Raw genomic sequence first — 55,447 nt, 5'->3', positions numbered from 1 at the left:
CCACCGCAAAGCTCATCTGAAAGTCGGCCATGGTAAGGTGCTCGCCCGCGAACCAGGTGTGCTGGCCCAGGTGGTTTTCCATGAAGTCCATGGCGGTGTTCACGTTCGGGTCCACCATCTTGTCGAGCACCTTGCCGCACAGCGCCTTGGCAATGGGCTTGACGAAGAAGGGCATGGGCTGGCGCGGGATGGTCATGAACACCAGTTTCATCACCAGCCAGTTCATGAGCGAGCCTTCGGCGTAGTGCATCCAGAAGCGGCACTGGCGGTACTCGGGCGTGCCGCGCGCGGGCTGCAGATGGGCGAGGTCGCCCGTGGCCTGCGCGCCATAGGTCTCCACCAGGTACTCGACGATGGCGCCGGACTCGGCGATCACTTCGTCGCCATCGGTGATCACGGGCGACTTGCCCAGCGGGTGGATCTTCTTGAGTTCAGGCGGGGCCAGCTTGGTGGCCTTGTCGCGCTGGTAGATCTTGAGCTCGTAGGGCACGCCCAGTTCTTCGAGTAGCCAGAGGACGCGCTGCGAGCGCGAGGTTTCAAGGTGGTGGACGGTGATCATGCGCGCATCTTAGGCGCTGTTGCCGATGCTTTGTGTGCCCTTTGTGCGCCCTTTGTGTCGCCTGTGCGATGCTGGCGCCATTCTGGCCCTGTGCCGGGCGGTTCATCCCCGTGTGTGCAGGGAGGGGTGCTCGCGCAGGTAGCGCGCAATCGCCTGCAGCACGCCGGTGAGGTCGCGCTGCACCGTGTCGAAGTGCGCGCCACGCTCGCGGCTGGCCTCGTTCATGTAGACCGGCCGGCGTATCTCCACCTGCATGCTGTGCCGCTGGTGCGCGGGCTGGCCGATGCGGGCGATGAGCTGCACGCCCTTGTAGGGGTCGTTGCGTGCCACGGTGTAGCCCCGGGACTTCAGTTCCTTTTCCACCAGGTCCACGAACACCGGCTCGCAGGTGGTGCCATCGCGGTCGCCCAGCACGAAGTCGGCCAGCGGGTGTGGGCTGTGTATCTGCAGCCGCTCGTAGGCGTTGTTGGGCATGGAGTGCAGGTTCAGGTGCCAGACGGCGCCGAATTGCGCATGTGCCTGCCCGATGGCAGCCGCCAGGGCTGCATGGTAGGGCTGGTAGCAGCGCGCTATGCGTGCCTGCACCTCGGCCACGGTGAGCTTGCGGTCGTAGATGGGCGTGGTGGCGTTCACGTTGCGCCAGATGAGGCCATAGCCCAGGCGCGTCTTCTCGCCCGGGGCCAGCGGCGTGGGCCAGGGCGCGTCGAGCAGGGCCGGGTCCAGGTCGTCGAGCGTGCGGTTGGCATCGACGTAGCTGCGCGGGAAATGCGCCTCCAGCAAGCTGGCGCCCACCTCGGGTGCGGCCTGCCACAGCGCCTCCACGTGCGTGTCCTCGGCCGCGCGCAGCAGGGCGCGGGGTACGGCATGGCCAAAATCCGCAGGGTAGGCGGTGCCGCTGTGCGGCGAGTCGCAGACCAGGGGGATGGCCGGCGCCACCGGCACATGCAGGGTGAAGGCGGGGGCGTCGCGGTGCAGGTCCATGCGCATCATTCCGCAGTCAGCTTGGCGACCTTGGCCACGCGCGCATAGCGGTCCAGCGCCTGGCGGATCTGCACGCCGAACTGCGCGGGCGTACCGGGGATCAGCGTTGCACCGGCCTCGTCCATCTTCTTGATGAAGTCGGGGTGTTTCATGGCCGCATGGATCGCCTGGTTGAGCCGGTTGACCACGGGCGCGGGCGTGCCGGCCGGTGCCACCACGCCGAACCAGCCGCCGGCACCCATTTCCTTGAAGCCCAGGTCGCCATAGGTCGGCACATCGGGCAGCAGGTGCGAGCGGGTCTCGGAGAGCACTGCCAGCGCCCGCAAGCGGCCCGCCTTGATGTGCGGCAGCGCCGAGGGCAGGTTGTCGGTGATGCCATCGACCTGGCCTGCCACGGCGTCGTTGAGCGCCATGCCCGCGCCCTTGTAGGGAATGTGCAGCAGCTGGATCTTGGCCAGGCTGGAGAAATGCTCCACGTTGGCATGCCCGAGCGAGCCCGTGCCCGGGGATGCGAAGTTGTACTTGCCCGGGTTGGCCTTTGCCAGCGCGATAAACTCCTGCATCGTCCTGGCGGGGAAATTGGCGTTCACCGCGAACACGCTGGGGACGGTGGCCACGTTGGAGACCGGGGCGAAATCCTTCACCGGGTCGTACTTCATGCGGCTGCCATAGGCGGCCGCGTTGGAGCCGTGCGTGCTCATCGTGGCCATGCCCAATGTGTAGCCGTCGGCGCGCGCCTTGGCCACCTGCTCCATGCCCAGCGAGCCCCCGGCGCCAGCCTTGTTCTCCACCACGATGGGCTGGCCGAGCTCGCGCCCCGCGAATTCGGCAATCAGCCGCGCGGCCAGGTCGGTGGAGCCGCTGGGCGCGAAGGGCACGATCAGCTTGATCGGCCGGTCCGGGAAAGCGGCTTGCGCATGGACCGCACCAGCCAGCGGTGCCAGGGCCAGGGCCAGCAGGGTGGCCCGGCGGCTGAGGGAGGAAGTGAGGCGGATGCTTGCCATGGTGGGGGTTCTCTCGGTGGCCAAAGGGTGCTGGCAGTCTCTGGCGAACAGCGCTCACCCGCAAACGACACTCCAGCATTCCTGTATTACCATTGGTCATACACCACCCCAGCCTTGCTGCACCATGCGCCTGCATTCGCCATCGATGTCCGAGTTGCACACCTTTGTCACCGTGGTGCGCACAGGCAGTTTTTCGCGCGCGGCGGACGAGCTGTGCGTGACCCAGGGCGCCATCAGCCGGGCGGTGGCGCGTCTCGAAGGCCATTACGGCAAGGTGCTGCTCAAGCGCAGTTCGCATCAGATGCTGCTGACCGCATCAGGCGAACAGTTGTTGGCTGCCGTGCGCGAGCCGCTGGCAGCGATCGAGGCGGCCAGCGAGGCCCTGCGCGAGGGGCCCGCGCGCACCACGGAACTGGTGCTGTCCGTGGTGCCCACGCTGGCCAGCGTGTGGCTGGTGCCGCGCCTGCCGGACTTTCAAGCCCGGCACCCGGATGTGCGCGTGCGCTTCGTTCCCTACCGCAAGGATGAGGACTTCTCGGGCCCCACGCCGCACGCCGCCATCCTTACGGGCCTGGGTGCGGCGCAGTGGCCTGGGTGGGAGTGCGACTACGTCATCGGCCGAGAAGTGGTGCCGGTGTGCCACCCCGCGCGTGCGGCAAGGCAGCAGTGGCAGCATCCGGCCGACCTGGCCGCCGAGCCGCTGCTGGCCCATTCCACCTCGCCCGGCAACTGGGCGCAGTGGCTGCGGGCTGCGGGCGCTGCCGGGGCCGAGCCCGAGCTGTCGACGGTGTTCGACCAGGTGTCCATCCTGGTCCAGGCAGCCATGGCCGACATGGGGGTTGCGCTGGTGCAGCGCTGCCTGGTGCGCGCCGAGCTCGATGCGGGCCGCCTGGTCACGCCGTTCGACCTGCCGATCACCCTGCAGCGCGGCTACTTCCTTTGCCGCCTGCCGGGGCGCCGGGCAGCGGCCAGCCTGCCGGTCTTTCGCCAGTGGTTGCTGGACAGGGCCCGCGAGGACATTGCCCTGATGCCCGCGTGACCGGGTCCATGCCCGTGTTTGCATGGCGCACCAAGCAAAAAGCCCTCTCGCGAGGGCTTTTTTGCAGGGGCCGGCCGCAGCCTGCCCGTGGCGATCTGGCGATCAGCCGCCCTTCTTGGAGCGCTTGCCAGGGTTCTTCTTGCTGCGCGTGGCGACGCCGCGCTCCAGGCTCACGCGCTGGCCGCGACCTGGTGTGGCCAGGTTGTAGCCGGGCACTGGCGTAGGGCGGGGGGTGCGCTTGCGGTCTGCTTCGGTGACGATCTTGTTGCCCATGGGAATTCTCTGGAAAAGATGGTGGAAAAACGTGTATTAGGCCATAGGTCGGGCTGGATGCAGAAAATGAAGCCTTTTCAGCACCGGTGACAGAGTGGTGTTGGATGCCTCAATTGCCGGTGAACCGGGTCGCGAATGCCGCCCCGTGGTCGGTGGAGAGCGCCTCGCGGCAGTGGTGCGGCAGCACGAAACCGCGGCCTGCATCCTCCACGGCCTTGGTGCGTATCACGGGGGGTTGTGCCCGCACGCCGCCGAAGATGGTGGCAAACGCCACGTCGGCCGCATCGCGCCCGGTGCCAAAGCGGATCAGCCCCATGGGGATGGCTGTGCCCGAGGGGTCGAACAGGTACCAGCGGTCGCCCAGGTAAGCCTCCACGTAGGCATGGAAGTCAGGCGGGCCCAGGTTCGGGTCGGCGCCGTAGTCGGTGCCGGTGGTGAAGCGTGCGGGGATATTGATCGCGCGGCACAGCGAAATCATCAGGTGGGCAAAGTCGCGGCAAACCCCCACCTGCTCGACCAGGGTGTCCACGGCCGAGGTGTTGGAATTGGAGGTGTTGGACGTGAACGCCACGTGCTTTTGCACCCAGTCGCGGATCGCCTGCACCCGGCTGTGGCCCTGCCACAGGGCGCCGAACTCATTGAGCGCCAGGCGCAGCAGCCGGTCGGACTGGCAGTAGCGGCTGGGGTAGATATAGCCCATCACCTCCTGCGGCAGCCGCCGCACGGGCACTTCGGCCAGTTGCATGGGGTCGGTGCGGTGGTGTGTGATGTCCACCGTGGCCGAGTACGCCACGCTCAGCGGCCCGGGCTCGCCATGCAGGCGCAGGTAGCGGTTGCCGGTGGCCGGGTCGGTGTGGATTTGCTGCGGAATGTTCTGGTTGATGACCAGGCGCTCGTTGCTGACGGCCTGGCTGGGCGTGTGCGCGGCGTGGATGTTGAACACGAAGTCGGCACCGTACTGGTCGATCTCGTAGTGGAGTTCGATCTCCAGCTCCATGCGCACCCGGGTGTTGGCCATGAACGGCGCAGCCGTGGCCTGCATGGGCGTGCTCTGCGACTGCAGCAACTGGCTGGTGGCAGGTGCAGCGCTGGCAGGCGACTCGTTGGCCGCAGCAAGGGGCAAGGGCGCCGTCATCGGGTTGAAGGGCGGGGCCATGGAAGAAGACGATTGCGCGAGCATGAAGTGAGCCTCTCTGGTGGGTGCAGCTCTGTCAGGCGCTGTGCGCCTGGCCTTGGGCTTTGCGTGGCCAGTGCAAGGCAACCCCTGCACACCGCTGCCATTGCAGGATAGGCGTTTACCCGGGTGCTGTATGTAGGCAGACAGCCTGTTGCCGTTGTCAGCGGCGCTGACAGCTGCGTCTTTACACAGCGAGCCCCGGAAGACCGTGCGGGCTCAGTCGAGCCCGAAGGCCTCGCGCAGGGCGCTGCAGAACATGCTGCTGCCGCTGATCGACAAGGTGAGGGTGGTGCGCGCCGGGCCGGGCGTGCCCGCCTGCACCGCAATGGTGCTGCTGGCGTCGTCGAATGCCAGATCCAGGGGCGTGGCCACCTCCTGCACGGCAGAGAGGTCGTAGTCCCATTCACCGCCCTCGTCGGTCGGGCCGTTCATGCCAGGGAACTGCGCATGTGCCCAGGCCAGCACCTGTGCCACTTCGGCATGCAGGGCCGCCACCTGCGCCGGGGCTACCGCAGCCATCGCATCGAACGTGCCGGTGCCCTCGAAGTCTTCGCTGTAGTCAAAATCCAGGTAGCGCAGGGGCATGGCGTGAGGTGGGGGCAGGGTGGGCCGTGCATTGTCGCGCAGCAGGGGGCTGCATTTCCTAGAATGGCGGGCCTCGCTTCTCCAAGGTTTTCCGTTCCATGCCTGCTGCCAGCACCGATGCCATCCTGCACATCAACGGCCTGTGCTTTGCCTATCCCGAATGCCCGTTGTTCCAGGGCCTGGACGCCCGATTGCCGGCCGGCACCACGCTCGTGCTCGGCGCCGACAGCAGCGGAAAAACCAGCCTGCTGCGACTGTTGGCGGGCGAGCTTGTCCCTGGCGCCGGCCAACTGGTGCTCAAGGGCGTGCCTTTGCACGCCTCACCTGCCGCCTACCGCGCCCAGGTGTTCCAGGGCGACCCGCGCTCGGACGCGCTGAGCGAACAGGTGGCGCAGGACTGGCTGGCGGCGCTGCCCGCCCGCTACCCGCAGTTCGACGCGGCGGCGCTGGCCCTGCATATCGACGGCTTCGAACTCCAGGAGCATCTGCACAAGCGCTTCCTGATGCTGTCCACCGGCACGCGGCGCAAGGTGTGGACGGCCGGGGCCCTGGCCTCGGGCGCGGCATTGACGCTGATCGACGAGCCCGTGGCGGGGCTCGACAAGCCCTCGGTGCAGTACCTGCAGCAGGCGCTGGCCGCCGTGGCGACCCAGGCGGACCGTGCCGTGGTGGTGGCCCACTACGATGCCCTGGTGGGTGTGCCTTGGCAGGCCACCATCGCGCTGCCTGACCGGTAACCCTGGCCGAACAGGATCGTTTCCCAAGCCCTAAACTGGGGTCTGTGCCGCCATTGCGGCCGTTTTCACCGGAAATTCCCATGGACGCCCTTCTTTTCGCCCCCGTCGCCGTGGCCATCGCCCTGACGCCCGGCCCCAACAATTTCTGCGGCCTCAACAACGGCATCCGTGCCGGTGTGGGCGCGGCCCTGGTGGGCACCATCGGGCGCGCGGCGGCGTTTGCGATTTTTCTCACCGTATCGGCCGTGGGCCTGGGGGCCATGCTGCTGGCGTCGGAAGCCGCCTTCACCGCCGTGAAGTGGGTGGGGGCCTGCTACCTGTTCTGGCTGGGCTGGCGCGCCTGGCGCAGCCGCGAGTTCAATGGCCTGGAGGTCGTGGACGGGGCCGAGGTGGCTGCGAGCGCGGCGCCGGTGCGCCTGTGGTCGCTGATCACGCAAGAGTTCCTGCTGGGCATCACCAACCCCAAGGCCATCATCCTGTTCGCGGCCATCTTTCCGCAGTTCATCGACCCGGCGCAGCCGGCGGCGCGCCAGTTCCTCATATTGGGCAGCGTGTACCTGGCGGCCGAGTTCGTCGCCACGGCGGTCTATGCGGCCGGCGGGCGGCAGATCCGCCGCTTCATCCGCACTTCGCGCGGGGTGGTGCGCCTGAACAAGGCCACGGGTGGCTTCTTCATGGGGGCGGGCGGCCTGTTGCTGGCCACCAACCGCTGAAATGAAACACCCCCTGAGTCGCTTCGCGCCTTCCCCCTCTCTCGTCTCGCTGCGCGAGTCGGGAGGGGGACGCCCCCGGTGCGGCGGGGCGGCCCTTGCACGGGGGCACTGGCTTGGGCAGCGCCAGTTTCATGCGATGCGGGTGGCGCGCAGCGCCATGGGCAACTGAATTGCGTTTCGGCCTTGATAACGCCGTAAAGCGAGGGTAAAGGCAGGGTAAATCCCTTTGCCTGCGCGCCGGAGTGTCTCGGCGCATGGCTACCATAGCCACGATTCCACCTGTTGCGTCCACCATGCCGTCCCTCCGTTCCCTGCCTGTGTCTCCGCGGTCCCTCTTGCGCCAACAGGGGCGCGCCCTGTGGTGGGTCGTGCTGCTGGTGCTCGTCGCCGCTGCCGTGGGTGGCGGGCTGTGGTGGAAGCAGCGCCAGGCGGCGCCGGCCCAGGCCGATGCGCCTGTGGGGCGCGGCGGCCCGGGCGGTCCCGGGGGCCGGGGGGCGGCACGTTTCAGCGCGGGCGGGCAAACCCAGCCCGTCTCGGTGGGCGTGGTGCGGCGCCAGGACGTGCGGGTGCAGGTCAACGCCATCGGCACCATGAGCGCACGCGCCACGGCTGTCGTGCGCGCCAAGGTCAGCGGCGAGCTGACCAGCCTGCGCTTCAAGGAGGGCGAAGAGGTCAAGGCCGGCCAGTTGCTCGCCGAGATCGACCCCCGCAGTTACCAGGCCTCGCTGGGGCAGGTGCAGGGCAATCTCGCACGCGACCAGGCCCTGCTCAAGAACGCGCAGCTCGACCTCAAGCGCTACCAGGACCTGCTGGCCAAGGACTCCATCGCCAGCCAGCAGGTGGACACCCAGGCTGCGCAGGTGCGACAGCTCGAAGGCACCGTGGCGGCTGACCAGGCCCAGGTGGACGCCGCCAAGCTGCAGCTGAGCTACACCCGCATCACCGCGCCCATCGCCGGGCGCCTGGGCTTGCGCCAGGCCGACCGGGGCAACGTGGTCGGCCCCTCGGACGCCAACGGCATCGTCACCATCAACCTGGTGCGCCCCATCGACGCGGTGTTCTCCGTGCCCGAGGCGCACCTGGCGCAGATCAACCAGCGCCTGTCCCAAGGCGCCGAGCTGCCCGTGGAGCTGTGGGACCGCGAACAGAAGCGCCGCCTGGCGCGTGGCCGCCTGGGCGCACTGGACAACGCCATCGACGCGACCACCGGCACCATCAAGGTCAAGGCCAGCTTTGCCAACGACGACGGCACGCTGTTCCCCAACCAGTTCGTGAACGTGCGCCTGCAGGTCAACCTGCTGGAAAACGCGCTGACCGTGCCCGGCACGGCCATCCAGAACAACTACGTCTACCTGGTGCAGCCCGATGGCACGGTGACGCAGCGGCGCATCCGCGTGGGCGTGGCCGATGGCGACCGCGTGGCGGTCGAAGGGGAACTCAAGGACGGCGACCAGGTGGTGGTCGACGGCATCGACCGCCTGCGCGAAGGCGCCAAGGTGGCCGTGATCGATTCGGGCGCCGCCGCACGCGCCGACGAGGCCGCGCAGGATGGCGGCGCCCGCCGCGCGGCCATGATGCGCAACCTGACCCAGGAAGAGCGCGACAAGCTCGCCAAGATGACGCAGGAGGAGCGCCGCGCCTTCTTGCGCAGCAAGCGCAACCAGCCCGGTGCCGCCGGGCCTGCAGGCGCGGCCAGCGGCACGGTGGGTAGCGAGGCCGCAGCGCCAGCTGCCGGTGCATCTGCTGCTGCCGGGCCTTCGACTGCGGCTGGTGGCCGCGGCGCCGAGGGTTCGCGCGGGGCCACCGAGGGTGCACCACGCGAAATGCCCCGGGTCGGCACTGGCGCCGGGGCCGAAGGCGGTCCCCGCGGCGAAGGCAGCCCGCGTGCGGAAGGCGGTGCCCCCGATGGCGAGCGCCGCCCTGGCATGTCGCCCGAGGTGCGGGCCCTGCTTGAAAAGATGAGCCCCGAGGAGCGCCAGAAGCTGCAGGCCATGGCGCCCGACGAGCGGCGTGCCTTCATCCGCAGCAAGATGCAGGCGGCCGGCATTGCGGCCCCTGGCGCAGCGGCGTCGCGCTGACGCGGCCCCGATCACCCTGAAGCGGGCACCGTCCCCATGAACCTTTCGCGCATCTTCATCCTGCGCCCCATCGCCACCTCGCTGCTGATGGTGGCGCTGCTGATCGCAGGCCTGCTGGCCTACCGGCTGCTGCCCATCTCGGCCCTGCCCGAGGTGGACTACCCCACCATCCAGGTCACCACGCTGTACCCGGGCGCGAGCCCCGACGTGATGACCTCCAACGTCACCGCGCCGCTGGAGCGCCAGTTCGGCCAGATGCCGGGCCTCGCGCAGATGTCCTCCACCAGCTCGGGCGGGGCCTCGGTCATCAACCTACGCTTTGCGCTGGACATGGCCATGGACGTGGCCGAGCAGCAGGTGCAGGCGGCCATCAACGCCGGCAGCAACCTGCTGCCGAACGACCTGCCCATGCCGCCCATCTACAGCAAGGTGAACCCGGCGGACGCCCCCATTCTCACGCTGGCCATCACCTCGCCCTCGCTGCCGGTGATCCGCGTCAATGACCTGGTGGAGAACCGCCTGGCGCCCAAGCTCTCGCAGGTCAAGGGCGTGGGCCTCGTGGCCATCGCGGGCGGGCGCCGTCCGGCTGTGCGCATCCAGGTCAATCCGGTGGCGCTGGCGGCGGTGGGCATGACGCTCGAAGACGTGCGCAGCATGATCGCCTCGTCCAACGTCAAGCAGGCCAAGGGCGGCTTCGACGGCCCGGCACGCGCTTCGACCATCGACGCCAATGACCAGTTGCAGTCCGCCCAGGAGTACCAGAACCTGGTGATCGCATTGCGCAATGGCGTACCCGTGCGCCTGAGCGACGTGGCCGCCACGGTGGACGATGCCGAGAACACCCGGCTGGCAGCCTGGGCCGGCACGCCCGACACGGGCGCGCGCGCTGGTGTGATCCTCAACATCCGGCGCCAGCCCGGCGCCAATGTGATCGAGACGGTGGACCGCATCAAGGCCTTGCTGCCCCAGTTGCAGAGCACGCTGCCGGCCTCGCTGGACGTGCAGATCCTGACCGACCGCACGGTCACCATCCGCTCCTCGGTCAAGGACATGCAGGTCGAGCTGGCCCTGGCCATCGGCCTGGTGGTGGCGGTGATCTTCGTGTTTTTGCGCAGCGCCTCGGCCACGCTCATACCCAGCGTGGCGGTGCCGCTGTCGCTGGTGGGCACCTTCGGTGTCATGTACATGGCGGGGTTCTCGATCAACAACCTCACCTTGATGGCGCTGACCATCTCCACCGGCTTCGTGGTGGACGACGCCATCGTGATGATCGAGAACATCGCGCGCTACGTGGAGGAGGGCGAGCCCCCGCTGCAGGCCGCGCTCAAGGGCGCCAAGCAGATCGGCTTCACCATCATCTCGCTGACCATCTCGCTGATTGCGGTGCTGATCCCGCTGCTCTTCATGGGCGACGTGGTGGGCCGGCTGTTCCACGAGTTCGCCATCACCATGGCCGTGGCCATTTTGATCTCGGCCGTGGTCTCGCTCACGCTCACGCCCATGCTGTGCGCGCGCCTGTTGCGCCACACGCCCGAGGAAAGCCATGGCCGCCTGTACCAGGCCACGGGCCGCTTCTTCGACCGCACCATCGCGCACTATGGCCGCGCGCTGAACTGGGTGCTGGGCCACCAGGGGCTCACCTGGATCGTGTTCATCGCCACGCTGGCGCTCACGGTGCTGCTGTACATGGTGGTGCCCAAGGGCTTCTTCCCGGTGCAGGACACGGGCACGCTGCAGGCCACGACCGAGGCCGACCAATCCATCTCGTTCGCCGCCATGGCCGAGCGCCAGCAGCAGCTGGCCGAGCGCATCCTGCGCGACCCGGCCGTCAAGAGCGTCTCGTCCTTCATCGGGGTCGACGGCGCCAACACCACGCTCAACACCGGCCGCCTGCTGATCGACCTGAAGCCCCATGGCGAGCGCGACAAGGCGTCCACGGTGGTGCGCCGCCTGGCTGACGACACGGCCGACCTGCCCGGCATCCGCCTGTATGCCCAGCCGGTGCAGGACCTGACCATCGAGGACCGCGTGGCGCGCACGCAGTACCAACTCCTGGTCTCCTCGCCCGATTCGGCGCAGTTGCAGGCCAGCACCGCCGACCTGGTGCGCCGCATGCGCGGCCTGCCGCAGCTGGCCGACGTGGCCAGCGACCTGCAGAGCCAGGGCCTGCAGGCCTTCGTGCAGATCGACCGGGCCCAGGCCAGCCGCCTGGGGGTCACGGTGTCGGGCATCGACACGGCGCTGTACAACGCCTTCGGCCAACGCCTCATCTCCACCATCTTCACGCAGTCCAACCAGTACCGCGTGGTGCTCGAGGTGGCGCCGCAGTTCAAGGTGGGCCCCGAGGCGCTGGCCAATATCTACGTCACCTCCACGGCGGGCAAGCCGGTGGCGCTGTCCACCGTGGCGCGCATCGAGGAGCGGCCCATGGCCCTGGGCGTGAACCACGTGGGCCAGTTGCCCGCAGCCACCATCTCGTTCAACACCGCGCCCGGCGTGGCGCTGGGCGATGCGGTCAAGGCCATCCAGGCCGAGCAGGCCGCCGCCAAGGAAGCGGGGCTGCTGCCGCTGTCGGTGGAGACCAGCTTCCAGGGCGCTGCGCTGGCCTTTCAGGCTTCGCTGTCGAACACGCTGTTGCTCATCCTGGCGGCGGTGGTCACCATGTACATCGTGCTCGGCGTGCTTTACGAAAGCACCATCCACCCGATCACCATCCTCTCCACCCTGCCGTCGGCCGGCGTGGGCGCGCTGCTGGCCCTGCTGGTGACGGGGCTCGATGTGGACATCATCGCCATCATCGGCATTGTGCTGTTGATCGGCATCGTCAAGAAGAACGCGATCATGATGATCGACTTCGCGCTGGAGGCCCAGCGCGAGCAGGGCATGGGCGCGCGCGAGGCCATCTACCAGGCCTGCCTGCTGCGCTTTCGCCCGATCCTGATGACCACGCTGGCGGCCCTGCTGGGTGCCCTGCCGCTTATGCTGGGCACGGGTGTGGGCAGCGAGCTGCGGCATCCGCTGGGCGTGACCATGGTGGGCGGCCTCATCGTGAGCCAACTGCTCACGCTGTTCACCACGCCGGTGATCTACCTGACCTTCGAGAACGCGGCCGAGCGCTGGCGCGCACGGCGCGCGGCCAAGGCGGCCGCAGCGCAGGGGGAGAGCCATGCGCAGGTCTGAAACTGCTGCGGTGGGTGGGGGCATGCCGTGAGCCTGTCCACCCCTTTCATCCACCGCCCCATCGCCACCATGCTGCTCACCATCGGCCTGGCGCTGGCGGGGGCGGTGTCGTACTTCCTGCTGCCCGTGGCACCGCTGCCGCAGGTCGATTACCCCACCATCTCGGTCTCGGCCAGCCTGCCCGGGGCCAGCCCCGACACCATTGCCGCCACGGTGGCCACGCCGCTGGAGCGGGCCCTGGGGGCCATCGCGGGCGTCAATGAAATCACCTCGCGCTCCACGCTGGGCAGCACCTCCATCACGCTGCAGTTCGACCTGAGCCGCACGGTGGACAGCGCCGCGCGCGACGTGCAGGCGGCCATCAATGCATCGCGCACGCTGCTGCCCACGGGCATGCCCAGCAACCCCACCTACCGCAAGGTGAACCCGGCCGATTCGCCCATCATGATCCTCGCGCTCACGTCCAGCTCGCTCACGCGCGGGCAGATGTACGACGCGGCCTCCACCGTCATGGCGCAAAAGCTCTCGCAGGTCGAGGGCGTGGGCCAGGCCTCCATCAGCGGCGGCGCATTGCCCGCCGTGCGCGTGCAGCTCGACCCGCTGCGCCTGGCGGCCAACGGCGTCTCGCTGGAGCAGGTGCGTGCGGCCATTACCAGCACCAATGCCAATCGCCCGCTCGGCTCGGTCGAGCGCGAGGACCACTATTGGCAGGTGACCGCCAACGACCAGGCCCGCGTGGCAGCCGACTACGCCCCCCTGGTGCTGCGCTGGAAGAACGGCAACGCCATCCGCCTGGCCGACGTGGCCCAGGTCACCGACTCGGTGCAGGACGTGCGCAACTTCGGCGTTGCCAATGGCAAGCCGGCCATCCTGCTGCAGGTGTACAAGCAGCCCGGCGCCAACATTCTCGAAGCCGTGGAGCGCGTGCGCGCGCTGCTGCCGGCGCTCAAGGCGTCCATTCCGGCGGCCATCGACATCGAGATCGTCTCCGACCGCACGCCCACGCTGCGCGCCTCGGTCAAGGAGGTGGAGCGCGCCCTGCTGATCGCCGTGGCGCTGGTGATCATGGTGGTGTTTCTGTTCCTGCGCAATGCGCGCGCCACGCTCATCCCCAGCGTGGCGGTGCCGGTGTCGCTGGCGGGCACCTTCGGCATCATGTACCTGGCGGGCTACACGCTCGACAACCTGTCGCTGATGGCGCTCACCGTGGCCACCGGCTTCGTGGTGGACGATGCCATCGTGGTGCTCGAGAACATCATGCGCCACATGGAGCGCGGCAAGACGGCACTGCAGGCTTCGCTCGACGGGGCGCGCGAAATCGGCTTCACTGTGGTGTCCATGAGCATCTCGCTGATCGCGGTGTTCGTGCCCATTTTGTTCATGGGCGGCATCGTGGGCCGGTTCTTTCGCGAGTTCGCCATCGTCATGTCGGCGGCCATCCTGGTGTCGCTGGTGGTCTCGCTGACCACCACGCCCATGATGTGCGCGGTGCTGCTCAAGCAGCACCGTGCGCCCAGGGCGCCCAGCCAGTCCCGCTGGGCGCGCTTTTCGCGCTGGGTCGACCGGCTGCAGGAGCGCGGCCTGCGCGCCTACCGCCGCAGCCTGGCCTGGTGCCTGCGCCACCAGCCCGTGGTGCTGCTGGTGCTGCTGGGCGTGGTGGCCAGCAATGTCTACCTGTACACCGCCATCGACAAGGGCTTCATGCCCGAGCAGGACACGGGCCGCATCTCGGGCTTCATCCGGGCCGACCAGTCCACCTCGTTCCAGGCCATGGAGCAGCGGCTGCAGCGCTTCCTCGCCATCGTGCAGGCCGACCCGGCGGTGGAGCATGTCACCGGCTTCACGGGCGGCTGGCAGCGCAATGCGGCGCAGATGTTCATGTCGCTCAAGCGCGGGCCGGGGCAGGAGAGCTCGGACGCAGTGATCGCGCGGCTGCGCGAGCAGCTCAAGAACGAGCCCGGCGCGCGCCTGTTCATGACCCCCCAGCGCGACATCCGCATCGGCGGGCGGCAGAGCAGCGCCTCGTTCGACTACACGCTGCAGGCCGACGACATCGCCGAGCTGCGCACCTGGGAGCCGCGCATCCGCCAGGCCCTGTCGCAACTGCCCGAGCTGGAGGACGTGAACAGCGACGTGCAGGACTACGGCCTGCAGACCACGCTGGTGATCGACCGCGACGCCGCCACGCGCATGGGCCTGTCGGTGGCCACCATCGACGCCACGCTCAACGACGCCTTCGGCCAGCGCCAGGTGGGCGTGATCTACAACCCGCTCAACCAGTACCGCGTGGTGATGGAGGCCGCGCCCCAGTACCTGCAGGACCCCGAGACGCTGCGCAGCTTCTTCTTCGTGAACAACCTGGGCCAGCAGATTCCGCTCACGGCCTTTGCGCGCATCACGCAGACCAATACGCCGCTGTCGGTCAGCCACGACCGGGGCACGCCGGCCAGCACGGTGAGCTTCAGCCTGGCGCCGGGCATTTCGCTGTCGCAGGCCACCGACGCGGTGCACAACGCGGTGTCCGAGTTGGGCGTGCCCGTGGGCATACGCGGCATCTTCGGCGGCACGGCCGGGGCCTTCCAGGACGCGCTGGCCGGGCAGCCGCTGCTGATCCTGGCGGCCATCATCACCATCTACCTGGTGCTGGGCATCCTGTACGAGAACCTGGTGCACCCGCTCACCATCCTCTCCACCCTGCCATCGGCCGGCGTGGGTGCGCTGCTGGCGCTGATGCTGTTCAAGACCGAGTTCTCGCTGATCGCGCTGATCGGGGTGATCCTGCTCATCGGCATCGTCAAGAAGAACGCGATCATGATGATCGACTTCGCGCTGGTGCGCCAGCGCGGCGGCCACGTGAGCGCCGCCCAGGCCATCTACCGCGCCTGCAACCTGCGCCTGCGCCCCATCCTCATGACCACCATGGCAGCCATTTTTGGCGCGCTACCCCTGGCCCTGGGCCGGGCCGATGGCGCCGAGCTGCGCCAGCCCCTGGGCATCGCCATCGTGGGCGGGCTGCTGTTCAGCCAGGTGCTCACGCTCTACACCACGCCCGTGGTCTACGTGGCGCTGGACCGCCTGCGCGCACGCGTGCTGCGCACGGCGCGCCACTGGCGCAGACAGCGCCCAGCGCCGGTCCCCGCCGTGGCGCTTCAAGGAAACGATTGATGCTTTCGACCCCTTCTTCCCCGTTCCCTGCACGGCTGGCGCTCTCGCTGGCCGTGCTGGCCCTGCTCGGTGCCTGCGCCAGCCAGCAGGCCTACGAGCGCCCGGCCATGGACATCCCGCCGGCCTACAAGGAAGGCAGCGCCGCCGCCCAGGGCCTGTGGCAACCGGCTCAGCCCGGCGGCGACCAGGCCGTGCCGACCGTATGGTGGTCTCTGTATGGCGATGCCACGCTCGACACCCTGCAGCAGCAGGCCGCCGCCGGCAACCAGAACATTGCGCAGAGCGTGGCCCGCCTGCGTGCCGCACAGGCCGCGGTGGCCAGCAGCAGCGCCAGCCTGTTGCCCAGCCTGGGCGCCAGTGCCAGCAGTTCGCGCTCGCGCAGCGGCAGCACGCTGCAGGCCGACGGCAGCAGCAATGCGCGCGTGGGCACCAGCCATTCACTGGGCCTGAACGCCAGCTGGGAGCTGGACCTGTGGGGCCGCATTGCGGGCACGGTGGACGCGGCCCGCGCCAGCGCCCAGGCCAGCGCCGACGACCTTGCCGCCATGCGCCTGTCGGTGCAGGCCACGGTGGCCCAGACCTATTTCTCGCTGCGCGCCGCCGAGGCCCAGGCCCGGCTGCTGCGCGAAACGCTCGATGCCTATGACCGCAGCTGGGAGCTCACGCGCAACCGCCAGGCGGCGGGCGTGGCATCGCTGGCCGACGTGGCCCAGGCCGAGGCGCAGTACAAGAACACCCAGGTGCAGTTGCTCGAATCCGAGACCAGCCGCAGCCAGCTCGAACATGCGCTCGCCGCGCTGGTGGGCCAGGCGCCCGCCGCCTTCAGCCTGCCGGCCACGGCCGAGCTGCCAGCCCCGCCGCCCGTGCCCGCGCAACTGCCGTCGCAACTGCTGGAGCGCCGCCCCGACATCGCCGCCGCCGAGCGCCGCGTGGCCGCCGCCAACGCGCAGATCGGCGTGGCGCGCGCGGCCTTCTTCCCGGCGCTCACGCTCTCGGGCTCGGCCGGCTACCGGGGTTCGGAGCTGTCCAACCTGCTGAGTGCGCCCAACCTGTTCTGGTCGCTGGGCCCGGCGCTGGCCGTCTCGCTGTTCGATGGCGGGGCACGCACTGCCGCCGTGGAATCGGCCCGCGCCAGCAACGACCAGGCCGCTGCGAGTTACCGCCAGACGGTGCTGACGGCGCTGCAGGAGGTGGAGGACAACCTCACGGCTGCCACCGCCCTGGCGCAGGAGCAGCAGCTGCAGACCGAGGCCCTGGCCGCCGCCCAGCGCGCCCTCGATGTGGTGAACAACCAGTACCGCGCGGGCACCGTGGGCTTCCTCAACGTGATCACGGCCCAGGCCAGTGTGCTCTCGTCGCAGCGCAGCCTGATCGACGTGAAGAACCGCCGCCTGGCAGCTGTGAACATGCTGCTCAAGAACGTGGCGGGCAACTGGGAGCCGCTGGCGCGTTGAGGGGGCCGCCTGCGGTCAGGTCAACCCGCATGGTCCGTGGACGCGAACACCCTCCAGCCCTGGTCGCTGTGCAGCAGGTTGTAGGACTCGCGCCAGCCACTGACCACGCTGCCATCGGAGCGCAAGAGTTCCCAGGAGACGGTCGCCAGCACGCTGAGTGCACCCATGGACACCACCTCCAGATCGCGGTACCGGCACGACCGGCAGCCTTCTCCATGGTACGTGGTGAGTACGGACTGGAAGTAGCCGGCAATCTCCTGCCCGCTGTGGAAGGACCGCAGCGCCCCCTGGGCATCCAGTGAGATGCAGGGCTCGGCATAGCGCTGGGCCACGAGGAAACCGTCGAACGTGGCGAAGGCCACCACGAAGTCATCGAAAAATTGCCGGATCTGGTGATGCAGGTCAGTGGTGGCGGGCATGCGACGTCTTCCTGTTGTGCGATGGGTGTCCGGCGGCAAACGGGCCGGACGGGTGGGCCGGGCTCATTCTGCAGCCCCGCCACGCGACTGCGCGCCTTCGGCCAGCAGCCATTCGCGAAACGCCGCAAACGCCGGCAGGTCCAGCCGGTCGGGCCGGTAGCACAGGTAGTGGCCCTGGTCCACGCGAATGGCGCTGCCGCAGGGGGCGAGCAGCGAGCCCTCGGCAAACTCCTTTTGCACCAGCAGGGCCGGCACCAGCCCGATGCCCAGGCCGTTGAGTGCGGCCTGGATCAGCGCCGAATACTGGGCGAAGCGCGGGCCCGCGAGGGTCTGCACCTCGGGCACGCCATGCTGCGCGGCCCACTGGCGCCAGGCCGTGGGCGCGCCCTCGTGGTGCAGCAGGGTGTGGCCCAGGATGTCGGCCGGCTGGGCGATGCGGTGGCGCCCCTCGACCAGGCTGCGCGCCACGATGAGCACGAACTCGCGTCCCGCGATGTATTCGGACACCACGCCCGGCCAGCCGTCGGGGCCGTAGCGGATGGCGGCGTCCACACCGGCCGGTATGCCGTCGCTGGGCTCCAGGTGGCGGCTGAAGCTGAGCATCACGTGGCGGCTCTTCTGGCTGAAGTCCGGCAGGCGCGGGATCAGCCACTTGGTGAGGAAGGTGGGCACGCTGGCCAGCGTGAGCAGGCCTGCACCTGCATCGCCCGAGCGGGCCTCGAAGGTGGCCGCCTCAATGGCGCGCAGGCCGCCCGAGATCTTCTGCCAGTACACGCGGCCTTGCGGTGTGAGCTCCACCCCGCGGCCGTTCTTCTGCAGCAGTTGGCGGCCCAGAAAGGCCTCCAGCCCTGCCACCTGCTTGCTCACGGCGCTGGCCGTGATGCACAGTGCGCCCGAGGCCAGGGTGATGCTCTGGTGCCGGGCCACGGCGTCGAAGGCCAGCAGTTCCTGGATGGTCGGGCAGTCGCGTTTCATATCCGGGTTTGGTGAAAGCTGTGTGAAAAACGTTTTCCAATCGCTCAGCTGTCCTCATCCAGGTTTCACCCATCATGGGGCGGTCTCTCTCTAGAATTTGGCCAGTGCTGCGGCATGCCTTGTGGCGGACAGTAGCGCATCCGGAAAGTATGCCGGTGATTCTGACATTGGAGACAACAACGTGGTCCGCGGCATTTCCCTCATCTACGGCCTGTACCTGCTGCTGCCCATCGCGCTGCTCATGCTCGGCAGCGTGGGCGGCAACTGGACCAACACGCTGCTGCCCACGGGCACCACGGGCCAGTGGTACCTCGACCTTTGGCAGGACACCTCGTTCCGCAAGGCCTTCGTGAGCAGCCTGGTGGTGGCCATGGCCGCCTGCGCCATCAACACCGTGCTGGCGCTGCCCCTGGCCTATGCCCTGTACCACGGCGCGCGCCGCAGCGGCGGTATGGCGGCGCGCATCGTGAGCGCCATGCCGGTGGCCGTGCCGGCCATCACCCTGGCCTTTGGCTACATGGTGGTGTTCAACACCGATCTTGCGCCCTGGCTCGGCTCCATGCCGCTGCTCATCGCGGCGCACGCCATTCTCACGCTGCCCTACCTCACCAACACGCTGCTGACCGATCTGCGCCACCTGGACCTTGGCCGGCTCGAACAGGCAGCGGCCACGCTGGGGGCCTCGGGCTGGCAGCAGTTCACCGGCATCGTGCTGCCCAGCCTGCGCCAGAGCCTGCTCAGCGGCCTGGTGATGGTGGCCGCCATCTCGGTCGGCGAGTTCGGCGTGTCCAACCTGCTCACCAGCTTTCAGAACCGCACCTACCCCGTCGTGCTGCTGCAGGCGTTCTATGGCGCCACGGGCTTTGCCTGTGCCGCCACGGTGATCCTGCTGGTGCTGGCGGGTGCATCGGCCCTGCTGTCCTCCTCCCTCGTCAAAGCCCGCCCATGAGCCTCGTCCTCGACAACGTCAGCTACCACTATCCCGGCAGCACGCACGGCCTGCACGAGGTCTCCCTGGATGTGCGCACCGGCGAACTGGTGGCGGTGATCGGGCCCAGCGGCTCGGGCAAATCCACGCTGCTCCAGCTGGTGTCGGGGCTCACCACCGGCCACACGGGCCACATCGCCTTCGATGGCAAGGACATGTCGCGCACACCGGTGCACGAGCGCCGCATGGGCATGGTGTTCCAGAGCTATGCCCTGTTCCCGCACCTGTCGGTGCTCGACAACGTGGCCTACGGCCTCAAGCTGCGCAAGGTGGGCGTGGCCGAGCGCCACCGGCGCGCGCAGGAACTGCTCGACATCGTGGGCCTGGGCAGCTACGCGCAGCGCAGCGTTGCCCAGCTCTCGGGCGGGCAGCAGCAGCGGGTGGCATTGGCGCGGGCGCTGGCCATCGACCCGCTGGCCCTGCTGCTGGACGAGCCGCTGTCGGCGCTCGATGCCAGCGTGCGCGGCCACCTGCGCGACGAGATCCGCGCCATCCAGCAGCGCTTTGGCGCCACCACGCTGCTGGTCACGCACGACCAGGAAGAGGCGCTGGTCATGGCCGACCGCGTGGCCATGCTGAAAGACGGCCGCCTGCTGCAGATTGCCACCCCGCGCCAGATCTACGAGCAGCCCGCCAGCCGCGCGGTGGCCGAGTTCGTTGGCCTCTCGACCATCCTGCCTGCCAAAGTGGCATCGCCCGGGCGGCTCGACCTGGGGTTTGCCGAACTGGCGGCCGACACGGGCACCCGCGCTGCAGGCGCCCAGGTGCATGTGCTGGTGCGCCCCGAGCATATCCAGCCCGACCCGCCGCAGGGCAGCGTGAACCGCCTGGCCGGGCGCACGGGTGCCCAGCGCTACCTGGGCGCGCTCACGCGCTACGACTTCGAGGTGCCCGGCGCGGCCAAGCCTTTCCTGGCCGAGTCGCCGGTACCGGCGGTTCAAGCCATCGCCATCGCGCCTGAGCACATCCGCCTTCTTGACGACTGAGTTTCTTCCCTCACCCAACCCATCCCACCGAGGAGCCACCATGCAACGCAGACAACTGATCCAGGCCGCCGGCGCATTGCCTGTACTGTCATTCGCAACGCTTGCCGCACGCACCGCCTTTGCCTTTGACGGGCCCGAGCTCTATGCGGGCGAGAAGGCCTTGTACGCCGAGGCGCAAAAGGAAGGACTGTGCGTCTCGTTCGACACGGGGCCCGAGTGGGCCAACTGGAAGTCGCTGTTCCGCGACTTCAAGAAGCGCTACCCCGAGATCGAGCTGACCTACAACGACATCGGCTCCGCCGCCACCGTGGTGGCGCTGGAAAAGACCCGCCGCCGCCCGCAGGCCGACACCGCTTACTACTTCGCGGCATCGGCTGTGGACGCGGCCAAGAAGGACGTGGTCGCCCCCTTCAAGCCCGTCAACTTCGACAAGCTGCCCCCCGTGTTCCGCGAGGCCGAGGGCCGCTGGTTCACCATCCACACGCTCAACATCGCCTTCCTGGTGAACAAGAAGCTGGTGAAGAACGTGCCCACCGGCTGGGCCGACCTGCTCAAGCCCGAGTTCAAGAACACCGTGGTCTACCTGGACCCGCGCTCCACCGGCATCGGCCAGGTGCTGACCTTCGCCGCGGCCTATGCCAACGGCGGCGGCGTGGACAACGTGCAGCCCGGCACCGACTACCTGGGCAAGCTGCATGCCGCCGGCAATGTGCTGCGCGTGGAGGGCACCACGCCCTATGCCAAGTTCCTCAAGGGCGAGATCCCGGTCTGGATCAGCTACGAGAACGACGGCCTCAAGGCCAAGCATGTGGACGGCATGGGCGATGCGGTCGAGGTGGTGATCCCCAAGGAGGCCAGCGTGGCCGCGCCCTATGCCATCAGCCTGGTGAAGAACGGCCCCAACCCGAATGCCGGCAAGCTCTGGCTCAACTTCATCATGAGCGAGGCCGGGCAGACGCTGTTCGCGCAGGGCTTCGTGCGCCCTGCCGTGCCGGGCACGCCGCTGTCCGCCGACGTGGCCGCGAAGATGCCGGCCGCGCCGCAGATCCGCCCGCTCGACGTGGTCAAGGCCTCCGAGCGCAAGGCCGAGGTGGACCGCCTGTGGGCCCAGGCCGCGCTGGGCAACAAGTAGGCTCGCTGGCATGCGACGCTTCGGTGCCTGGCCCGCATGGGCCTTCATGGCGCTCTTTTTCGCGGTGCCGCTGGCGGCCTTGCTGCCCGAGGCGTTTGGTGATGGCGGCAGCGCCTTCGCGCGCCTGTTCGGCAACCCGCTGTTCCTCGGTGCGCTGCGCAACACGCTGGCGCTGGGGCTGGCGGCGGGCGCGGTGTCGGCGCTGGTGGGCGCCTGCATCGCCATCGAGCTGGCACGCCAGAGCCCGCCGCGGCGCCAGTGGATGATGACCCTGCTGGGCCTGCCGCTGGCCTTCTCGGGGCTGGTGATTGCCTACGGCTTCATCCTGGCCTTCGGGCGCGCGGGCTTCGTCACGCAGTTGCTGGCGGGGCTGGGCGGCGATCCGGCCGTCATCGGCAGCTGGATCTACAGCGTCTCGGGCCTGGGCGTGGCCTATGCCTACTACCTGATCCCGCGCGTGGCGCTGTCGCTGTACCCGGTGTTCGCCAACCTCGACCTGCGCCCGGCACAGGCCGCGCGCACGCTGGGTGCATCACGCGCGCGGGCTTTCTGGGACACGGTGGTGCCCGAGGTGCTGCCCTCGGTGCTGTCCAATGCCTGCATGGTGGCCGCAATCGCCATGGGCACCTATGGCACGGCGCTGGCGCTGGTGGGCACGCAGCTCAACATCCTGCCGCTGATGCTGCTGGCACAGGTCAGCGATGGTGGGTCGGATTTCGCGGTGGCAGCGGCCTTGTCGCTGGTGCTGATGGTCGTGTGTGTGGTGGTGATGGGAGTGGGTGATGTCTTTACGCGAAGGCGCGAACGCAATGCAGGCCATTGAAACCTGGCCGGCGCCGGTGGTGCAGGCGCTGCAGCACCTGGCCCTGAAGCAGAAGGGGCCGGGGCGCCACCGCCAGCCGGTGGCCGTGATCGGGCCCGGCGATGCCGGCGAGGCCGAGTGCGCAGCCGCCTACGCCGTGGCGCATGCGCTGGCAGGCGCGGGCATGGCAGTGATCTGCGGCGGGCGCGGTGGTGTCATGGCCGCCGCATCGCGCGGGGCGACCGAAGCCGGGGGAATTGCCGTGGGCATCCTGCCCGAAGACGATGACTCCCAGGCCAACGAGTGGCTGAGCGTGGCGGTGCCCACCGGCATGGGGGAGATGCGCAATGCCATCATCGCGCGCGCCGGAGTCTGCCTGGTGGCCATCGGCAGCAACATGGGCACCCTGTCCGAGATGGCCATGGGCCTCAAGTGGGGTAAGCCGGTTTTCGTGCTGTACGGTGGCGTGGAGTTGCCGGGGGCCGTGCCGGCCAGCGGGGTGGACGACCTGCTGGACAAGGTGCTTGAAAGCCTGTTGGGATAAAGTCGCGCGGCGTTCAACTTACGGGGGCGGCGCGCTCAGTCGTCGGCTTCCAGCACCACACCCAGCGCATCCTGCAGCGCCCATAGCGTGTCGTCGCTCAGCGCAGCCACGAAGACCCGCATGCCATCGCTCCACTCCACCAGGCAGGCCGCATGCCCTGGCTGGACGTAGGCGCGCATTTCGTTGACGGTGCCCACATGGTGCCACCGGCCCTGCAGCGCGTGCTCGGTGCCGGGCCCGGCCAGCCCCGAGGCGGCATGCGGCAGCGCCTCGCCGAACGTGCACTGCCAGACCAGCATGGTGGCGATGAATTCCGAGCAACTCTCGCACACGCGGTACCACTCGGTGGCATCGCCCGTGGTGGTGATCCACACCGGTGGATCGTCGCCCGCCGCAGGGTCGCAGTCCACGCCGTAGCGCACCACGTCCTGGTTCTCTTCGAGGAAGACGAGCTTGCCGTCCTGCACGCTCCAGTCGGCCGGCGGCAGGAACTGGTCGTACACCGTGGTGAAGTCGCGCGCGTTGCCGGCCAGCAGGTAGAACTCGCGCAGGGCGCGCGGTGCGGTGAGGCCCAGGGCCTGCTGCGCCTTGGTGACGGCATGCGGGTCCACCGCATCCGTGGGCCTGAGCGCGCGGCCCAGCATCTGGAACAGGCCGGGGTAGGGTAGGTGCGGCATGGGGTCGGCGGTACTCATGTCGAAGGCGCCATATTGCCAGACCCGCGCGCCAGGCCGCGCGCCACGCGCTCGGTGGCGGCCTGCAGCAGATCGCGCAGGCTCTCTGGCTCCAGCACCTCAAACTCCACATCCAGCGCCAGCAGCCAGTGCACCAGCGTGCTTTGCTGGTGGGCGCCGCAGGCCAGCACGCAGCGCGCGTCGTCCAGCGCCTCCAGCACGCCGGCGGAAGGCGGTATGCGCCGTGCCATGGTGGCGTGCGGCTGGTGCAGGATGATGCGCGCCTGCTGCGGGTACTGCGTCAGCGCTACAGAGCGCGAGACGTAGGCGCGCAAATCTCCCCCGTCCGGGCCGGCGCGGGGGGCGAAGTGACCCCCGGCCACCGCATCGCCGGCCATGCGGTCGATGCGGAAGGTGCGCCAGTCGCTGCGCGCCGGGTCCCAGGCCACCAGGTACCAGCGCTGGCCGCTGTGCACCAGGCCCTGCGGCTCCACGCTGCGCTGGCTGGCCTGGCCCTTGGCGTCCAGGTAGGCGAAGTCCACGCGCAGCTGGTCGCGGCAGGCCGTGGCCAGCACAGAGAGCGCTGCAGCGTGCACGGTCGGGCCCACATGCTCGGTGGGCAGGATGGCCGAGCGCAGCGCATCGATGCGCTTGCGCAGGCGCGCGGGCATGACCTGTTCGAGCTTGACCATGGCGCGCAGCGAGCTTTCCTCCACCCCGCCCACGGTGCCGGCCGTGGCCAGGCGCAGAGCAATCGCCACGGCCAGGGCCTCCTCGTCGTCCAGCAGCAGCGGCGGCAGCGCCTGGCCGGCACGGAAGGCATAGCCACCTGCCACGCCGCTGCTGGCGTGGATGGGGTAGCCCAGTTCGCGCAGCCGGTCGATGTCGCGGCGCAGCGTGCGCGGGTGGATTTCCAGGCGCTCGGCCAGTTCGGCACCGGCCCAGTGGCTGCGGGTCTGCAGCAGGGAGAGCACGCGCAGCAGGCGGGAAGACGAGGACAGCATGGAAATGAATGTACGTCGAATCGAGGGCGGAATCTGTCCGCAATGCATCCTACATTGCATCCACGTTCCCGGCGCAGTGCCGAAACGGATTGACCCCGTCAACCAACCACTTCAAGGAGTCTCCCATGTCCATCGTCCTCCACTGGCACCCCATGTCCAGCGCCACCCCCATCGCCAGCGCACTGGTCGAACTGGGCATTCCCCATGAGCGCGTCACGCTGGACCTGAAGGCCGGCGACCAGCGCCGCCCCGAGTTCCTGGCCCTCAACCCCAATGGCAAGGTGCCCACCATGGTGGTGGACGGCAACCCCATGTTCGAGACCCTGGCCATCCATTTCTGGCTGGCCGGGCAGTACGGTGTGGAGCGCGGCCTGTGGCCGAAGGAGGGCACACCCGAGCGCATGCAGGCCCTGTCCTGGGCCACCTGGGCCTATGTGACCTACGGCACCCTGCTGGTGCGCCTGCATGTGGCCACGCAGGGCGATGAGGCATTGCGCAGCGAGGTGCATGCGGCTGCAGCGCGCAGCGGCCTGGACCAGTTGCTCGCCCTGCTCGATGCCCGCCTGGCCGCACAGCCCTGGATGCTGGGCGCCGACTATTCGCTGGTGGACCTGATCGTGGGCTCCGTCCTCGGCTACAGCGTCTACGTCGGTGCACCGGTGGCAGCGCACACGCACGTGCAGGCATGGCTCACCCGCGTGCAGGCGCGTCCCTCCATGCAGCTCAAGGCCGACTGATCAACTGCCCTAAAGAAGCAGGAAGGCTGCCGCCGCAACGGCGGTTGGCAGCAGCGCCCCCACCAGCAGCCCGCCCGCGCCGATGCTCCCGTCCTCGAACCCGCCCTTGAGCAGGGCCACGCCGGCCGGATTGGGGGCATTGGCAATCACGGTGAGGCCACCGCCTGCCACGGCACCCGCCACCAGCATGTATTTGGCCGGGTCGGACATGCCTTCGATCAGCGATCCCAGGTAGGTCAGGGCCGCGTTGTCGGTGATGGCCGTGAGCCCCAGTGCGCCCGCAAACAGGGCCAGGGGCTGCAGGCCCGAGACGATGGGCTGCAGCCACCACTGCTGCATGCCGCCCAGCACCACCAGCCCGGCGAGAAAGAAGCCCACGAGCAGGGCTTCCTTGATGATGAGCGGGCTCTGGTGCTTGTCGTAGGCCTGGGTGTAGCCCAGGAACATCAGGAACAGCGCCAGGAACACGACGGGGTGGTGGGCGAACAGCACCACCCCGGCCAGCAGGGCCAGGTGCACGGCCACCACGGCCATGGGGACCGCTGGCACGCGGCTCGCGGTGGCGTCCGGGGCCGGCAGCAGGTGCCGGCGTAGCAGGGCGGCGCAGACAGTGGCGTTGACCAGCACGGCGATGGCGGCCTTCCAGCCGAAGGTGGCCAGCATGAAGGCGCTGTCCCACTGCCAGGTGGCAGCCACCATCAGCACCGGTGGTGCGGCGTACGAGGTGAGCGTGCCGCCGATGGACACGTTGACGAAGAGCACGCCCAGCGCGAAGTACTTCACGCGCTCGGGCACGGCCGGGCGAAAGATCTGCGGCGCCAGCATCAGGGCGGCAATGGTCATGGCCGCCGGCTCGGTGATCAGCGAACCCAGCAGCGGCACGGCCGCCAGCCCCAGCCAGGCGGTGGCCAGCGGCGTGGGCAGGGGCATGCGCCGTGCCATGGCGTCGATCGCTGCGATCACGGTGCGCAGCACGGGGCTCGAAGCCGCGATCACCATGACCACGAAGACGAACAGGGGCTCGGTGTAGTTGCGCGACTCGGCATAGGCGAGTGCTTCGGTACCGCCCGAGATCAGGGCCATGGCGACCACGAGCACAATGGCCCAGAAGCCGAAGACCACCTCCACCTCGCCCAGCAGGTGGAGCAGGCCGGCATGGCGGGGGTAGCGGTGGGACAGCCGCTCGAACAGGCGCGCGGCAAAGGTGTGGATCAGGGCAATGCCGAAGAGGGCCGCCGCAATCCAGTGGATGGCGTGGGGTTGCATGGGTTTCCAGTCGCAGTGAAGCCGCGTGGCGGCCCGACCGACGCATGAACCTGTCACGCCCTTGTGGCGTGTACACCCGGCCCTGATTTTACCAGACCTCGCATGAGCGCTGTCTGGTGCGGACTTTACATGGCCTTGAACAGGTGCGCGTACAGCCGGCTCACGGCCAGCCTCTCGGGCCGGCCCGAGAGGGCCAGGTGCAGCTTGCCGGCCTCGTCGCGCGTCACCGTGGTGATGGCGCTGGCGCGCACCAGGGTGCTGCGGTGGATTTGCCAGAACACCTGGGTGTCCAGTTGCTCCGTAAGCTCCTTGAGCGGCGTGCGGATCAGGAACTCGCGCTCGGCCGTGAGCACGCGCACGTACTTGTCGGCGGCCTCGAAGTACAGCACCTCGGCCACCGGCACCATGTGGATCTGGCTGCCGCTGCTGGCCTGGATCAGCGTGAGGGGTGTTGTGGGGTTCCCTGCCGCAGGGGCAGGTGCGGCGGAGGCTATCCCGGGCGCGGCCAGCAGGTGGCGCAATTGGGCCATGGTGGTTTCGAGCGCGGTGGTGGCGGGCGCCTTGGCGGCAAGGGCCTGCTGCAGCTTCTGCACCGTCTTTTGCAGGCGCGCCGCCTGCACGGGCTTGAGCAGATAGTCCATCGCCTGGGCCTCGAAGGCCTGCACGGCGTACTGGTCGTAGGCCGTCACGAACACCAGGGCCGGAAAGGGCATGTCCGCCGGCCAGGCATCGGCCAGCTCCACGGCCGCGTCCAGCCCGCTCTGGCCCGGCATGCGGATGTCGAAGAACAGCACCTCGGGCTGCAGCACCAGCGCCTGGCGCACGGCCGAGAGGCCATCGCCCACGGTGGCGGCGATCTGCAGCGCGGGCCAGGCGCGGGCCAGCTCCTGCTGCAGGGCCATGGCCAGCAGGGGTTCATCTTCGGCGATCAGGGCGCGCACGGGTGGGGTGTTCATGCCGGGCTCGTAGTCAAGGGAAAGGTGATGGTGGCGCTGGTACCCCGGGGCGCATGGGCGGCCAGTTCGAACTTCCCGGCCTCGCCATGCAGCGTGGCCAGGCGCTCGCGCACCTGGGTCAGTCCGAAACTGGTGCCTGGTGCCGTAGGCGCGATGGGGGGCGCAGAGTTCAGCCCGGCACCGGTATCGCTCACCTGCAGCACCAGCAGCATCCTGCCCTTGGGGCCGGCTTGTGTGCGCGCCTGCACCGTGATATGGCCGCCTTCCACTTCGGGCTCCAGCCCGTGGCGGATGGCGTTTTCCACCAGCGGCTGCAGCAGCAGCGGGGGCACGGGCACCTCGCGCAGGGCCTCGGGCAGGTCCAGCGTGTAGGCCAGGCGCGGGCCCATGCGCACGGCCATGAGCTCCAGGTAGTCGGCCAGGCGCTGGAACTCGTCGGCCAGCGGGTGCTGGGTGCTGCGCGATGCGCTCAGCGTGGCGCGCAGATAGGCAATCATGCGGTCCAGCATGTCCTGTGCGCGCACCGGGTCGGTGCCGATCAGCATGCGCAGGTTGGCCAGGGTGTTGAACAGCATGTGGGGTTCGAGCTGTGTCTCCAGCAGCTTGAGCTGGGCCTCGGTGGCCTGGCTGTGCACCTCGGTCATGCGCGCCTGCATCCAGGCGCTCTTGCCGTTCACGTAGAAGTAGTAGCAGATGACGGTCCCCGCCACCACGGTGATGCCGATGGAGATGCGCAACTGCGCGCGCCCCGCACTGTCCCAGGAGGAGACGCCGCACCACCAGTCCGCCAGCAGGGTGCCGCCCAGGTAGCCAAGCACGATACCCACCAGGGGCAGTGCAAAGCCGGCAATGCCCTTGGGCCAGCCGTACTCCTCGCTGGAGGCGAACAGGTGGCGGCCGAAGTCGACCAGCGCCCAGGTCAGCGTACCGATGGCCAGCGAGTAGGTGGCCGGTATGTAGTAGGGCTTGTCGGGCCGGAAGGCATACTGGATACCGGAGACCGCCAGGCAGAAGGCCAGGGTCTGCAGCAGGCGCTGCAGCTTGTCGAGCCAGTCGATCTTCATGGCGGAATCGTTCACGCCATCTCAGCGGCCGTCGCGCTGGCGCAGCAGGCGCTCGCGCTCTTTCTGCACCATGCGCTCGCGCAGGCCGCTGCCGGTGCCCAGAATGAACACCGAGACACCGTGCAGCGCCAGGCCCAGCCCCCAGCCCAGCAGCGGGTACACCGACCAGGGGCGGTTGCCGAAGCCGTAGCGCGACATGGAGAACACGATCAGGTTGACCACCACGTACAGGACGGCATGCATGTACCAGCCGAGCTTGGCGCCTGCGCGTTTGCGCGCGAGTTTCTCGATGGCTTCGGGGGTCAGGGGTGCGGTCATGGATGGGGTGATTCTAGGCTGCAGCGTGGCACGCTACGGGGCCTTGGCTTGCACGGGCGCTGGCACCTGCAGGTGCTGCTCGAAGTAGCGCACGATCTTCGTGTCCACCGCGCGCATCTGGCCACGGTCGAAGCCGGGCGGGTCGCCCAGCAGGCGCACGGCGAGGTCGGACATTTGGGCAAGCGCAGGCTGGGGCGAGAGCAGGGCGCCGTGGCCGGCGTCGGGCAGGGCGGCCAGCACGGTGCAGTGCCCGGCGCAGGCCTCGGTCACCCGGTCGCTGTGAAAGCGCGGCACCAGCCACAGGTCCTTGCCCGCAGTGATCAGCGCCAGCGGTACCCGGGGCCTGGCCAGCGATGCCATGTCGAAGTCTGCCGCGAGCGGCACGCCGGCCACGATGGCGGCGATGCGCGGCTCGTCGTGTGTGTACCAGGTAGCGTCTTCATAGCGCTGGCGGATCACGCCCAGCGCCACGGTCTTCTTCACCCCGTCGAGGAAATTGCCCTTGAGCTCGGTGAGCAGGCCCACGCAGGTGGCAAAGTCGTCGGCGATGTTCGCCTCGCAGTGCTGCCTGTACCGGGCCGGGGACCAGCGCCCGCCTGCCAGGCTCAGCGCCGTGTGGCCGCCGGCGGACATGCCGTACATGCCCACCTTGTCGAGCGAGAGCAGGGGCGCCAGTGCTAGGTCCTTCGCTATGGCGTCGATGGCGCGCGAAACCTCGGCGGGGCGCTTCTTCCAGCTGTCGGGCCCGGGCTTGGACGGGTCCTTGGCGTTGTCACCCGCATGTTCGGGCATGGCCACCACAAAGCCTGCGGCCACCAGCGAGCGCGCGAGGTCTGAATAGACCCAGGGGTTGCCCCCCGAGCCGTGCGAGACCACGACCAGCCGGCCATTGCCTGCGACTGGCGCGCCCTGCCAGGCGAGCTGCAGGTGGAACGGGCCGCGCTGCAGGGGCTGGTCGGCGGCACTGCTGGGGTAGTACACGGTGACCGGGCCATCGCCCTGCAGTCCGGTGATCTCCTTGAGGCCGACCCCTGCCTGGGCCAGGCTGGCGGTCAGGGTGAGCAGGCCTGCCCATGCCAGGCGGGTGTATTGGTGCATGGTGTGTCTCCTGGGCCCGATTTTCAGGGACGGTTGTTGTTCTGGACGATGCGATCGCGCTCGGATTGCACCATGCGTTCGTGCCAGTTCGAACCACCGGCCAGGACGAACACCGCCATGCCGTGCACCAGCAGGCCGATGCCCCAGCCGGCGAGGGGGAACACCGCCCAGTGCCGTCCGCTGGACAGCGACAGCGATACCAGCAGCAGGTTGACCAGCACATACACGGTGGCATGGATGAACCAGCCGAACTTGGCGCCGGCGCGTCTGCGGGCCAGGTTTTCGATGGGGTCGTTGGACAAGGGGTAGCGACGGGACATGGGGGATCTCCTTGGAAGGGGGCTGAGGTGAGAATCAGGCAGCAGCGTGGTCGGATGCGGTGGTCACCGCCCGGGGCGCCCTGGCCAAGCACCACAGGCGGGCCGAACGGGCGATGAACAGGCCGTTGAACACGCCGTAGAGTGCGGCGATCTCCAGGTCGAAGGTGGCGTCGTGCGCCAGAGCGGGCTGCATGGCCATTTCGATGCCGACCAGGTACTTGGTCAAAAAGATGCCCAGGATCAGCAGCAGGGGCAGCGGGCTGCCGGGGATGTGAAAGCTGCGCGAGGCGGCCAGGTAGCGGGTGCCGGTCGGAGGGGTGGGCCACAGCGCCAGGGTGAGGGTGGCCACGACGGCGGCAGCAGCCATCCAGGCGGCCAGGGCGCCCAGCACCTGGCCGGAGCTGCCGAAGGCCGACACCAGTCCGTAGACCGAGAACAGGGTCATGGCCACGGGCATCACGGCCACGCGGGTCAGGCTGGCGGTGCGGGCCACGAGCTGGCTGCCGCCCAGGGCGAGGAGCCCGGCGAGCAGGCCCCAGACCCAGGTGGGGGTCTTCTGCAGCACGGTGCCAAGCGCTTCGGGATGGTGGATGAGAAGGTCGATGATCATGGTGAGATGCTCCTGTGATGGGGAAAAATTTCGTATCGATGGGAGGGAGGGGCGTTCAGGCGAGGCCGACCTGGCTCCAGAGCCACTGGCCGAGCAGGCGGTTGGGCAGCAGGGTGAAAGCACCGGCCACGAGGCCCGAGCCGATGTAGGTGCCCTGCATGATCCGGCGGTGCGCCGTCACGTTGCCGCGCACGAGGAAGTGGAACGACAGGGCGATCAGGCCCAGGGTGATGGGGATCAGCAGGTGGATCAGGCCGAAGCCGCCCAGGCGCGGGCCCTTGTCGCCGCTGATGAACACGGCCGACAGGGCGACCGCCGCCATCAGCGTGACCCAGGCATAGCCGGCTGCGCGGTGCAGGCGCGGGCGCTGGGTACGGGTGCGACGGGCCCACACGGCCAGGGCGGCCAGCGCGGCGGCCATGTGGATGGCGATGACGGGGGTGATCTGCATGGTGGGCTCCTGGGGTCAGGTTTGAGCGATGGGCGTACTGTGCCGATCCCCTTGCGCGGCGACCACCGGCCTGCGATGAAATGCACGGGTGAGGGAGCGAAATGCCGCGGACCGGAGCAAAGTGCAGGTGTTTTGGCGCCGGCCGGGGACGGTCGGCAGGGATAATCGGCAGCTTTGCCGGCCCTGTGGGCCAAAAGGACGCACGCGTGGACCTCGTTTTGCTGGCCAAGGCCGCCCTGATGGGCGTGGTCGAAGGCCTGACCGAATTTCTCCCCATCTCCTCCACCGGCCACCTGATCCTGGCAGGCTCCCTGCTTGGCTTCGACGATGCCAAGGCCAAGGTCTTCGACATCGCCATCCAGACCGGCGCCATCTTCGCGGTCATCCTGGTCTACTGGCAGAAGATCCGTTCCACCCTGGTGGCGCTGCCGCGCGAGCGCAGCGCGCAGCGCCTGGTGCTCAACGTGCTCATCGGCTTTTTACCGGCGGTGGTGCTGGGCCTGCTGCTGGGCAAGGCCATCAAGGCGCACCTGTTCATCCCGGTGGTGGTGGCCAGCACCTTCATCCTGGGGGGCTTCGTCATCCTCTGGGCCGAAAAGCGCCCGCCGGGGGCCACCCGCATCCACGAGGTGGACGACATGGGCCCGCTCGATGCCCTCAAGGTGGGCCTGGTGCAGTGCCTGGCCATGGTGCCGGGCACCAGCCGCAGCGGCGCCACCATCATCGGTGGCATGCTGCTCGGGCTGTCGCGCAAGGCGGCCACCGATTTCTCGTTCTTCCTGGCCATGCCCACGCTGATCGGCGCCGGTGTGTACAGCCTGTACAAGGAGCGTGCGCTGCTGTCTGCAGCCGACATCCCGATGTTCGCCGTCGGGTTGGTGTTCTCGTTCTTCAGCGCCTGGCTGTGCGTGCGCTGGCTGCTGCGCTACATCAGTAGCCACAGCTTCGTGCCGTTTGCCTACTACCGCATCGTCTTCGGCATGGTGGTGTTGATCACGGCCTGGGGGGGGTGGGTGCGCTGGGCCGAGTAGCGGACTTGAGGGTATGTCGCAGCCATGGGCGGGCTGCGAAAGTGATAAGCTGTAACTTATGGTTGCGCTACCTGCCAGCGCGACCCTTGTTTTCGGCCTGCCAGTAGACGATCCTTGCCCCCGGGACTTTCTCCACATGACGCCAGACGAGCCAGAGATTCTGCCCCCACTCACCAGGCATACGGACTGGTCCCAGGAGGAGTTGCTCGATCTGATCACGCGCAGCGCGGGCGCCACCCTCGCCGCCGTGGACCGCAGCCTGCAGATGATCTATGTGAACGAGGAATATGCGCGCTGGTTCGGCAGCACGCCCGAGCGCCTCGTGGGCAAGACCCTGGTCGACCTGTATGGCGAACATGACTGCGCCCGCTTCATGCCTTTTGTAGAGCGCGTGCTCGGCGGCGAACGCGTGCAGTACCAGCGCCTGCTGCGCACCCCCTACGGGTTCGACGAATGGCGCACCATCTGCCTGACGCCCTGGCCAGCCCGCAACGGCGTCATCGATGGCTTCATCACCACGGCGCTCGACGTGCATGAACTGCAGGTCACCATGAATGCCCTGCGTGCGGCCAACCAGCGGCTGTCGTCGCACATGGAGAACAGCCCCCTGGCGGTGCTGGAGATGGACCAGGACCTGCGCCTGCTGCACTGCTCGCAGCGGGCGGTGCAACTGATGGGCTGGCTGCCGGTCGCGCACCTGGAGGGGCAGTCGCTCACGCAACTGCTGGGCCACACGTCCGACGAAGGCCTGCACCTGGCCCTGCAGCGGCTGCAACAGGGCCAGGAGGCACAGAACCGCGCCGAAACCTCCTTCGTCCGCCACGATGGTTCCGAAGTGCACTGTGAGTGGTTCAACTCCGCGCTGACCGATGCCGAAGGCCGCGTGACCTCCATCATGGCCCTGGTACAGGATGTCTCGGCCAAGATCCAGATTGCACGCCAGCAGCACTACCAGGCCAACCACGATTCACTGACCGGGTTGTACAACCGCGCAGCGTTCCACAGCCGTCTCGAACAGTCGCTGGCCCAGGTGCGCCAGAACGCGGGTTCGGTGGCACTGCTGTTCATCGATCTCGATGGTTTCAAGCGCGTCAACGACACGGAAGGCCACCATGCAGGGGACGAGGTGTTGCGCACCGTCGCCCAGCGGCTTTCCTCCACGGTGCGGGCGGGCGACACCATCGCCCGCCTGGGGGGCGACGAGTTCCTGGTCATGCTGGACCGCGAGGTCACGCGCGACGTGACCGACGCCATCGGCCAGCGCATCATCCACGCGCTGCATGAACCCATGTGGGTAGAAGAGCGCGCGCTGTACGTCGGCGCCAGCATCGGCGTAGCGATGCATCCCCCGCTCGAAGGCGAGACCGATGCCCTCATGAACCGCGCCGACCAGGCCATGTATGCGGCCAAGCGCGCCGGCAAGGGGCGGCTGCACTACGCTGAGCGCGCATTGCAGCAAACGTGATGAGCCCGCCCTTGCAGGGGGCAGATGCCCGCTGTAAGGGCATCCCGGGCGTTATTCAGCGGGCAGGCGAATGCTCTGCTGGTATTTGAAGAAGTTGGTCGGGTCGTACTGCTTCTTGGCCTGCTGCAAGGTGGGGTAGGCCGGGCCGAAATAGGCGTCTTCGAAATCCTGCAGGCTGGCATCGGGGTAGTTCTGGTACACATGCCCGTTCAGGAAGGGCTGCACCAGCTTCATGAAGCCGGCCAGCCAGGCCTCCGTCTGCGCACGCTCCGCGGGGTTGCGCCAGAACACGTCCACCACCAGGTCAGCATCCACGCGGCGGTGGATGAAGGCGCTGGCCTCGATGGGGTAGCGGTTGATGGCGCCGCCATAGGGCTCCAGGTAGGCCAGCGACCACTGGTTGGGCGAGGTCAGGAAGTAGTCGATGATGGACTGCCAGTCCGCCGGCGTGAGCGGGCGGCTGATGTAGCCCGAAGCCTTGCTTTCGGCAATGCCATCGGGCAGGTTGTCGGGCAGCGAATAGGGGTGGTCTTCGAGCCAGACGTTCATGTCCGGGTAGGTGCCGGTCTTGTCCACCAGCAGCTGCGCGCTGGGGATGGCCATGAGCGGGGCAATCGCCTGCAGACCGGCCTCGCGCGTGCCGCAGAACATGCCCTGCACCATGGCCACCGGTTTGCCGCCGTAGTAGCCCAGGTTCATCATGTAGCCGAGCGCATCGGGTGCGCCGCTTTGCATGTAGCGCTGCTGCATCATGGTCAGCACGCTGGCGGCCTGGGACATGTCCCAGCCGATGGACCAGGCCCACACCGTGTCCAGCGGAACCATGCTGTAGGTGACCTGCAGCAGCACGCCGAAGTTGCCGCCCGTGCCTCCGCGCATGGACCAGTACAGCAGCGGGTTTTCACTTTCGCTGGCCGTCACGATGCTGCCGTCGGCCAGCGCCACGCGCAGCGACTCCACCAGGTCGCTCTGGATGCCGTAGCGCCGCGAGGTGTAGCCGTAGCCCCCACCCTGCACGAAGCCGCCCACGCACACGCTGCCGCAGGCGCCGGTGGGCACGTGCCAGCCGGTGTGGTTCATGGCCCCGTTGAAGTGGTCGAAGTCGGTGCCTGGCCGCACGTACACGCGCTGGTTCGGCGGGTCCAGCACCACGCCCTGGATATCGCTCAGGTCGATCACCATGCCATTGTTGACCGAGTAACCGGCCGTGCTGTGCCCGCCGCAGCGCACGGCCACCGGCACCTTGTACCTGCGCGCCACGGCCAGGCATTCGAGCACGTCGTTCTCGACCGCGCAGTAGACGATGATCTGGGGAAACGACTGGAAGGCGGGGTTGGACTCCTGGCGGTCCTTGTCGTAGCTGGGGCTCGATGGCAGCACCACTCGGCCCACGAGCATGTGCTCCAGATGGGCCAGCGATTCCAGTGCGATCGCGGTTTCGGAGGTCTCGCCGGTGACCCCCGCCGCATCGGCTGCCGAGGCGGCAAGGGCATGGAATTGCGCGACACGCGCAGCTTTGGCAATGCGGGCGGGACTTTTGCGATGGGCCATGGCACAGGATCCGTTGGGAAGTTGCGAGGACTCCTGTGTAACGGAACCCACACCGTTTGACCAGCAATGGATTCCCCAGGTAGCACCTGTCCCCGTGCGGCCGCCTATGCGGATGAAAGGGCCAGGTCGCCGGTGTTGCGCCGCAGGCAGAACTTGCCGCTCTGCTTGCCGCTGTACATGGCCGCGTCCGCGAGCTTGAGCAGGCCTGCGGCGTCGCTGCTGTCGTCGGGGGCGATGGCATAGCCGACGGTCAGGCCCACGTGGACCTGGATGCTCCCGAGCGAGAAGGGCAGGCGAAAGGCGTCGAGCAGCTTGAGCCCCAGTTCGTGTGCCTGCTGGGTGCTGGACATGTGGCCGGCCATCACCACGAATTCGTCGCCGCCCAGGCGCGCCACCACGTCGCTTTGCCGCACATGGCCCTGCAGTCGGCGGGTGACGGCCACCAGCAGTTCGTCGCCGATATCGTGGCCATGCTGGTCGTTCACGGGCTTGAAGCCATCGAGGTCCATCATGTAGACGGCCAGCAAGTCGCTCTTGCTGCAGCGGGGCAGGGCGGCGGCCAGGGCCATGTTCAGCCCCCGGCGGTTGGGCAGGCCGGTGAGCGGGTCGGTGTGGGCCAGCGAGTGCATGGCATCGCGCTCGCGGTTGGCATGCAGGGCCTCCAACTGCAGGGCGTGCGTGCGCAGGCCCAGCACGCGCATGAACAGCAGCATGTCGATGGTGGCGCCGAACTGGAAGGAGTGCAGCGTCCAGAAATTGACCGGCACCCAGCCGTTGATGACGCCGATCATGACGGCCGTGGTCACGAAATAGATCAGCCAGGCCGCCAGCAGGCTGGTGCCCACCCCGTCGCCTGCGATGGCCTTGCGCACCGCGCCCGGGATGCCCATGAGCGCGGGCACCAGGCCCAGGATGCTCACGATGGCGGCGATGGCGCGCGTGCTCAGCACGTCCAGGCTGTAGGCCAGGCCCAGCAGCACGCACAGCGCGGCGCCGCAGCGCATGGCGCGCAGGAAGCGGCTATTGGGCCGGTCCCCGGCCAGTGCCTGGCTGATGAACAGGAAGGAGCCACAGGTCGCCAGCAGGGCCGACAGCCCGGCCGCATGCTCGGTGAACCACAGGCTGTTGCTCCACAGGTACTGCCGGCCGATGCCGAACAGGTGCAGCGAGAACATCAGGCTGCCGGTGATCAGCAGCGCGTAGAAGATGAACAGCGGCTCGCGCAGGCTGGTCCACTGGGCCAGGCTGTAGATCAGCAGGCACAGCGCCAGGCCCGTGAGCACGCCCTGCAGCATCTGCTCGTCCACCGCCGTGGCGAGCATGGCCGACGATTTGTTGAGCGTGATCGGCAGGATCATGGCCGCCCGTGTTTCCACGCGCATCAGCAGTTCGTACTGATGGCCGGGCAGAAATTCGAGCGCCACCGCATGCGAGCGGCTTTGCAGGGGGCGCTCCGAATACGGCTGCAGGCTGCCCAGCACGACGTGCTTCGTCACATGGCCGGCGCTGAGCACGTAGACGTCGATGCGGTTGAGGTCCGGGTGGTTGACGTCCAGTGTCCAGCGCCCGTCGGAGGTGAGGTGCACCAGCAGCGGGGCGCGCAGCCAGATGGCGTCCGAGCGCACGCCCAGCGTGGCGCCCTTGGATGGGGGCACCACGAAATCACCCGCACGCGCCAGCACTTCTTCCAGTCCCAGCCTGAGCGTGGGGTCGGAGAGCATGGTGACTGCGGACCACAGTTCCACGGATGCCTTGCTGTCGTGCAGCACCAGGGGCTCTGCCGAATGGGCCTTGCCGGCGCCCGCCAGCAGGCCCAGCAGCAGCCAGGCCGCCATCAGCCAGAACCTGCGCAATGCAGGCAGTTGGCAGGCGGTGGGGTGGCGTACGACGGCTTGCATGGTCAGGATGCGAGTGCCATGGGGCCATCACCGCGCAGCAGGCAGTGCTTGCCGGTCTGCTTGCCCTTGTACATGGCGGCGTCGGCCTTGTTGATGAGCTCGCGCACGTCCTTGCCGTCGAAGGGGGCCAGCACGTAGCCGATGGTCAGGCCCACGCCCACGCGCAGGTTGCGCAGCGTGAACGGCTCCCTGAAGGCCTGCAGCAGGCCTTCGCCGATCTCCCGCGCCTGCTCGGGCCGGGTGAGCTCGGTGGCCAGGATGATGAATTCATCGCCACCGGGGCGCGCCACCATGTCAGTCTGGCGCCGCATGTTGTTCTGCAGCCGCTGGCCTACCGCCACCAGCAGGTCGTCGCCCACATCATGGCCATGCGTGTCGTTGACGGGCTTGAAGCCGTCCAGGTCCAGCAGGAACACCGCCACCATGCGCTGGGGTGTGCACTGCTCCAGCGCCGATTTCAGCGCGATCTGCATGCCACGGCGGTTGGGCAGGCCCGTGAGCGGATCGGTGTGGGCCAGCGAGCGCATGGCATCGCGCTCGCGCAGCGCCTCGAGCGTGGCCTTGCGCAATGCCTCCGAGCGCAGCCCCAGCACGCGCAGGAAGAGCAGCATGTCCACCGTGGCACCGAACTGGAAGGCATGCAGGGTCCAGAAGTTTGCGGGCACCAGGCCTTGGCTCAGCGCACCGATAGTGCCGGCACCGACGGCATACACGGTCCAGGCCACTAGCAGCGTACCGCCCACAGGGTCGCCGCGGCGCGTCTGGCGCAGTGCAGCAGGAATGCTCAGCACCGTGGGCAGCAGGCCGAACAGGGTCATATAGACGTTCGCCGCCCGCACACTCAGCAGGTCGAGGAGGAAGGCCAGGCACACAAGGGTTGTGATCACGGCGCAGCCCTGCATGGTGCGCGCATACCGGCCTTGCGGTGCGTCGCTCGCCAGCGCATGGCCCAGGAAGAGGAAAGAGCCCGCCAGCGCCAGCAACCCCGCGATGATGGCCGAGTGCCCCTCCATCCAGGCATTGCCAGGCCACAGGAACTGCACGCCGATGCCGAAGAACTGCAGGGAGAACGTCGCGCTGCCGAAAACCACCAGCGCGTAGTAGGCGAACAGGCGGTCACGCTGCCCTACCCACTGCAGCAGGCTGTACAGCAGCAGCCAGAAGGCGAGCCCGTTGAGCAGGCCTTGCAGCATCTGCTCGCGCAGTGCCAATTTCAGCCTGTGGGGCATTTCGCTGACCGTGATGGGAAGAGTCATGGGCCCCAGGGTGCGCACGCGGATCAGGACGTCGTAGCGCTGCCCCGGCTGCAAGTCGAGTGCCATGGCCGGAGTCCGGCTGGCGCCGGCTTCCTTGCCAGGCGCGCGTTGGTAGCCCTGCAAGGAGTGCTGTAGCACTTCGCCGTCCCGGGCCAGGTAAAAGTCCACCTCCAGCAGGGAGCTGTAATCGATGTTGACGATCCACTGGTTAGAGAAGGTGGCGGGCGTGACCATGGGGAAATGCAGCCACATGGCCTCCTGTCGCAGGCCCAGCGCGCCGCCGCGGCGGGCCGGCTCATCGAACCGGTCGATCCTCCCCAGCATGTCGTGGACCGTGAGCTCACGCGAGGCATCGGCTTGCACTGTGATCACCTTCCAGGCGTCCAGGCTCTGGGTGCCGGGGCCGAGTACGAGCGGGGTGGCCGCGTGCACGGGCAGTGTCGGGAGCATGAGCAGACACAGCGCGGCCACGCAGGCCATCGCAGCGCGGCGGGCCATCGAACGCATGAACCAGTGCAGCACACTCATTGATGGTTCGCAGTGGTGGTCAGTTGCCCAGGGTCTGCCTTCCACCATTGGGGTGGCGCTGGCAGCCGGTGCCAGGCATCGGCAATGCAAAGGGACGAGGCGCTGGACATGGTGGTCAGGGGGCAGGGCGCAAGCTCGGTGGCGGCAGGCCTGTAGGGCCGTTTGGTAGGCGGTGGTTGCCCAGTATGCCTTCGGAAGGCGGGATGCGTGCACAACGCGTGCCGAGCAGGGGGGCGGGGCTTGGCTGGCGCATGGGGTCAGGCCGGCAGCGCTACGCTGGCTTCGTTGCGGACGAGGCAGTGCTTGCCGCTTTGCTTGCCCTTGTACATGGCGGCGTCGGCCAGGCGGATCAGCTCCCGGGGCTCGGCGGCGTCGATGGGGGCCAGGGCATAGCCGATGGTCAGGCCCACGTGCATCTGCAGGTGGCTCATCACGAAAGGTTCCCGGAAGGAGTGCAGCAGTGCGTTGCCCAGGTCCTCGGCCTGCTCGGGGCGGACCAAGTCAGCCGCCATGATGATGAATTCGTCGCCGCCCAGGCGCGCGACAACGTCCGTCTTGCGCCTCACATGGTCCTGCAGCCGGTGGCCCACGGCCACCAGCAGATCGTCGCCGACATCATGGCCGTGCATGTCGTTGATGGGCTTGAAGCCATCGAGGTCCAGCAGATACACCGCCACCAGCCGGTTGGGGGCGCACAGGGAGATGGCCGAGTTCAAGGCCAGTTGCAGGCCGCGCCGATTGGGCAGACCGGTGAGCGCGTCGGTGTAAGCCAGGGCGCGCATGGCATCGCGCTCGCGCAACGCATCGTCGGTGGCTTGGCGCAGGGCCTCCGAGCGCAGTGCCAGCACACGCAGAAAGAGCAGCATGTCCACTGTGGCCCCGATCTGGAAGGAGTGCAGGGTCCAGAACGACAGTCGGGCCCAGCCTTGAACTAGGCCCACCATCACAGCCGCCGCAACGAAGTAGGCGATCCAGGCGGCCAGCAGCGTGGCGCTCACGGTGTCTCCCTGGCGCACCCTCTTCAGGGCCAGCGGCAGGCTGATGAGCGAGGGTAGCGGGCCGAAGATGCTCAGGAAGGCCGTGGCCTGCCGGGTGTCGATCAGGTCGGCGAGGAAAGCGATGCCCACCAGGCCGCACAGTGCGCCGCCCCCCTGCATGATCCGCAGGAAACGGCTTTGCGGATTGTCCCCCGCCAGGGCGTAGCCCATGAACAGGAAAGAGGCCCCCAGGGCTAAAAGCCCCGCAGCGCTGGCGGCGTGGACCTCCATCCATTGGTTGTCGCTCCACAGGAACTGGCTGCCGATGCCGAAGAACTGGAGCGAAAAGCCTGCGCTGCCGATGACCAGCAGGGCGTAGAAAAGGAACAGCTTCTCGCGCTGGCTGGCCCACTGGGTCAGGCTGTAGACCATCAGGCACAGGGCCAGGCCGGCCAGCAGGCCCTGCAACATCTGCTCGCGCAGGGCCAGCGGCAGCAGCACCGGCGCCTTGCTGATGGACATGGGCAGGATCATGGCGCCACCGGTGCGGACCCGCACCAGCAGCCCATACGGCTGGCCCGGCTGCAGGTCCAGCATCATCGAGTGCGTGCGCCCGCGCAGCGGCCGTTCGGAGAAGGGGCGCAGGTTGCCCAGCAAGGCCTTCTGCACCACCGCACCGCCCTGCGTCAGGTAGAAGTCCACCTCGTTCAGCACGGGGTAGTCGATGTTCACGATCCAGGGATGGCCCGGTGCCTGCGCCACCGCCAGGGGAACATGCAGCCACACCGCATCCTGGCGCACGCCCAGCGTGCCGGCGGCCCCCCGGGGCGCTTCGAACTCCGGCAGGCGCGCCAGCACCTCCTGCGCCGTGAGCTGCCGGGTGGGGTCTGAGAGCAGGGCCATGTGCGGCCACAGGTCGCTGCTGGGGATGCCCTCCTGCAACACCAGTGCAGGGGCCGCAGCCTGGGCGCTCAACGCAAGCGGGGCCAGCAGCAGCAAGGCCAGCCATGCCAGCACCAGGCGGCACCACCGCGCGCCAGCGGCCCGCCACCCGTGTGGACGCGGTTGCCGGGAGGCTGGCATGGTGGGGCCGCAGCGGTTCACTATGCCGCGTCCTCGGCGGTGTTGGAGAGGTTCACGCTCCAGCTGCCGCGCTTGGTGAAACGGTCCTCGATGCGGTTGATCCACTTGGGCGCATTGGGGTCGTCGCTCCAGTTGTGCACCACACCGTCCACCTGGTTGAGCAGCTCGCTGGGCAATTGCAACGGCCGGGTCTGGCTCATCAGCACGCGGCTCATGAAGTGGTAGCCCAGTATGCGCGTGAGCGTGCGCACGATGGAAAAGCGCGGCAACACCAGGCGCAGCACCCAGTCGATGACCCGGGCCACCAGCAGCACGCCCCAGAACAGCAATGCCGACGACCAGGGAACGCTCTGCGTGAGCCCCAGGTCGCCCGCCGTGGCGCGCCCGCACAGAAAGCGGGTCATCAGCTGCGGAAAGGGCTTGGCGATGTCCCAGGGGATGGAGTTGGCCATGGTGGCCATGAGCGCCTGGCCCAGGCCTGGGCGGGGATCGGGCGTCACCGGCTCGGCGCGGCCGCGGGCCTGCATGCGGGCCATCAGCTCCTTGCCCTGGTCCATGGTCTCGACCATCAGCCCGCGCTCGATGCCCAGGATGTGGCCGACCACGTTCCAGGCGTGCAGGTAGGCCTCCTCGTCGCGTGGCGGCAGGCCGATGCCCAGTCGGCGCATGCTGCGCAGGAACACATAGCCGAAGGTGAGCAGCGTGTAGGCCAGCTCTTCCTGGTTGCAGGGCAGGCCGTCGTGGGCCAGGTCCCAGCCGCGCGCGAACAGCGCCTGGTACATCGTGGGCTTGGTCGGCAGGCCCGGCAGTTGGCCAAGCGTGCCTGCGCCGACGATGTTCACCTGCGCCAGCAGGTCCTTCACGGCCGTCTGTGGTGCGCCGCGCATGATCAGGTTGCGGATGGTGGCGTGGATAAGCCGCACCTTGAGGATCTGCGCCACGCCTGCGCCGTCGTCGCTGGTCAGGCCGCCATGCATCATCACCGGGAAGATCATGGCGGCGGTGGAGCGGATGCGGTACTCGGTGTGCTGTTCCAGCTGGCCGGCGGTGTGCAGCACGCTGGAGAGATCGGGAATCACATAGCACTCGGGCAGGCTGGCGCAGAACAGCAGGATGCACGACAGCGCGCCGTGGTCGAAGAACAGCTTCTCTGCGCGCTTGATCTTCTCCTTGTCCGCCCAGTCGGGCAGCGCCTGGCCGGCGGCGAGGTAACCCTGCAGGGCGGCGGCTATCGCCTCGTTCGTGCCTGCGGGGGCCTGCCAGCCGTCAATGCTGGCGTTGGTGGTCCAGGTGACAAACAATTCGTTGACGGCGCTGATACGTACCCACTGGGTTGCATTTTTGTCGGGGATGCCCGGTGGCCAGGGGCCCAGGATGTCGTCGATGGTGCCATCGGCCAGCGGGTCCGCATGCCGCTGCATGGAGGCCAGGGCCGCATCCGAGATGGCGGGCGTGCTGTGGTCGTTCATCGTGCGGCTTTCAACTGGTTGCGCCAGCGCTGCAGGCCGCCCAGGGCGCACAGCAGCGGTATGCCCATGGCAAACGGAGCGATGGATTTGATCTCTACCGGGTGGCCCAGGAAGACCTGGAACACGATGCCGGCGCTGTAGATGCCCAGCGGCACGGTGGCGTGGCGCGGCAGGAAGTTGACCGAGCCCGCCTTGAGCGGCATCTTGCGCGTGGAAAAGCGGAAGGCGCACAGAATGCAGAAGCTCACGAAGACCCAGCCGAAGAAGCCCTGCACGGTCTCGCCGAACCAGGCGCCGTCGGTCTTGGTCATGATCCAGGCCTTGAGCACGTACACCAGGTAGGGGTCGGCACCCAGATCGAAGGCCGTGACGATCATGGCCGCCAGGAATGACAGGAACAGCGCATTGCCCACCCCGGGCGCGCCGTCCACCGGTGCCTGCCAGACGATGAGGTTGCTGATCACATAGCCCGCATAGGTCAGCGCGAACCACATCATCGGGATGACCACAGGCACGCCTACGAAGCGCAGGCCCAGCACGTCGGTGTAGGTGTAGCTGCCGAAGAACCAGCCATGGGTGCTGCCCATCTGCTCGGCAAACCAGCCCAGGGAGACGGAAATCACCAGAAAGTGCAGCGCGGCCGCAGCGCCCAGCAAACGGGCGGCACTGGCCCAGGTGGCGGCGAACATCAGCACCGAGGCGATGGCGATGGCCAGGGTGACGCCTTTACCGGGCCCTATTGAGGTGTAGATCAGGTAGCCGGATACCAGCGCGAAGATCAGCACTGGCAGACGGACGGTCAGTGAATTGGAAGCAGGCATGAAACGTGTACACGCTGTTACAAAACCCCAGTGTAGGGGATTGTTGCGACAGATCCCCCGCTTTTTTGTCCTGAGAATCCGCCAACAGCGCGCTTTTCCCCCTCTATTTTTCGGTTCACCATTGTGGCGTCAATTGCGCGCACCCGTGAATAGACCGGAAGGATTAGGAACGCACCCCATTCAGGGGACGCTCCATGTGCAAAAAGTCCCGGCTCCCGGCTGTGCAGGAGGCCGGTACAGCGGCTTAGCCGTGTGCGACCACGGCGGCCAGATTCAGCAGCGAGGCCTCGATGGCGGCGGCTGTGGCCAGGGGTTGTTCCATGGGAAAGAGGTGGCTGCCGTCGAGCATCATGGTGCGGCCTTCGGTCACGCGCAGCGTCATGGCCATGCCCACCTGCTTCATTTCTTCGGAATCGCGCCCGCCGATGAAGGCGGCGGGGCACTGCAGCGGGTGCCGGCTCAGCAAGCGGCCCAGGTTGTGGGGCAGGGTGTTGTAGATGGCGGTCTCCACCGCGCGGTCGAAACCCAGCACGCGCTTGCCGTCCTGGTCGGCCAGGCCGTGGGTGATGTAGTCCTGCAGTACCTCGGGGTGCCAGCGCGCAAAGGCCTTCTTGCGGCGAAAGTGCTCCAGCGCTTCGTCGCTGCTGGCCCAGGAAAAGCGCCGCTGGCGGCTGACCTTGCCGGGCGAGATGGAGCCCACCACCTGGGTGCGCTTGGCCACGTCCAGCGCATTGGCGCGCCAGCCGCCGATCAGCGGCGAGTCGATCAGCAGCACGCCGCGCACCAGGTGCGGGTGGCGCGCCGCCGCCATCACGCTCAGAAAACCGCCCAGCGAATGCCCCACCAAAAAGACCGGCTCCCCCAGGCGCTCCACCTGCTGGCCCGCAAAATCCGCCAGGTGCTGCACCAGGTGCGGCCAGTTGTTGGAGACCGGGTACTCGGACTCATGTCCGTACCGCTCCACCGCGCTGATGTCGAAGCCGCGCTGGCGCAGGAGCTTGAAGAGAAGGCGGTAGGTGCCCGCAGGGAAACTGTTGGCGTGCGAGAAGACGATAGGGAGCATAGAGGGGGGAACGGGAGGGGGGCACGGCGGCAGGCGCGCCCGGCACGCAGAAGGTGGGAATGGATCCGACGTGCCCGAGCAGGTTGCGAAAACGCGTTCGATCTAGGCGCAAAGCACAGCCATAGCTCGGGCTATGGCGCGCATTTGCAACGACGAGCGGGCGTTTTTTCGCAGCATGAGCGGGTATGGCGGATTCGTTCTCACCTTCTCAGATGAGCTTGTCCAAGTGGTTGGTGATCTTCTTGAGCGCCTTGCTGCGCGACGGGTTCACCATGATGGGCACGGTCGTGTCGCCACCGCCCCAGGCCGGGTCCTCGATGCTGTCGAACACCTCACGCAGCTTCTGCCCCCAGTTGTCGTGCAGCATGCGGAAATAGGGGTTGTGCTCGTCGATGCAGATGATCTTGTCGGTGGCGAAGCGGTCCACCTCGTACACCACCAGATCGAGCGGCAGGCCCACCGAGAGGTTGGACTTGAGCGTGCTGTCCATGGACACCAGGGCGCATTTGGCGGCCTCGTCCAGCGGGGTTTCGGGTGTGAGCACGCGGTCCAGCACGGGCTTGCCGTATTTGGACTCGCCGACCTGGAAGTAGGGCGTCTCGGACGTGGCCTCGATGAAGTTGCCGGCCGAGTACACCTGGAACAGGCGCATGCCCTCGCCCTTGATCTGGCCGCCGAAGACCATGGACACGTTGAAGTCCACACCCGAGCGCTTGAGCGCTGCGCCATCGCGCTCGTGCACATGGCGCACGGCGGCACCCAGCACGCGCGCGGCGTCGAACATGCTCTTGGCGTTCCAGATGGTGATGGGTTCTTCCTCGTCGCGGTCGATGATCTGCTCGGTCTGCAGGATTTCACGCACCGATTGCGAGATGGACAGGTTGCCCGCGGACAGCAGCACCATGAAGCGGTCGCCCGCCTTCTCGTACAGCATCATCTTGCGAAACGAGCTGATCTGGTCCAGGCCCGCATTGGTGCGGGAATCGGACAGGAAAACCAGCCCGGCATTGAGTTTGATGGCGACGCAATACGTCATGGAGGCTTAGGTCGGCAAAAAGGAAGCATTGTGGGGCGCCAATCGACGGAGCGAGGGGCTTGGCTAGGCTCTTAGGCCCTGCAGTGTGCACCAGCCTGGGCATCGGCGCTGCCGGGGCGTTTCAAAAACAATAGCTAAAGTGCCAGGCGGCGCAGTGGCAACCCCCGATTTTATGGCCAATCCGCCGCGAAGCACTTTCCCCAGGCGACGCCATTGCCCACAGGACACAAAATCTGACATCCCCACGGCGTGTTGGCTGACGTGAATTCGCGCCGCCATGCTTACCATCGTTCACAACTCATACCTGAAGGCGGTACCTTGTTCCAATTTCCTACCCTTGCAAGGCCTGCGCTCGTGCCGCGCTGCATTCTGGTGGCTGCGGCCATTGCGCTGACCGCCTGCGGTGGCGGTGACAACAAAAGCGATGGTGACGCCACGGTGCCGCCGCCGATCGCTGCGGCAGGCGACCTCAAATCGGCTGCGCTGCTGAACACCATCACCCCGGCCCAGATCACCGAGGCGCTCGCCAAGGACGCCTCCAAGGTGCAGGGCATCGTGCCGCGCTACTCCGTCACCTCCTACCGGCTGGAGTACCTGACCTCCGACGCCCAGGGGCGGGAGGTGCGCGCATCGGGCCTGGTCAGTGTGCCCGTCAAGGCGCTGGGCGCCAAAAGCCCGGTGCTGGGCTACCAGCACGGCACCATCTTCACGAGCGCCGAAGCCCCCAGCAACAACGCGGTGGGTTCCGAGGTCGCGGTGGTGATGGCTTCCCTGGGCTACATCGTCGTGGCGCCGGACTATGTGGGCTACGGCGTTTCCAAGGGCGTGGCGCATCCTTACCTGCTCTCGGGCCCCACGGCGGCGGCCACGCTGGACATGCTGACGGCAGCGCGCACCTGGCGCAGCCAGGGCAATGCGGCCGACAACGGCCAGCTGTTCCTCACCGGCTACTCCGAAGGCGGCTACGCCACCATGGCGGCCCACCGCACCTTGCAGGCCGGCACGGCGCCCGAGCGCCAGGCCCTGCGCATGGTGGTGGTGGGGGCTGGGCCCTACAACGTGCAGGCCACGCTCGATGGCTTGGTGAACGTGGTGCGCGATCGCGAGCCTGTGCTCGGCGCGCTGATCAACCCCGGCTTCCTGCGCTACCTGGGCGGCAGCGTGCAGCGCGAGGTGCGCCGCGCCCTGCTGAAAGCCCTGCTGCCCGATGAGGCCGACGTGACCTTCGACAACCAGTTCATCGACAACTTCCTGGCCGACGACGTGCAGGCCGTGGCGCGCGTGAGCAGCGTGCACGACTGGAAGCCGCAGGTGCCCGTGCGCCTGTACCACGGCCGCGACGACATCACCGTGCCCTATGGCAGCTCGGTCACCACGCTGCAGGCCATGCGCGCCCAGGGCGCCGGCGACCTCGTGACCCTGACTGACTGCACCGCCGTGCCCTCCAGCCACATCGGCTGCGTGCCGCCGTTCATCAACTTCATGCTGGGCCAGCTGGCGCCTCTGGCACAGGATCTTTGATCCCCCCACGGGTGCCGCCTCGGGGTGGGGCGGCATCCGTACTGCCAGCGATAGCGCGCGATCTTCAGCCCTCGTCGCCCGCAGGCGCTTCGCCGAGCCGCGCGATCACCGCATCGAGCGTGGCGTACAGCTGCGCGATGAATTCCACGCCCATCTCTTCCTCCAGCGCGCGGTAGGTCGCCTCGATGGTGGGCGCGAGCTGCGCCGCCAATGCCTTGCCCTGCGGGGTGACCGACACCATCACCCGGCGCTGGTCATGCTCCAGCCGCTCGCGCAGCACCAGGCCCAGGTCCGCCATGCGTGCCAGGATGCCGGCCAGGCTCGGGCTGGACAGGCGGCAGATGTCGCCGATCTGGCGCGGCTCCAGCGGCCCGTGGTCGAGCAGGGCGCGCACCACGCGCCACTGCTGCTCGGTCAGTCCGACCGTGTGAAGAATGGGCCGAAAGCGCGCAAAGACGCTCTCGCGCGCCTGCAGGAACAAGAGCGGCAGGTTGCGATGGACCAGTTGCGCAGATGGGGAATCCATGGACATTGGGCGGAATCATCCTTGAAAGCGGTGGGGCGGGCCACCGCAGTTGCAGCAACCCTCAGTACAAACCCGGAGAAAAAGGAACAGGTGGGCGATTGACTTACTAGCATGTTAGTAAATAAACTACTCACATGTTAGCAATGTACCAGACCCCTTACGCCGCTCCGTGCCGGATGGAGTTCGACGTCGCGCCCTTTCGCCTGTCCGGCGCGGTCTATGGCGTGCTGCTCAACCACGCACCCGCCCTGGCTGCAATGGAGGCAGCCGCCAGCAAGCCGCCCTACAACGCAGCACCGCTCGCACCGGTCCTGTACATCAAGCCGCGCAACACGCTGGCCGGGCATGGCAATGCCATCGAGGTCCCGGCGGATGCGCCGGAGCTGGAGGTCGGTGCCTGCCTGGGCATCGTGATCGGCCACACCGCCTGCGGCGTGCCCGAGGGGCAGGCGATGCAGCATGTGGCCGGCTACACCATCGTGGGCGACATCAGTGTGCCGCACGATTCGTTCTACCGCCCCTCGGTCCGCTTCAAGGCGCGTGACGGCTTTTGCCCCATCGGCCCCCGCGTGGTGCCGCGCAGCGAGATCGACGACCCCGATGCGCTCGCGGTGCGGGTCCACGTCGACGGTGCACTGGTGCACCAGGCCACCACGGGCGAGCGCATTCGCCCTGTGGCGCGGCTGCTGGCCGAGGTCAGCGCCTTCATGACCCTCTCGCCCGGCGACGTGCTGCTGCTGGGCGCGTCGGCCGGGGCGCCGCGCGTGCGGGCCAGGCAGCGAACCCGTATCGAGATTGACGGCCTGGGCCAGCTCGACAACCATTTCGTTGCCGAAGGAGCTCTTCCATGAAGAAGGCCAGGGTTGCCTACGCAGGCGCCATCCATGAGGCCATGCCCCACGGAGAAAAGATCCGCCTGGCCGATGGCCGGGTGGTGGCAGAAGACGCCGTGGTCTGGCTGCCACCCTTCGAGGTGGGCACCATCATCGCGCTGGGCCTGAACTATGCCGACCACCTCAAGGAGCTGTCGGGCGAGCTGACCGTCACCGCCAAGGACGAGCCCCTGGTCTTCCTCAAGGGCGCGGGCACGCTGATCGGCCACCGCGGCCAGACGCGCCGCCCGGCAGGCGTGGCCTTCATGCACTACGAGTGCGAGCTGGCCGTGGTGATCGGCAAGACGGCGCGCAACGTACAGCGGGCCGACGCCTTGCAGCATGTGGCCGGCTACACCGTGTGCAACGACTACGCCATCCGCGACTACCTTGAGAACTGGTACCGCCCCAACCTGCGCGTGAAGAACCGCGACACCTGCACCGTGCTGGGCCCCTGGTTCGTGGATGCGGCGGACGTGCCCGATCCGCATGCCCTGACTCTGCGCACCCTGGTCAACGGCAAAGTGACCCAGCAGGGGCACACCGGCAACATGGTCAACGACATCCCCGAACTGATCGCTTACCTCAGCAGCTTCATGACCCTGCGCGCGGGCGACGTGATCCTCACGGGCACGCCCGAGGGCGTGGTCAACGTCAACGTGGGCGACGAGGTGGTGACCGAGATCGACGGTATCGGTCGTTTGGTGAACACCATCGTGGGCGATGAGGCTTTCGGGCTCTGAGCCCTGCAACTGACATTCTGGAGACTGATCCCATGCGCATAGAACACCTGATCGCCGGCAAGGCCGTGCCGGGCCGCGATTACTTCGAGACCGTCAACCCCGCCACCCAGGAGGTGCTGGCGGAGGTGGCCAGCGGCGGCGCGGCCGAGGTGAACGCCGCCGTGGCCGCCGCCAAAGACGCCTTCCCCGCCTGGGCCGGCCTGCCCGCGCCCGAGCGCGCCAAGCTGGTCCGCAAGCTCGGCGACCTGATCGCTGCCGAGGTACCGCAGATCGCGAACACCGAGACCCGCGACACCGGCCAGGTCATCGCCCAAACCGGCAAGGCGCTGATCCCGCGCGCCGCCGACAACTTCTACTACTTTGCAGAGATGTGCACCCGCGTGGACGGCCACACCTACCCCACGCCCACACACCTGAATTACACGCTGTTCCACCCCGTGGGCGTGTGCGCGCTGATCTCGCCGTGGAACGTGCCCTTCATGACCTCGACCTGGAAGGTGGCGCCAGCGCTGGCCTTCGGCAACACGGCGGTGCTCAAGATGAGCGAGCTGTCGCCGCTCACCGCTGCACGCCTGGGCGAGCTGGCGCTCGAAGCCGGCATCCCGGCCGGCGTGCTCAACGTGGTGCATGGCTTTGGCAAGGAGGCCGGCGAGCCGCTGTGCGTCCACCCCGATGTGCGCGCCATCTCGTTCACCGGCTCCACCGCCACGGGCAACCGCATCGTGCAGGCGGCCGGCCTCAAGAAGTTCAGCATGGAGCTGGGTGGCAAGAGCCCCTTCGTCATCTTCGATGATGCGGACCTGGACCGTGCGCTCGATGCCGCCATCTTCATGATCTTCTCGAACAACGGCGAGCGCTGCACTGCGGGCTCGCGCATCCTGGTGCAGAAGTCGATCTACGCCGACTTCGCCGAGAAGTTCGCGGCGCGTGCCCGCCGCATCGTGGTGGGCGATCCGCTCGACGAGAAGACCACCATCGGCCCCATGATCAGCCCGGCCCACCTGGCCAAGGTGCGCAGCTACATCGAGCTGGGCCCCAAGGAAGGCGCCACCCTGCTGTGCGGCGGGCTGGAGGCGCCGGACCTGCCGGCCCATTTGAAGAAGGGCAACTTCGTGCAGCCCACCGTGTTCGCCGACGTGGACAACCGCATGAAGATCGCGCAGGAGGAGATCTTCGGCCCCGTGGCCTGCCTGATCCCGTTTGCGGACGAGGCCGAGGCCATCCGCCTGGCCAATGACACGCAGTACGGCCTGTCGAGCTACGTGTGGACCGAGAACATCGGCCGCGCCCACCGCGTGGCCGCAGGCATCGAGGCCGGCATGTGCTTCGTCAACAGCCAGAACGTGCGTGACCTGCGCCAGCCCTTTGGTGGCACCAAGGGCAGCGGCACGGGGCGCGAGGGCGGCACCTGGAGCTACGAGGTGTTCCTGGAGCCCAAGAACGTCGCTGTCTCGCTGGGCAACCACCACATTCCACACTGGGGAGTCTGAGCATGGGCAAACTCGCACTGGCGGCCAAGATCACACACGTGCCGTCCATGTACCTGAGCGAGCTCGATGGCCCGCGCAAGGGTTTTCGCCAAGCGGCCATCGACGGCCATGTGGAGATCGGCCGGCGCTGCCGCGAGCTGGGAGTGGACACCATCGTCGTGTTCGACACGCACTGGCTGGTGAACGCCAATTACCACATCAACTGCGCACCGCGCTTCGAGGGCGTGTACACCAGCAACGAGCTGCCGCACTTCATCAGCAACCTCCCGTACGCCTTCCCGGGCAACCCCGAGCTGGGCCACCTGCTGGCCCAGGCCTGCTGCGCGCAGGGCGTGGAGACGCTGGCCCACCCCGCGACCACGCTGGCGCCCGAGTACGGCACCCTGGTGCCCATGCGCTACATGAATGCGGACCAGCACTTCAAGGTGGTCTCGGTCTCGGCCCTGTGCCAGGTGCATTACCTCAACGACAGCGCGCGCCTGGGCTGGGCCATGCGCCAGGCCATCGAGGAGCAGTACGAGGGCACCGTGGCCATCCTGGCCAGCGGCAGCCTGAGCCACCGCTTCGCGCAGAACGGCACGGCGCCCGAGTTCGCCACGAAGATCTGGAGCCCGTTTCTGGAGACGCTGGACCACCGCGTGGTCCAGATGTGGGAGGCGGGCGACTGGGTCACCTTCTGCGCCATGCTGCCCGAATACGCGGCCAAGGGCCATGGCGAGGGCTTCATGCACGACACGGCCATGCTGATCGGTGCCCTCGGCTGGTCGGACTACGCGGGCCGCGCCGAGGTGCTCACGCCGTACTTCGGCGCTTCGGGCACGGGGCAGATCAATGCCGTGTTCCCGGTCACGCCGCAGACGGGTGCGGCGGTGCCAGGGCCCCAGGCATCGGGCCAGCAGCCATCGGCCAGCCGGCTGTGAGGAGCGCGCCATGCCCCACCTGGTGATCCTCTACACCCCTGACCTGGACCGGCCCGTCGCGCAGGGCGGCAGCGACATGACCGCGCTGTGCCGTGCCCTGGCAGGCGCCATGCGCCAGCAGATGGACGAGGCGGGCAAGCCCGTCTTCCCCACCGGCGGCATCCGCGTGCTGGCCTACCCGGCCGCGCACCATGCGGTGGCCGATGACGGCGATGCCGCACCTGCCGGTGGTCCCTCGCCGGGCTACGGCTTTGTCTACCTCCACCTGCGCATGGGCCGGGGCCGCAGCGCCACCACGCACCAGGCGGTGGGCCAGGCGCTGTCGGCCGTGGCCCATGACCATTTCGCGCCGCTGCTGGCCTCGCGCCCCATCGGCATCACCCTGCAGATCGACGAAGGGCTCGAAGTCTTCGACGCCAGGCACAGCTCTCTTCATCCCCTGTTCAACAAGCCTGCACAGGGCTGACCCTCCATGCTCACCAACGACACCATCGCCGCCCTGGCGCAACAGCTCTACCAGGCGCGCAAGCAGCGCACGCAACTGCGCCATTTCTCCACCCAGCACCCGGGCATGACCATCGAGGACGGCTATGCCATCCAGCGCGAGTGGGTGAAGCTGGAGCAGGCCGACGGTCGCACCATCAAGGGCCGCAAGATCGGCCTGACCTCACGCGCCATGCAGCAGGCCAGCCAGATCACCGAGCCCGACTACGCGCCGCTGATGGACGACATGTTCTTCGACGCGGGCGGCGACATCCCGTTCGAGCGTTTCATCGCCCCGCGCGTGGAGGTGGAGCTGGCCTTCATCCTGGGCAGGCCCCTGAAGGGGCCGGGCGTCACGCTGTTCGACGTGCTCTCGGCCACCGACTACGTGGTGCCGGCCATCGAGATCATCGACGCGCGCATCGAGCAGTTCGACCGCGACACCCGGGCCATGCGCAAGGTGTTTGACACCATCTCCGACTTTGCGGCCAACGCCGGCATCGTGCTCGGCGGCCGGCCCGTGAAACCCCTGGACGTGGACCTGCGCTGGGTCGGCGCCCTGCTGCACAAGAACGGCGTGATCGAAGAGACGGGCCTGGCAGCCGCCGTGCTCAACCACCCGGCCACCGGCGTGGCCTGGCTGGCCAACAAGATCGCGCCGCACGGCGAGCAGCTCAACGCGGGCGACGTGGTGCTGGCCGGCTCCTTCACGCGGCCCGTGGCCGCGGTGCAGGGCGACAACTTCCATGGGGACTACGGGCCTTTGGGTTCGGTATCGTTCCGATTCGTGTGAGGGGCACACCATGCAGCAGATCCCCGAGAACCATTTCCGCAACGCACTGCGCGCGGGCCGGCCGCAGATCGGCCTGTGGGTCGGCCTGGCCGACGCCAATGCCGCCGAGGCCCTGGCCGGCTGCGGCTTCGACTGGCTGCTGCTTGACGGCGAGCACGCACCCAACGACGTGCGCAGCGTGCTCGACCAACTGCGCGCCGTGGCCCCGTACCCCGTGCAGCCCGTGGTGCGCCCGGTGCAGGGCGAGGTGGCCCTGGTCAAGCAGTACCTGGACGTGGGCGCGCAGACCCTGCTCATCCCCATGGTCGATACGCCCGAGCAGGCCGCGCTGATGGTGCGCGCCATGCGCTATGCGCCCGAGGGCATCCGCGGCATGGGCGCGGCGCTGGCCCGTGCCTCGCGCTGGAACCAGGTGGAGGACTACCTGAACCGTGCCAACGGCCAGATGTGCCTGCTGGTGCAGGCCGAGACACCGCTGGCCTTGCAGAACCTGCAGGCCATCGCCGCAACCGATGGGGTGGACGGCGTGTTCTTCGGACCGGCCGACCTGTCCGCATCCATGGGCCATCGCGGCCAGCCTGGGCACCCCGAGGTGCAGCGCGCCATCCTGGATGGCATTGCCACCGTGCGCCGCGCCGGCAAGGCCGCAGGCATCCTGATGGCGGACCGGGCGCTGGCCCAGACCTACCTCGATGCCGGGGCGCTGTTCGTTGCCGTGGGGGTGGACGCCACGCTGCTGGTGCGCGCCGCCACCGAGCTGGCCGGCCATTTCGGCAACCGCCCGGCGCCGCAGGCGCAGCCCGCCGCGGCCAGCCCGTACTGAGCGCGGCACGCCTTGCGCCCGTGCTGCGGTCTTAAGTTAGTGATTTAGCTAGTTAATTAAAAAATGAATGTCACGGTCCCTGCGCTTTTTCAAACCATCACCTTGTGAGGAGACAACCCATGCCAAGCACCCACCCGACCCGCCGCACCGCACTGTGCACCGCTGCCGCCCTGGCCATGTCCAGCATGTCCCCGGGCACCGGCGCCCAGGAGCGCCGCCCGCTCGAATGGGTGGTGGGCATGTCCCCCGGGGGCGGCACCGATATCGTCGCGCGCACCGTGGCCGACCAGATGGGCAAGACGCTCGGCCAGACCATCGTGGTGGTCAACAAGCCCGGCGCCGCGCACAACATCGCGGCAGACTACGTGGCGCGCTCGTCCACCCCCGGCAACCTGTTGCTCACGGGCGATTACGCGGTACTGGCCACCAACCCCTGGCTGTACAGCAAGCTCAGCTACAACGTGGACAAGGACCTCGCCTCCGTGGGCATGCTGGTGCGTTTTCCGCTGATCCTGGTGGTCTCGCCCAAGCTGCCGGTGCGCAACTTCCAGGAGTTCGTCGCCTGGGCCAAGGCGCAGCCCGAAGGCGTCAACTTCGCATCGCCCGGCGCCGGCACGCCGCACCACCTGGCCATGGAGCTGCTGCGCCAGCGCACGGGCCTGAAGATGACGCATGTGCCCTACCGGGGTGTCACGCCCGCCATCCAGGACATCATGGGCGGCCAGGTGCCCTGCATGTTCGTCGAGTCTGCGGGCGGCATGCCCAACATCACGGGCGGCAACCTGCGCGCCATCGCGGTGGCCAGCGCCAAACGCATGGCCACCCTGCCGGAGGTGCCCACGCTGATGGAGCAGGGCCTCCAGGACTTCGAGGCGTTTGCCTGGCAGGGCCTGTCGGTCAACGCCTCCATGCCCGCAGCCGAGGTGCAGCGCCTGAACGCCGCCCTGCAGCAGGCCCTGAACTCCACCCCGGTGAAGGCCCGCTTCCAGACCCTGGGCGTGGAGGCCGTGCCCGGCACCCCCGAGCAGATGAACGCCTACGCCAAGGTGGAGCGTGCGCGCTGGGGCCAACTGATCAAGGACATCGGCCTGAAACTGGAATGACCCCCTGAGCCGCTTCGCGTCTTCCCCCTACAGGGGGACGCCCCCAGCGCGGCGGGGCGGCCCTTGCGCGGCGGCCCTGGCCACCGCAGCGCCAGTTTGTTGAGCGGTCGGCGGCGTCAAGCGCTCTGAAAGCCCGGTCCTCTTGTGGGAATCATGTCGGCTATCCCACCAGCTTCTTGAGCTGGTAGAGCGCGTCGAGCGCCTCGCGCGGGCTCAGCGCGTCGGGGTGGATGCTGGCCAGCAGCGCCTCGACCGGGCTTGCGCCCGCGCTCTCGGGCATGGCCGGCACGGCGAACAGGTCCACCTGCAGTTCATCCTCGCCCGCGCGCTCTTCGAGCGCAGCCAGCGCGTGGCGCGCGTGGTTCAGCACCGCACCGGGCACGCCCGCGAGCTTGGCCACCTGGATGCCGTAGCTGCGGCTCGCGGGGCCGGGCTGGATCTCGTGCAAAAAGACGATGTCGGCCCCCGCCTCGGCCGCGCTCACGTGCATGTTCACCGCATGCCGCGCCTTGGCGGGCAGCTCGGTCAGCTCGAAATAGTGCGTGGCGAACAGTGTGAAGGCGCGCGTCTTGTCATGCAGGTGCGTGGCGATGCCGCTGGCCAGGGCCAGGCCGTCGAAGGTGCTGGTGCCGCGGCCGATCTCGTCCATCAGCACCAGGCTGTGCGGCGTGGCGGCATGCAGGATCTGCGCGGCCTCGGTCATCTC

At 68.1% G+C, this 55,447-nt stretch carries 52 protein-coding genes (2 of these 52 running past the window's edge); 24 read left to right on the top strand and 28 right to left on the bottom strand.

Annotated features, from left to right (window positions below; all coding sequences use genetic code 11):
• From ACSQ9E_RS21385 to ACSQ9E_RS21375, 3 genes are all read right to left on the bottom strand, one after another.
• On the bottom strand, positions 1-559 hold the 5' portion of the coding sequence (locus ACSQ9E_RS21385) for a glutathione S-transferase family protein (protein WP_436219135.1). The gene continues 128 nt to the left of window position 1, outside the view; 559 of the gene's 687 nt are visible here — the first part of the coding sequence; it begins with the start codon at positions 557-559; its stop codon lies off the left edge, out of view.
• 102 nt (positions 560-661) lie between these two features.
• Positions 662-1,540 (bottom strand): N-formylglutamate amidohydrolase, encoded by an 879-nt coding sequence (locus ACSQ9E_RS21380; protein WP_428002137.1) that lies wholly within the window; start codon positions 1,538-1,540, stop codon positions 662-664.
• Positions 1,541-1,545: 5 nt separating this feature from the next.
• Positions 1,546-2,544 (bottom strand): tripartite tricarboxylate transporter substrate binding protein BugE, encoded by a 999-nt coding sequence (locus ACSQ9E_RS21375; protein ID WP_436219134.1) that lies wholly within the window; start codon positions 2,542-2,544, stop codon positions 1,546-1,548.
• A 124-nt stretch (positions 2,545-2,668) separates the two neighbouring features.
• Here ACSQ9E_RS21375 and ACSQ9E_RS21370 point away from each other — a divergent pair, with 124 nt between their 5' ends.
• Entirely contained in the window at positions 2,669-3,583 is a 915-nt protein-coding gene (locus tag ACSQ9E_RS21370) for a LysR substrate-binding domain-containing protein (protein ID WP_436219133.1), read from the top strand.
• A gap of 102 nt (positions 3,584-3,685) precedes the next feature.
• Here the strand turns inward: ACSQ9E_RS21370 and ACSQ9E_RS21365 are convergent, their stop codons facing one another.
• From ACSQ9E_RS21365 to ACSQ9E_RS21355, 3 genes are all read right to left on the bottom strand, one after another.
• The gene (locus tag ACSQ9E_RS21365; protein WP_164470704.1) at positions 3,686-3,856 is read right to left on the bottom strand and encodes a hypothetical protein; all 171 of its coding nucleotides are present in this window, start codon (positions 3,854-3,856) and stop codon (positions 3,686-3,688) included.
• Positions 3,857-3,965: 109 nt separating this feature from the next.
• On the bottom strand, positions 3,966-4,874 hold the full coding sequence (locus ACSQ9E_RS21360) for a transglutaminase-like domain-containing protein (protein ID WP_057201374.1): 909 nt from the start codon (positions 4,872-4,874) through the stop codon (positions 3,966-3,968).
• Positions 4,875-5,249: 375 nt separating this feature from the next.
• Positions 5,250-5,618 (bottom strand): hypothetical protein, encoded by a 369-nt coding sequence (locus tag ACSQ9E_RS21355; protein WP_436219132.1) that lies wholly within the window; start codon positions 5,616-5,618, stop codon positions 5,250-5,252.
• A 98-nt stretch (positions 5,619-5,716) separates the two neighbouring features.
• On the opposite strand from ACSQ9E_RS21355, the gene ACSQ9E_RS21350 reads away from it, so the two are divergent.
• The 6 genes from ACSQ9E_RS21350 to ACSQ9E_RS21325 all read left to right on the top strand — a co-directional run bounded on the left by ACSQ9E_RS21350 (position 5,717) and on the right by ACSQ9E_RS21325 (position 16,945).
• Positions 5,717-6,355 carry an ABC transporter ATP-binding protein gene (locus ACSQ9E_RS21350; RefSeq protein WP_436219131.1) on the top strand — a complete coding sequence of 213 codons (639 nt, stop codon included), beginning with the start codon at positions 5,717-5,719 and terminating at the stop codon, positions 6,353-6,355.
• An 80-nt stretch (positions 6,356-6,435) separates the two neighbouring features.
• The gene (locus ACSQ9E_RS21345) at positions 6,436-7,068 is read left to right on the top strand and encodes a LysE family translocator (protein WP_436219130.1); all 633 of its coding nucleotides are present in this window, start codon (positions 6,436-6,438) and stop codon (positions 7,066-7,068) included.
• A 293-nt stretch (positions 7,069-7,361) separates the two neighbouring features.
• Positions 7,362-9,146, top strand: coding sequence for an MdtA/MuxA family multidrug efflux RND transporter periplasmic adaptor subunit (locus ACSQ9E_RS21340; RefSeq protein WP_428002131.1), 1,785 nt, complete (start codon positions 7,362-7,364; stop codon positions 9,144-9,146).
• A 36-nt stretch (positions 9,147-9,182) separates the two neighbouring features.
• Positions 9,183-12,326 carry an MdtB/MuxB family multidrug efflux RND transporter permease subunit gene (locus ACSQ9E_RS21335; RefSeq protein ID WP_436219129.1) on the top strand — a complete coding sequence of 1,048 codons (3,144 nt, stop codon included), beginning with the start codon at positions 9,183-9,185 and terminating at the stop codon, positions 12,324-12,326.
• Positions 12,327-12,353: 27 nt separating this feature from the next.
• Positions 12,354-15,491 (top strand): efflux RND transporter permease subunit, encoded by a 3,138-nt coding sequence (locus ACSQ9E_RS21330; RefSeq protein ID WP_436219128.1) that lies wholly within the window; start codon positions 12,354-12,356, stop codon positions 15,489-15,491.
• Positions 15,491-16,945, top strand: coding sequence for an efflux transporter outer membrane subunit (locus tag ACSQ9E_RS21325; protein ID WP_436219127.1), 1,455 nt, complete (start codon positions 15,491-15,493; stop codon positions 16,943-16,945). The genes ACSQ9E_RS21330 and ACSQ9E_RS21325 overlap by 1 nt, the downstream gene beginning before the upstream one ends.
• Positions 16,946-16,965: 20 nt before the next feature.
• Here the strand turns inward: ACSQ9E_RS21325 and ACSQ9E_RS21320 are convergent, their stop codons facing one another.
• Together ACSQ9E_RS21320 and ACSQ9E_RS21315 are read right to left on the bottom strand one after the other, a co-directional pair.
• Complete coding sequence (locus ACSQ9E_RS21320; RefSeq protein WP_057201222.1) at positions 16,966-17,364, bottom strand: hypothetical protein; 399 nt, start codon at positions 17,362-17,364, stop codon at positions 16,966-16,968.
• 63 nt (positions 17,365-17,427) lie between these two features.
• A complete protein-coding gene (locus tag ACSQ9E_RS21315; protein ID WP_436219126.1) occupies positions 17,428-18,339 on the bottom strand; it encodes a LysR substrate-binding domain-containing protein in 912 nt (303 codons plus the stop codon).
• Positions 18,340-18,520: 181 nt separating this feature from the next.
• On the opposite strand from ACSQ9E_RS21315, the gene ACSQ9E_RS21310 reads away from it, so the two are divergent.
• From ACSQ9E_RS21310 to ACSQ9E_RS21290, 5 genes are read left to right on the top strand one after another with little or no spacing between them, the layout of a single operon-like run.
• Positions 18,521-19,288: an ABC transporter permease gene (locus ACSQ9E_RS21310; RefSeq protein ID WP_436219125.1), complete on the top strand. Its 768-nt coding sequence runs from the start codon at positions 18,521-18,523 to the stop codon at positions 19,286-19,288.
• Positions 19,285-20,313 carry an ABC transporter ATP-binding protein gene (locus ACSQ9E_RS21305; RefSeq protein WP_436219124.1) on the top strand — a complete coding sequence of 343 codons (1,029 nt, stop codon included), beginning with the start codon at positions 19,285-19,287 and terminating at the stop codon, positions 20,311-20,313. Before ACSQ9E_RS21310 ends, ACSQ9E_RS21305 begins: the two co-directional genes overlap by 4 nt.
• A gap of 40 nt (positions 20,314-20,353) precedes the next feature.
• Positions 20,354-21,445, top strand: coding sequence for an extracellular solute-binding protein (locus ACSQ9E_RS21300; protein WP_305745240.1), 1,092 nt, complete (start codon positions 20,354-20,356; stop codon positions 21,443-21,445).
• Between the two features lie 10 nt (positions 21,446-21,455).
• Complete coding sequence (locus tag ACSQ9E_RS21295; RefSeq protein WP_436219123.1) at positions 21,456-22,268, top strand: ABC transporter permease; 813 nt, start codon at positions 21,456-21,458, stop codon at positions 22,266-22,268.
• A complete protein-coding gene (locus ACSQ9E_RS21290; RefSeq protein WP_436219122.1) occupies positions 22,228-22,791 on the top strand; it encodes a TIGR00725 family protein in 564 nt (187 codons plus the stop codon). The genes ACSQ9E_RS21295 and ACSQ9E_RS21290 overlap by 41 nt, the downstream gene beginning before the upstream one ends.
• Positions 22,792-22,826: 35 nt before the next feature.
• Here the strand turns inward: ACSQ9E_RS21290 and ACSQ9E_RS21285 are convergent, their stop codons facing one another.
• Positions 22,827-23,486, bottom strand: coding sequence for an SMI1/KNR4 family protein (locus ACSQ9E_RS21285; protein ID WP_436219121.1), 660 nt, complete (start codon positions 23,484-23,486; stop codon positions 22,827-22,829).
• Complete coding sequence (locus tag ACSQ9E_RS21280) at positions 23,483-24,469, bottom strand: helix-turn-helix transcriptional regulator (RefSeq protein WP_436219120.1); 987 nt, start codon at positions 24,467-24,469, stop codon at positions 23,483-23,485. The genes ACSQ9E_RS21285 and ACSQ9E_RS21280 overlap by 4 nt, the downstream gene beginning before the upstream one ends.
• 125 nt (positions 24,470-24,594) lie before the next feature.
• Between ACSQ9E_RS21280 and ACSQ9E_RS21275 the strand changes: the two genes are divergently transcribed.
• Positions 24,595-25,206: a glutathione S-transferase family protein gene (locus ACSQ9E_RS21275; protein ID WP_436219119.1), complete on the top strand. Its 612-nt coding sequence runs from the start codon at positions 24,595-24,597 to the stop codon at positions 25,204-25,206.
• Positions 25,207-25,215: 9 nt separating this feature from the next.
• Here ACSQ9E_RS21275 and ACSQ9E_RS21270 read toward each other — a convergent pair whose 3' ends face one another.
• The 8 genes from ACSQ9E_RS21270 to ACSQ9E_RS21235 form a co-directional block, all read right to left on the bottom strand.
• Positions 25,216-26,472, bottom strand: coding sequence for a putative Na+/H+ antiporter (locus ACSQ9E_RS21270; protein ID WP_436219118.1), 1,257 nt, complete (start codon positions 26,470-26,472; stop codon positions 25,216-25,218).
• 125 nt (positions 26,473-26,597) lie between these two features.
• Positions 26,598-27,428, bottom strand: coding sequence for a LytR/AlgR family response regulator transcription factor (locus tag ACSQ9E_RS21265; RefSeq protein WP_436219117.1), 831 nt, complete (start codon positions 27,426-27,428; stop codon positions 26,598-26,600).
• Positions 27,425-28,492, bottom strand: a complete 1,068-nt coding sequence (locus tag ACSQ9E_RS21260) for a sensor histidine kinase (RefSeq protein WP_436220246.1) — start codon at positions 28,490-28,492, stop codon at positions 27,425-27,427. Before ACSQ9E_RS21260 ends, ACSQ9E_RS21265 begins: the two co-directional genes overlap by 4 nt.
• A 21-nt stretch (positions 28,493-28,513) precedes the next feature.
• Positions 28,514-28,810 (bottom strand): 2TM domain-containing protein, encoded by a 297-nt coding sequence (locus tag ACSQ9E_RS21255; protein WP_157412414.1) that lies wholly within the window; start codon positions 28,808-28,810, stop codon positions 28,514-28,516.
• 33 nt (positions 28,811-28,843) lie between these two features.
• Complete coding sequence (locus tag ACSQ9E_RS21250; RefSeq protein WP_436219116.1) at positions 28,844-29,908, bottom strand: alpha/beta hydrolase family protein; 1,065 nt, start codon at positions 29,906-29,908, stop codon at positions 28,844-28,846.
• A 23-nt stretch (positions 29,909-29,931) separates the two neighbouring features.
• Entirely contained in the window at positions 29,932-30,228 is a 297-nt protein-coding gene (locus tag ACSQ9E_RS21245; protein ID WP_436219115.1) for a 2TM domain-containing protein, read from the bottom strand.
• Positions 30,229-30,262: 34 nt separating this feature from the next.
• Positions 30,263-30,838, bottom strand: coding sequence for a DUF6622 family protein (locus ACSQ9E_RS21240; protein ID WP_057266084.1), 576 nt, complete (start codon positions 30,836-30,838; stop codon positions 30,263-30,265).
• A 55-nt stretch (positions 30,839-30,893) separates the two neighbouring features.
• Positions 30,894-31,289 carry a DUF2306 domain-containing protein gene (locus ACSQ9E_RS21235; protein WP_436219114.1) on the bottom strand — a complete coding sequence of 132 codons (396 nt, stop codon included), beginning with the start codon at positions 31,287-31,289 and terminating at the stop codon, positions 30,894-30,896.
• A gap of 206 nt (positions 31,290-31,495) precedes the next feature.
• Between ACSQ9E_RS21235 and ACSQ9E_RS21230 the strand changes: the two genes are divergently transcribed.
• Both ACSQ9E_RS21230 and ACSQ9E_RS21225 read left to right on the top strand, forming a co-directional pair.
• Positions 31,496-32,320 (top strand): undecaprenyl-diphosphate phosphatase, encoded by an 825-nt coding sequence (locus tag ACSQ9E_RS21230; RefSeq protein ID WP_436177096.1) that lies wholly within the window; start codon positions 31,496-31,498, stop codon positions 32,318-32,320.
• A 136-nt stretch (positions 32,321-32,456) separates the two neighbouring features.
• Positions 32,457-33,785 (top strand): diguanylate cyclase domain-containing protein, encoded by a 1,329-nt coding sequence (locus ACSQ9E_RS21225; RefSeq protein WP_057201203.1) that lies wholly within the window; start codon positions 32,457-32,459, stop codon positions 33,783-33,785.
• 51 nt (positions 33,786-33,836) lie between these two features.
• Here the strand turns inward: ACSQ9E_RS21225 and ACSQ9E_RS21220 are convergent, their stop codons facing one another.
• The 8 genes from ACSQ9E_RS21220 to ACSQ9E_RS21185 form a co-directional block, all read right to left on the bottom strand.
• The gene (locus ACSQ9E_RS21220) at positions 33,837-35,336 is read right to left on the bottom strand and encodes an FAD-binding oxidoreductase (protein WP_436219113.1); all 1,500 of its coding nucleotides are present in this window, start codon (positions 35,334-35,336) and stop codon (positions 33,837-33,839) included.
• Between the two features lie 104 nt (positions 35,337-35,440).
• Complete coding sequence (locus tag ACSQ9E_RS21215) at positions 35,441-37,234, bottom strand: diguanylate cyclase domain-containing protein (RefSeq protein ID WP_436219112.1); 1,794 nt, start codon at positions 37,232-37,234, stop codon at positions 35,441-35,443.
• A 2-nt stretch (positions 37,235-37,236) separates the two neighbouring features.
• The gene (locus ACSQ9E_RS21210) at positions 37,237-39,018 is read right to left on the bottom strand and encodes a diguanylate cyclase domain-containing protein (RefSeq protein ID WP_436219111.1); all 1,782 of its coding nucleotides are present in this window, start codon (positions 39,016-39,018) and stop codon (positions 37,237-37,239) included.
• 257 nt (positions 39,019-39,275) lie between these two features.
• Positions 39,276-41,078, bottom strand: coding sequence for a diguanylate cyclase domain-containing protein (locus ACSQ9E_RS21205; protein ID WP_436219110.1), 1,803 nt, complete (start codon positions 41,076-41,078; stop codon positions 39,276-39,278).
• 20 nt (positions 41,079-41,098) lie between these two features.
• Positions 41,099-42,547, bottom strand: a complete 1,449-nt coding sequence (locus ACSQ9E_RS21200; protein ID WP_428002114.1) for an oxygenase MpaB family protein — start codon at positions 42,545-42,547, stop codon at positions 41,099-41,101.
• Entirely contained in the window at positions 42,544-43,368 is an 825-nt protein-coding gene (locus ACSQ9E_RS21195; protein WP_436219109.1) for a carotenoid biosynthesis protein, read from the bottom strand. Before ACSQ9E_RS21195 ends, ACSQ9E_RS21200 begins: the two co-directional genes overlap by 4 nt.
• A 244-nt stretch (positions 43,369-43,612) precedes the next feature.
• On the bottom strand, positions 43,613-44,431 hold the full coding sequence (locus ACSQ9E_RS21190) for an alpha/beta hydrolase (protein WP_436219108.1): 819 nt from the start codon (positions 44,429-44,431) through the stop codon (positions 43,613-43,615).
• Between the two features lie 208 nt (positions 44,432-44,639).
• A complete protein-coding gene (locus ACSQ9E_RS21185) occupies positions 44,640-45,467 on the bottom strand; it encodes a proteasome-type protease (RefSeq protein WP_057201192.1) in 828 nt (275 codons plus the stop codon).
• Between the two features lie 354 nt (positions 45,468-45,821).
• On the opposite strand from ACSQ9E_RS21185, the gene ACSQ9E_RS21180 reads away from it, so the two are divergent.
• Entirely contained in the window at positions 45,822-46,988 is a 1,167-nt protein-coding gene (locus ACSQ9E_RS21180; RefSeq protein WP_436219107.1) for an alpha/beta hydrolase family protein, read from the top strand.
• A 64-nt stretch (positions 46,989-47,052) separates the two neighbouring features.
• On the opposite strand, the gene hpaR is transcribed toward ACSQ9E_RS21180, so the two are convergent.
• Positions 47,053-47,514 (bottom strand): homoprotocatechuate degradation operon regulator HpaR, encoded by a 462-nt coding sequence (gene hpaR, locus ACSQ9E_RS21175; protein ID WP_082604101.1) that lies wholly within the window; start codon positions 47,512-47,514, stop codon positions 47,053-47,055.
• Between the two features lie 143 nt (positions 47,515-47,657).
• Between hpaR and ACSQ9E_RS21170 the strand changes: the two genes are divergently transcribed.
• From ACSQ9E_RS21170 to ACSQ9E_RS21135, 8 genes are all read left to right on the top strand, one after another.
• Positions 47,658-48,365, top strand: a complete 708-nt coding sequence (locus tag ACSQ9E_RS21170; protein ID WP_436219106.1) for a fumarylacetoacetate hydrolase family protein — start codon at positions 47,658-47,660, stop codon at positions 48,363-48,365.
• Positions 48,362-49,129: a fumarylacetoacetate hydrolase family protein gene (locus ACSQ9E_RS21165; protein WP_436219105.1), complete on the top strand. Its 768-nt coding sequence runs from the start codon at positions 48,362-48,364 to the stop codon at positions 49,127-49,129. Before ACSQ9E_RS21170 ends, ACSQ9E_RS21165 begins: the two co-directional genes overlap by 4 nt.
• Positions 49,130-49,161: 32 nt before the next feature.
• The gene (gene hpaE, locus ACSQ9E_RS21160; protein WP_436219104.1) at positions 49,162-50,619 is read left to right on the top strand and encodes a 5-carboxymethyl-2-hydroxymuconate semialdehyde dehydrogenase; all 1,458 of its coding nucleotides are present in this window, start codon (positions 49,162-49,164) and stop codon (positions 50,617-50,619) included.
• A 2-nt stretch (positions 50,620-50,621) separates the two neighbouring features.
• The gene (gene hpaD, locus ACSQ9E_RS21155) at positions 50,622-51,539 is read left to right on the top strand and encodes a 3,4-dihydroxyphenylacetate 2,3-dioxygenase (protein WP_436219103.1); all 918 of its coding nucleotides are present in this window, start codon (positions 50,622-50,624) and stop codon (positions 51,537-51,539) included.
• A 10-nt stretch (positions 51,540-51,549) separates the two neighbouring features.
• The gene (locus ACSQ9E_RS21150) at positions 51,550-52,005 is read left to right on the top strand and encodes a 5-carboxymethyl-2-hydroxymuconate isomerase (RefSeq protein WP_436219102.1); all 456 of its coding nucleotides are present in this window, start codon (positions 51,550-51,552) and stop codon (positions 52,003-52,005) included.
• Between the two features lie 6 nt (positions 52,006-52,011).
• A complete protein-coding gene (gene hpaH, locus ACSQ9E_RS21145; RefSeq protein WP_436219101.1) occupies positions 52,012-52,815 on the top strand; it encodes a 2-oxo-hept-4-ene-1,7-dioate hydratase in 804 nt (267 codons plus the stop codon).
• Between the two features lie 10 nt (positions 52,816-52,825).
• Complete coding sequence (hpaI, locus tag ACSQ9E_RS21140; RefSeq protein WP_436219100.1) at positions 52,826-53,638, top strand: 4-hydroxy-2-oxoheptanedioate aldolase; 813 nt, start codon at positions 52,826-52,828, stop codon at positions 53,636-53,638.
• A 119-nt stretch (positions 53,639-53,757) separates the two neighbouring features.
• Positions 53,758-54,741, top strand: a complete 984-nt coding sequence (locus ACSQ9E_RS21135; RefSeq protein ID WP_436219099.1) for a Bug family tripartite tricarboxylate transporter substrate binding protein — start codon at positions 53,758-53,760, stop codon at positions 54,739-54,741.
• 160 nt (positions 54,742-54,901) lie between these two features.
• Here ACSQ9E_RS21135 and mutS read toward each other — a convergent pair whose 3' ends face one another.
• Positions 54,902-55,447 carry the 3' end of a DNA mismatch repair protein MutS gene (gene mutS, locus ACSQ9E_RS21130; protein ID WP_436219098.1) on the bottom strand. 2,076 nt of this gene lie beyond the right edge of the window, so 546 of the gene's 2,622 nt are visible here — the last part of the coding sequence; the start codon falls outside the window, past its right edge; the stop codon is at positions 54,902-54,904.

Origin of the sequence: Acidovorax sp. LjRoot118 (assembly GCF_964253575.1) — a bacterium.
Taxonomy (GTDB): Bacteria; Pseudomonadota; Gammaproteobacteria; order Burkholderiales; family Burkholderiaceae_C; genus Acidovorax.
This window is presented reverse-complemented; position numbering and strand designations above follow the sequence as displayed.

Bases quoted from the DNA above. Each gene is read 5' to 3' on its own strand.
- hpaI (WP_436219100.1), top strand. From the start codon at position 52,826: ATGCAGCAGATCCCCGAGAACCATTTCCGCAACGCACTGCGCGCGGGC.
- ACSQ9E_RS21345 (WP_436219130.1), top strand. From the start codon at position 6,436: ATGGACGCCCTTCTTTTCGCCCCCGTCGCCGTGGCCATCGCCCTGACG.
- ACSQ9E_RS21150 (WP_436219102.1), top strand. From the start codon at position 51,550: ATGCCCCACCTGGTGATCCTCTACACCCCTGACCTGGACCGGCCCGTC.
- ACSQ9E_RS21190 (WP_436219108.1), bottom strand. From the start codon at position 44,431: ATGCTCCCTATCGTCTTCTCGCACGCCAACAGTTTCCCTGCGGGCACC.
- ACSQ9E_RS21225 (WP_057201203.1), top strand. From the start codon at position 32,457: ATGACGCCAGACGAGCCAGAGATTCTGCCCCCACTCACCAGGCATACG.
- ACSQ9E_RS21295 (WP_436219123.1), top strand. From the start codon at position 21,456: ATGCGACGCTTCGGTGCCTGGCCCGCATGGGCCTTCATGGCGCTCTTT.
- ACSQ9E_RS21215 (WP_436219112.1), bottom strand. From the start codon at position 37,234: ATGCAAGCCGTCGTACGCCACCCCACCGCCTGCCAACTGCCTGCATTG.
- ACSQ9E_RS21285 (WP_436219121.1), bottom strand. From the start codon at position 23,486: ATGAGTACCGCCGACCCCATGCCGCACCTACCCTACCCCGGCCTGTTC.
- ACSQ9E_RS21315 (WP_436219126.1), bottom strand. From the start codon at position 18,339: ATGAAACGCGACTGCCCGACCATCCAGGAACTGCTGGCCTTCGACGCC.
- ACSQ9E_RS21235 (WP_436219114.1), bottom strand. From the start codon at position 31,289: ATGCAGATCACCCCCGTCATCGCCATCCACATGGCCGCCGCGCTGGCC.
- ACSQ9E_RS21185 (WP_057201192.1), bottom strand. From the start codon at position 45,467: ATGACGTATTGCGTCGCCATCAAACTCAATGCCGGGCTGGTTTTCCTG.
- ACSQ9E_RS21335 (WP_436219129.1), top strand. From the start codon at position 9,183: ATGAACCTTTCGCGCATCTTCATCCTGCGCCCCATCGCCACCTCGCTG.
- ACSQ9E_RS21300 (WP_305745240.1), top strand. From the start codon at position 20,354: ATGCAACGCAGACAACTGATCCAGGCCGCCGGCGCATTGCCTGTACTG.
- ACSQ9E_RS21240 (WP_057266084.1), bottom strand. From the start codon at position 30,838: ATGATCATCGACCTTCTCATCCACCATCCCGAAGCGCTTGGCACCGTG.
- ACSQ9E_RS21170 (WP_436219106.1), top strand. From the start codon at position 47,658: ATGTACCAGACCCCTTACGCCGCTCCGTGCCGGATGGAGTTCGACGTC.
- ACSQ9E_RS21325 (WP_436219127.1), top strand. From the start codon at position 15,491: ATGCTTTCGACCCCTTCTTCCCCGTTCCCTGCACGGCTGGCGCTCTCG.
- ACSQ9E_RS21350 (WP_436219131.1), top strand. From the start codon at position 5,717: ATGCCTGCTGCCAGCACCGATGCCATCCTGCACATCAACGGCCTGTGC.
- ACSQ9E_RS21275 (WP_436219119.1), top strand. From the start codon at position 24,595: ATGTCCATCGTCCTCCACTGGCACCCCATGTCCAGCGCCACCCCCATC.
- hpaD (WP_436219103.1), top strand. From the start codon at position 50,622: ATGGGCAAACTCGCACTGGCGGCCAAGATCACACACGTGCCGTCCATG.
- ACSQ9E_RS21270 (WP_436219118.1), bottom strand. From the start codon at position 26,472: ATGCAACCCCACGCCATCCACTGGATTGCGGCGGCCCTCTTCGGCATT.
- ACSQ9E_RS21220 (WP_436219113.1), bottom strand. From the start codon at position 35,336: ATGGCCCATCGCAAAAGTCCCGCCCGCATTGCCAAAGCTGCGCGTGTC.
- ACSQ9E_RS21340 (WP_428002131.1), top strand. From the start codon at position 7,362: ATGCCGTCCCTCCGTTCCCTGCCTGTGTCTCCGCGGTCCCTCTTGCGC.
- ACSQ9E_RS21200 (WP_428002114.1), bottom strand. From the start codon at position 42,547: ATGAACGACCACAGCACGCCCGCCATCTCGGATGCGGCCCTGGCCTCC.
- ACSQ9E_RS21320 (WP_057201222.1), bottom strand. From the start codon at position 17,364: ATGCCCGCCACCACTGACCTGCATCACCAGATCCGGCAATTTTTCGAT.
- ACSQ9E_RS21195 (WP_436219109.1), bottom strand. From the start codon at position 43,368: ATGCCTGCTTCCAATTCACTGACCGTCCGTCTGCCAGTGCTGATCTTC.
- ACSQ9E_RS21355 (WP_436219132.1), bottom strand. From the start codon at position 5,618: ATGCCCCTGCGCTACCTGGATTTTGACTACAGCGAAGACTTCGAGGGC.
- hpaE (WP_436219104.1), top strand. From the start codon at position 49,162: ATGCGCATAGAACACCTGATCGCCGGCAAGGCCGTGCCGGGCCGCGAT.
- ACSQ9E_RS21250 (WP_436219116.1), bottom strand. From the start codon at position 29,908: ATGCACCAATACACCCGCCTGGCATGGGCAGGCCTGCTCACCCTGACC.
- ACSQ9E_RS21375 (WP_436219134.1), bottom strand. From the start codon at position 2,544: ATGGCAAGCATCCGCCTCACTTCCTCCCTCAGCCGCCGGGCCACCCTG.
- ACSQ9E_RS21255 (WP_157412414.1), bottom strand. From the start codon at position 28,810: ATGACCGCACCCCTGACCCCCGAAGCCATCGAGAAACTCGCGCGCAAA.
- ACSQ9E_RS21305 (WP_436219124.1), top strand. From the start codon at position 19,285: ATGAGCCTCGTCCTCGACAACGTCAGCTACCACTATCCCGGCAGCACG.
- ACSQ9E_RS21245 (WP_436219115.1), bottom strand. From the start codon at position 30,228: ATGTCCCGTCGCTACCCCTTGTCCAACGACCCCATCGAAAACCTGGCC.
- ACSQ9E_RS21135 (WP_436219099.1), top strand. From the start codon at position 53,758: ATGCCAAGCACCCACCCGACCCGCCGCACCGCACTGTGCACCGCTGCC.
- ACSQ9E_RS21360 (WP_057201374.1), bottom strand. From the start codon at position 4,874: ATGGCCAACACCCGGGTGCGCATGGAGCTGGAGATCGAACTCCACTAC.
- ACSQ9E_RS21205 (WP_436219110.1), bottom strand. From the start codon at position 41,078: ATGCCAGCCTCCCGGCAACCGCGTCCACACGGGTGGCGGGCCGCTGGC.
- hpaR (WP_082604101.1), bottom strand. From the start codon at position 47,514: ATGGATTCCCCATCTGCGCAACTGGTCCATCGCAACCTGCCGCTCTTG.
- ACSQ9E_RS21165 (WP_436219105.1), top strand. From the start codon at position 48,362: ATGAAGAAGGCCAGGGTTGCCTACGCAGGCGCCATCCATGAGGCCATG.
- ACSQ9E_RS21210 (WP_436219111.1), bottom strand. From the start codon at position 39,018: ATGAGTGTGCTGCACTGGTTCATGCGTTCGATGGCCCGCCGCGCTGCG.
- ACSQ9E_RS21365 (WP_164470704.1), bottom strand. From the start codon at position 3,856: ATGGGCAACAAGATCGTCACCGAAGCAGACCGCAAGCGCACCCCCCGC.
- ACSQ9E_RS21280 (WP_436219120.1), bottom strand. From the start codon at position 24,469: ATGCTGTCCTCGTCTTCCCGCCTGCTGCGCGTGCTCTCCCTGCTGCAG.
- ACSQ9E_RS21260 (WP_436220246.1), bottom strand. From the start codon at position 28,492: ATGAAGATCGACTGGCTCGACAAGCTGCAGCGCCTGCTGCAGACCCTG.
- ACSQ9E_RS21290 (WP_436219122.1), top strand. From the start codon at position 22,228: ATGTCTTTACGCGAAGGCGCGAACGCAATGCAGGCCATTGAAACCTGG.
- ACSQ9E_RS21380 (WP_428002137.1), bottom strand. From the start codon at position 1,540: ATGGACCTGCACCGCGACGCCCCCGCCTTCACCCTGCATGTGCCGGTG.
- hpaH (WP_436219101.1), top strand. From the start codon at position 52,012: ATGCTCACCAACGACACCATCGCCGCCCTGGCGCAACAGCTCTACCAG.
- ACSQ9E_RS21265 (WP_436219117.1), bottom strand. From the start codon at position 27,428: ATGAACACCCCACCCGTGCGCGCCCTGATCGCCGAAGATGAACCCCTG.
- ACSQ9E_RS21370 (WP_436219133.1), top strand. From the start codon at position 2,669: ATGCGCCTGCATTCGCCATCGATGTCCGAGTTGCACACCTTTGTCACC.